This window comes from Plantibacter sp. VKM Ac-2876 (genome assembly GCF_015350715.1).
In the GTDB taxonomy this organism is placed as follows: domain Bacteria; phylum Actinomycetota; class Actinomycetes; order Actinomycetales; family Microbacteriaceae; genus Plantibacter; species Plantibacter auratus.
Map to the genome: position 1 here is coordinate 852,914 of NZ_JADKSI010000002.1, position 56,287 is coordinate 909,200.

Annotated in this window: 54 protein-coding genes and 1 riboswitch (1 of these 55 only partly in view); of the genes, 27 read left to right on the plus strand and 27 right to left on the minus strand. The window is 68.9% G+C overall.

The genetic code is table 11. From position 1 onward, the window contains the following. The 3 genes in view from ITJ62_RS10410 to ITJ62_RS10420 are tightly spaced (each overlapping or abutting the next) and all read left to right on the plus strand, a layout consistent with a single transcriptional unit that may run on beyond the window. Positions 1-435 carry the final stretch of a magnesium transporter MgtE N-terminal domain-containing protein gene (locus tag ITJ62_RS10410; protein ID WP_079705545.1) on the plus strand. Its footprint begins 879 nt before the window's first position, so 435 of the gene's 1,314 nt are visible here — the last part of the coding sequence; its start codon lies beyond the left edge, outside the window; the stop codon is at positions 433-435. After that, complete coding sequence (locus ITJ62_RS10415; protein ID WP_071261025.1) at positions 413-955, plus strand: DUF1003 domain-containing protein; 543 nt, start codon at positions 413-415, stop codon at positions 953-955. Before ITJ62_RS10410 ends, ITJ62_RS10415 begins: the two co-directional genes overlap by 23 nt. Continuing rightward, entirely contained in the window at positions 948-2,123 is a 1,176-nt protein-coding gene (locus tag ITJ62_RS10420; RefSeq protein WP_194602504.1) for an Mrp/NBP35 family ATP-binding protein, read from the plus strand. The genes ITJ62_RS10415 and ITJ62_RS10420 overlap by 8 nt, the downstream gene beginning before the upstream one ends. 35 nt (positions 2,124-2,158) lie before the next feature. On the opposite strand, the gene ITJ62_RS10425 is transcribed toward ITJ62_RS10420, so the two are convergent. Continuing rightward, positions 2,159-2,599 carry a Sec-independent protein translocase TatB gene (locus ITJ62_RS10425; RefSeq protein ID WP_194601726.1) on the minus strand — a complete coding sequence of 147 codons (441 nt, stop codon included), beginning with the start codon at positions 2,597-2,599 and terminating at the stop codon, positions 2,159-2,161. Between the two features lie 71 nt (positions 2,600-2,670). On the opposite strand from ITJ62_RS10425, the gene ITJ62_RS10430 reads away from it, so the two are divergent. Then, the gene (locus tag ITJ62_RS10430; RefSeq protein WP_064296167.1) at positions 2,671-3,303 is read left to right on the plus strand and encodes an O-methyltransferase; all 633 of its coding nucleotides are present in this window, start codon (positions 2,671-2,673) and stop codon (positions 3,301-3,303) included. A 92-nt stretch (positions 3,304-3,395) separates the two neighbouring features. On the opposite strand, the gene ITJ62_RS10435 is transcribed toward ITJ62_RS10430, so the two are convergent. From ITJ62_RS10435 to dapE, 3 genes are all read right to left on the minus strand, one after another. After that, positions 3,396-3,569, minus strand: a complete 174-nt coding sequence (locus ITJ62_RS10435; RefSeq protein WP_079002123.1) for a DUF3117 domain-containing protein — start codon at positions 3,567-3,569, stop codon at positions 3,396-3,398. A gap of 103 nt (positions 3,570-3,672) precedes the next feature. Then, on the minus strand, positions 3,673-4,896 hold the full coding sequence (locus tag ITJ62_RS10440; RefSeq protein WP_228498152.1) for a hypothetical protein: 1,224 nt from the start codon (positions 4,894-4,896) through the stop codon (positions 3,673-3,675). Further along, a complete protein-coding gene (gene dapE / locus ITJ62_RS10445) occupies positions 4,886-5,983 on the minus strand; it encodes a succinyl-diaminopimelate desuccinylase (RefSeq protein ID WP_194601729.1) in 1,098 nt (365 codons plus the stop codon). The genes ITJ62_RS10440 and dapE overlap by 11 nt, the downstream gene beginning before the upstream one ends. Before the next feature lie 51 nt (positions 5,984-6,034). On the opposite strand from dapE, the gene dapD reads away from it, so the two are divergent. Then, positions 6,035-7,012 carry a 2,3,4,5-tetrahydropyridine-2,6-dicarboxylate N-succinyltransferase gene (gene dapD, locus ITJ62_RS10450; protein ID WP_194601732.1) on the plus strand — a complete coding sequence of 326 codons (978 nt, stop codon included), beginning with the start codon at positions 6,035-6,037 and terminating at the stop codon, positions 7,010-7,012. 83 nt (positions 7,013-7,095) lie between these two features. Here the strand turns inward: dapD and ITJ62_RS10455 are convergent, their stop codons facing one another. From ITJ62_RS10455 to ITJ62_RS10470, 4 genes are all read right to left on the minus strand, one after another. Continuing rightward, positions 7,096-8,355, minus strand: a complete 1,260-nt coding sequence (locus tag ITJ62_RS10455) for a citrate synthase (RefSeq protein ID WP_064296340.1) — start codon at positions 8,353-8,355, stop codon at positions 7,096-7,098. A gap of 179 nt (positions 8,356-8,534) precedes the next feature. Further along, complete coding sequence (gene dapC, locus ITJ62_RS10460; protein WP_370581892.1) at positions 8,535-9,656, minus strand: succinyldiaminopimelate transaminase; 1,122 nt, start codon at positions 9,654-9,656, stop codon at positions 8,535-8,537. Between the two features lie 4 nt (positions 9,657-9,660). Beyond that, positions 9,661-9,984, minus strand: coding sequence for a ferredoxin (fdxA, locus tag ITJ62_RS10465; RefSeq protein WP_079705538.1), 324 nt, complete (start codon positions 9,982-9,984; stop codon positions 9,661-9,663). A gap of 39 nt (positions 9,985-10,023) precedes the next feature. Continuing rightward, a complete protein-coding gene (locus tag ITJ62_RS10470; RefSeq protein WP_194601735.1) occupies positions 10,024-10,557 on the minus strand; it encodes a hypothetical protein in 534 nt (177 codons plus the stop codon). A 203-nt stretch (positions 10,558-10,760) separates the two neighbouring features. Between ITJ62_RS10470 and efeU the strand changes: the two genes are divergently transcribed. The 3 genes from efeU to efeB all read left to right on the plus strand — a co-directional run bounded on the left by efeU (position 10,761) and on the right by efeB (position 14,354). After that, positions 10,761-11,609, plus strand: a complete 849-nt coding sequence (efeU, locus tag ITJ62_RS10475; protein WP_194601738.1) for an iron uptake transporter permease EfeU — start codon at positions 10,761-10,763, stop codon at positions 11,607-11,609. Positions 11,610-11,664: 55 nt separating this feature from the next. After that, positions 11,665-12,876, plus strand: a complete 1,212-nt coding sequence (gene efeO / locus ITJ62_RS10480) for an iron uptake system protein EfeO (protein ID WP_192018202.1) — start codon at positions 11,665-11,667, stop codon at positions 12,874-12,876. A 113-nt stretch (positions 12,877-12,989) separates the two neighbouring features. Then, positions 12,990-14,354, plus strand: a complete 1,365-nt coding sequence (gene efeB / locus ITJ62_RS10485) for an iron uptake transporter deferrochelatase/peroxidase subunit (RefSeq protein WP_194601741.1) — start codon at positions 12,990-12,992, stop codon at positions 14,352-14,354. 67 nt (positions 14,355-14,421) lie between these two features. Here the strand turns inward: efeB and ITJ62_RS10490 are convergent, their stop codons facing one another. From ITJ62_RS10490 to ITJ62_RS10500, 3 genes are all read right to left on the minus strand, one after another. Beyond that, entirely contained in the window at positions 14,422-14,853 is a 432-nt protein-coding gene (locus tag ITJ62_RS10490; protein WP_124769011.1) for a hypothetical protein, read from the minus strand. Between the two features lie 71 nt (positions 14,854-14,924). After that, the gene (gene typA / locus ITJ62_RS10495; RefSeq protein ID WP_194601746.1) at positions 14,925-16,832 is read right to left on the minus strand and encodes a translational GTPase TypA; all 1,908 of its coding nucleotides are present in this window, start codon (positions 16,830-16,832) and stop codon (positions 14,925-14,927) included. 161 nt (positions 16,833-16,993) lie between these two features. Beyond that, positions 16,994-18,718, minus strand: coding sequence for an ABC transporter family substrate-binding protein (locus ITJ62_RS10500; protein WP_194601748.1), 1,725 nt, complete (start codon positions 18,716-18,718; stop codon positions 16,994-16,996). A gap of 296 nt (positions 18,719-19,014) precedes the next feature. On the opposite strand from ITJ62_RS10500, the gene ITJ62_RS10505 reads away from it, so the two are divergent. The 4 genes from ITJ62_RS10505 to ITJ62_RS10520 are packed head-to-tail and all read left to right on the plus strand — an operon-like array spanning position 19,015 to position 23,690. Further along, entirely contained in the window at positions 19,015-19,998 is a 984-nt protein-coding gene (locus ITJ62_RS10505) for an ABC transporter permease (protein WP_079705532.1), read from the plus strand. Positions 19,999-20,002: 4 nt separating this feature from the next. Then, positions 20,003-20,926 carry an ABC transporter permease gene (locus tag ITJ62_RS10510; protein ID WP_079705531.1) on the plus strand — a complete coding sequence of 308 codons (924 nt, stop codon included), beginning with the start codon at positions 20,003-20,005 and terminating at the stop codon, positions 20,924-20,926. Continuing rightward, positions 20,919-23,024 (plus strand): ABC transporter ATP-binding protein, encoded by a 2,106-nt coding sequence (locus ITJ62_RS10515; protein ID WP_194601751.1) that lies wholly within the window; start codon positions 20,919-20,921, stop codon positions 23,022-23,024. Before ITJ62_RS10510 ends, ITJ62_RS10515 begins: the two co-directional genes overlap by 8 nt. A gap of 48 nt (positions 23,025-23,072) precedes the next feature. Then, positions 23,073-23,690 (plus strand): hypothetical protein, encoded by a 618-nt coding sequence (locus ITJ62_RS10520; RefSeq protein WP_194601754.1) that lies wholly within the window; start codon positions 23,073-23,075, stop codon positions 23,688-23,690. 82 nt (positions 23,691-23,772) lie between these two features. On the opposite strand, the gene ITJ62_RS10525 is transcribed toward ITJ62_RS10520, so the two are convergent. The 4 genes from ITJ62_RS10525 to ITJ62_RS10540 all read right to left on the minus strand — a co-directional run bounded on the left by ITJ62_RS10525 (position 23,773) and on the right by ITJ62_RS10540 (position 29,100). Next, complete coding sequence (locus ITJ62_RS10525; protein ID WP_079002093.1) at positions 23,773-25,524, minus strand: ABC transporter ATP-binding protein; 1,752 nt, start codon at positions 25,522-25,524, stop codon at positions 23,773-23,775. Then, positions 25,521-26,459, minus strand: coding sequence for an ABC transporter permease (locus tag ITJ62_RS10530; protein WP_192005235.1), 939 nt, complete (start codon positions 26,457-26,459; stop codon positions 25,521-25,523). Before ITJ62_RS10530 ends, ITJ62_RS10525 begins: the two co-directional genes overlap by 4 nt. A 13-nt stretch (positions 26,460-26,472) precedes the next feature. Beyond that, positions 26,473-27,405: an ABC transporter permease gene (locus ITJ62_RS10535; RefSeq protein WP_153303412.1), complete on the minus strand. Its 933-nt coding sequence runs from the start codon at positions 27,403-27,405 to the stop codon at positions 26,473-26,475. A 75-nt stretch (positions 27,406-27,480) separates the two neighbouring features. Next, positions 27,481-29,100, minus strand: a complete 1,620-nt coding sequence (locus ITJ62_RS10540) for an ABC transporter substrate-binding protein (RefSeq protein WP_240555714.1) — start codon at positions 29,098-29,100, stop codon at positions 27,481-27,483. 336 nt (positions 29,101-29,436) lie between these two features. Between ITJ62_RS10540 and ITJ62_RS10545 the strand changes: the two genes are divergently transcribed. Continuing rightward, a complete protein-coding gene (locus tag ITJ62_RS10545; RefSeq protein WP_194601760.1) occupies positions 29,437-30,249 on the plus strand; it encodes a CPBP family intramembrane glutamic endopeptidase in 813 nt (270 codons plus the stop codon). Between the two features lie 75 nt (positions 30,250-30,324). On the opposite strand, the gene gcvP is transcribed toward ITJ62_RS10545, so the two are convergent. From gcvP to gcvT, 3 genes are read right to left on the minus strand one after another with little or no spacing between them, the layout of a single operon-like run. Continuing rightward, entirely contained in the window at positions 30,325-33,246 is a 2,922-nt protein-coding gene (gene gcvP, locus ITJ62_RS10550) for an aminomethyl-transferring glycine dehydrogenase (RefSeq protein WP_194601763.1), read from the minus strand. After that, a complete protein-coding gene (gene gcvH / locus ITJ62_RS10555; RefSeq protein WP_064296422.1) occupies positions 33,246-33,620 on the minus strand; it encodes a glycine cleavage system protein GcvH in 375 nt (124 codons plus the stop codon). Before gcvH ends, gcvP begins: the two co-directional genes overlap by 1 nt. Before the next feature lie 3 nt (positions 33,621-33,623). Further along, positions 33,624-34,748 (minus strand): glycine cleavage system aminomethyltransferase GcvT, encoded by a 1,125-nt coding sequence (gcvT, locus tag ITJ62_RS10560; protein ID WP_194601766.1) that lies wholly within the window; start codon positions 34,746-34,748, stop codon positions 33,624-33,626. Positions 34,749-34,909: 161 nt separating this feature from the next. Then, a riboswitch (glycine riboswitch) is annotated at positions 34,910-34,995 on the minus strand. Positions 34,996-35,146: 151 nt separating this feature from the next. Between gcvT and ITJ62_RS10565 the strand changes: the two genes are divergently transcribed. The 7 genes from ITJ62_RS10565 to ITJ62_RS10595 all read left to right on the plus strand — a co-directional run bounded on the left by ITJ62_RS10565 (position 35,147) and on the right by ITJ62_RS10595 (position 41,493). Further along, positions 35,147-35,929 (plus strand): NUDIX domain-containing protein, encoded by a 783-nt coding sequence (locus ITJ62_RS10565; RefSeq protein WP_194601769.1) that lies wholly within the window; start codon positions 35,147-35,149, stop codon positions 35,927-35,929. Continuing rightward, positions 35,926-37,233, plus strand: a complete 1,308-nt coding sequence (nadA, locus tag ITJ62_RS10570; protein WP_194601773.1) for a quinolinate synthase NadA — start codon at positions 35,926-35,928, stop codon at positions 37,231-37,233. The genes ITJ62_RS10565 and nadA overlap by 4 nt, the downstream gene beginning before the upstream one ends. Position 37,234: 1 nt before the next feature. Continuing rightward, positions 37,235-38,860 carry an L-aspartate oxidase gene (nadB, locus tag ITJ62_RS10575; RefSeq protein WP_194601776.1) on the plus strand — a complete coding sequence of 542 codons (1,626 nt, stop codon included), beginning with the start codon at positions 37,235-37,237 and terminating at the stop codon, positions 38,858-38,860. Continuing rightward, positions 38,854-39,705, plus strand: a complete 852-nt coding sequence (gene nadC / locus ITJ62_RS10580) for a carboxylating nicotinate-nucleotide diphosphorylase (RefSeq protein WP_194601779.1) — start codon at positions 38,854-38,856, stop codon at positions 39,703-39,705. Before nadB ends, nadC begins: the two co-directional genes overlap by 7 nt. Position 39,706: 1 nt before the next feature. Then, on the plus strand, positions 39,707-40,849 hold the full coding sequence (locus tag ITJ62_RS10585; RefSeq protein ID WP_194601781.1) for a cysteine desulfurase family protein: 1,143 nt from the start codon (positions 39,707-39,709) through the stop codon (positions 40,847-40,849). 110 nt (positions 40,850-40,959) lie between these two features. Beyond that, positions 40,960-41,160 (plus strand): hypothetical protein, encoded by a 201-nt coding sequence (locus ITJ62_RS10590; RefSeq protein WP_064296429.1) that lies wholly within the window; start codon positions 40,960-40,962, stop codon positions 41,158-41,160. Between the two features lie 117 nt (positions 41,161-41,277). Then, a complete protein-coding gene (locus tag ITJ62_RS10595) occupies positions 41,278-41,493 on the plus strand; it encodes a hypothetical protein (protein WP_064296430.1) in 216 nt (71 codons plus the stop codon). A gap of 100 nt (positions 41,494-41,593) precedes the next feature. On the opposite strand, the gene ITJ62_RS10600 is transcribed toward ITJ62_RS10595, so the two are convergent. Then, complete coding sequence (locus tag ITJ62_RS10600; protein ID WP_194601784.1) at positions 41,594-43,249, minus strand: ABC-F family ATP-binding cassette domain-containing protein; 1,656 nt, start codon at positions 43,247-43,249, stop codon at positions 41,594-41,596. A gap of 210 nt (positions 43,250-43,459) precedes the next feature. Here ITJ62_RS10600 and ITJ62_RS10605 point away from each other — a divergent pair, with 210 nt between their 5' ends. Both ITJ62_RS10605 and ITJ62_RS10610 read left to right on the plus strand, forming a co-directional pair. Continuing rightward, positions 43,460-44,686: an ice-binding family protein gene (locus ITJ62_RS10605; RefSeq protein ID WP_194601787.1), complete on the plus strand. Its 1,227-nt coding sequence runs from the start codon at positions 43,460-43,462 to the stop codon at positions 44,684-44,686. Between the two features lie 46 nt (positions 44,687-44,732). Further along, on the plus strand, positions 44,733-45,080 hold the full coding sequence (locus ITJ62_RS10610) for a LysR family transcriptional regulator (protein WP_064296432.1): 348 nt from the start codon (positions 44,733-44,735) through the stop codon (positions 45,078-45,080). Between the two features lie 13 nt (positions 45,081-45,093). Here the strand turns inward: ITJ62_RS10610 and ITJ62_RS10615 are convergent, their stop codons facing one another. Next, positions 45,094-46,263, minus strand: coding sequence for a hypothetical protein (locus ITJ62_RS10615; RefSeq protein ID WP_194601790.1), 1,170 nt, complete (start codon positions 46,261-46,263; stop codon positions 45,094-45,096). A 135-nt stretch (positions 46,264-46,398) separates the two neighbouring features. Here ITJ62_RS10615 and ITJ62_RS10620 point away from each other — a divergent pair, with 135 nt between their 5' ends. Continuing rightward, entirely contained in the window at positions 46,399-46,917 is a 519-nt protein-coding gene (locus tag ITJ62_RS10620; RefSeq protein WP_194601793.1) for a hypothetical protein, read from the plus strand. 89 nt (positions 46,918-47,006) lie between these two features. Here the strand turns inward: ITJ62_RS10620 and ITJ62_RS10625 are convergent, their stop codons facing one another. Together ITJ62_RS10625 and ITJ62_RS10630 are read right to left on the minus strand one after the other, a co-directional pair. Continuing rightward, entirely contained in the window at positions 47,007-47,324 is a 318-nt protein-coding gene (locus ITJ62_RS10625) for a HigA family addiction module antitoxin (protein WP_194601796.1), read from the minus strand. Continuing rightward, positions 47,311-47,592 carry a type II toxin-antitoxin system RelE/ParE family toxin gene (locus ITJ62_RS10630; protein WP_138946694.1) on the minus strand — a complete coding sequence of 94 codons (282 nt, stop codon included), beginning with the start codon at positions 47,590-47,592 and terminating at the stop codon, positions 47,311-47,313. Before ITJ62_RS10630 ends, ITJ62_RS10625 begins: the two co-directional genes overlap by 14 nt. Before the next feature lie 127 nt (positions 47,593-47,719). Here ITJ62_RS10630 and ITJ62_RS10635 point away from each other — a divergent pair, with 127 nt between their 5' ends. Continuing rightward, positions 47,720-48,058, plus strand: coding sequence for a hypothetical protein (locus ITJ62_RS10635; RefSeq protein WP_194601798.1), 339 nt, complete (start codon positions 47,720-47,722; stop codon positions 48,056-48,058). A gap of 69 nt (positions 48,059-48,127) precedes the next feature. On the opposite strand, the gene ychF is transcribed toward ITJ62_RS10635, so the two are convergent. Beyond that, positions 48,128-49,201: a redox-regulated ATPase YchF gene (gene ychF / locus ITJ62_RS10640; RefSeq protein WP_124768990.1), complete on the minus strand. Its 1,074-nt coding sequence runs from the start codon at positions 49,199-49,201 to the stop codon at positions 48,128-48,130. Positions 49,202-49,333: 132 nt separating this feature from the next. On the opposite strand from ychF, the gene ITJ62_RS10645 reads away from it, so the two are divergent. Both ITJ62_RS10645 and rmuC read left to right on the plus strand, forming a co-directional pair. Beyond that, positions 49,334-49,915 carry an exonuclease domain-containing protein gene (locus ITJ62_RS10645; RefSeq protein WP_194601801.1) on the plus strand — a complete coding sequence of 194 codons (582 nt, stop codon included), beginning with the start codon at positions 49,334-49,336 and terminating at the stop codon, positions 49,913-49,915. Between the two features lie 58 nt (positions 49,916-49,973). Further along, the gene (gene rmuC, locus ITJ62_RS10650) at positions 49,974-51,353 is read left to right on the plus strand and encodes a DNA recombination protein RmuC (RefSeq protein ID WP_194601805.1); all 1,380 of its coding nucleotides are present in this window, start codon (positions 49,974-49,976) and stop codon (positions 51,351-51,353) included. Between the two features lie 79 nt (positions 51,354-51,432). On the opposite strand, the gene glpX is transcribed toward rmuC, so the two are convergent. Then, a complete protein-coding gene (gene glpX / locus ITJ62_RS10655; RefSeq protein ID WP_064296437.1) occupies positions 51,433-52,431 on the minus strand; it encodes a class II fructose-bisphosphatase in 999 nt (332 codons plus the stop codon). Between the two features lie 50 nt (positions 52,432-52,481). Beyond that, on the minus strand, positions 52,482-53,477 hold the full coding sequence (locus ITJ62_RS10660; protein WP_194601809.1) for a fructose-bisphosphatase class II: 996 nt from the start codon (positions 53,475-53,477) through the stop codon (positions 52,482-52,484). Positions 53,478-53,553: 76 nt separating this feature from the next. On the opposite strand from ITJ62_RS10660, the gene fbaA reads away from it, so the two are divergent. Continuing rightward, the gene (gene fbaA / locus ITJ62_RS10665; protein WP_085510491.1) at positions 53,554-54,579 is read left to right on the plus strand and encodes a class II fructose-bisphosphate aldolase; all 1,026 of its coding nucleotides are present in this window, start codon (positions 53,554-53,556) and stop codon (positions 54,577-54,579) included. A gap of 61 nt (positions 54,580-54,640) precedes the next feature. On the opposite strand, the gene ITJ62_RS10670 is transcribed toward fbaA, so the two are convergent. Together ITJ62_RS10670 and ITJ62_RS10675 are read right to left on the minus strand one after the other, a co-directional pair. Next, entirely contained in the window at positions 54,641-55,237 is a 597-nt protein-coding gene (locus ITJ62_RS10670) for a DUF6264 family protein (protein ID WP_137241983.1), read from the minus strand. Continuing rightward, a complete protein-coding gene (locus tag ITJ62_RS10675; protein ID WP_194602513.1) occupies positions 55,234-56,265 on the minus strand; it encodes a 4-hydroxy-3-methylbut-2-enyl diphosphate reductase in 1,032 nt (343 codons plus the stop codon). The genes ITJ62_RS10670 and ITJ62_RS10675 overlap by 4 nt, the downstream gene beginning before the upstream one ends. Positions 56,266-56,287 lie beyond the last annotated feature (22 nt).

A 56,287-nucleotide genomic window follows, 5' to 3' on the forward strand; every position in this document is an offset into this window, starting at 1 on the left:
ACCGTCGCGGAGGCCCTCGCGTCGATCCGACGCTCCGAGCTGGCACCGGCGCTGGCGGCCGGCGTCTGCATCACCCTGCCGCCGTACGAGTCGCCGACGGGACGCTTCCTCGGGATGGTGCACTTCCAGCGCATGCTCCGCTACCCGCCGCACGAGCGCCTCGGGACCCTGCTCGATCAAAGCCTCGATCCGGTGGGCGTGCGGACCTCCGCCGCCGAGGTCTCGCGGATCCTCGCGAGCTACAACCTCGTCCAGGTACCCGTCGTCGACGAACAGCACCGGCTTCTCGGCGTCGTGACGATCGACGACGTCCTCGACTACCTGCTCCCGGACGACTGGCGCAGCATCGACGAGAACGATGAACTCCCGGCGTCGGAACAGCGGCTCGGATCGAACGGAAGGAGGGCAGGTCGTGGCACGAGCTCCCCGCAATGAGGTCAGGCTCGACGCCCCGAAGGGGCTTCGGAGTTCCGTCCGTTCCATCCGCCGCGCCCCGGCCTCGCGCGACCGCTTCGGCCGGTTCACCGAGTGGATCGCCCGGGCGATGGGCACGCCGTGGTTCCTCCTCGGCCTCACCCTCTTCGTCATCCTGTGGATCGCCTGGAACACCTACGGTCCACTCGCCCTCCGGTTCGACTCCGTCGACATCGGCTTCGTGGCCCTGACGCTCGTGCTGTCGCTCCAGGCCTCGTACGCGGCGCCGCTGATCCTGCTCGCCCAGAACCGTCAAGACGACCGCGACCGGGTGCAGATCGAGCAGGACCGGCAGCGGTCCGAACGCAACCTCGCCGACACCGAGTACCTCGCCCGTGAGGTCGTCGCACTGCGACTGGCCCTCAAGGACATGGCGTCGAAGGACTTCATCCGCGCCGAACTGCGCTCCCTCCTTGAGGAACTCGATCGGGATCGCACCGACCAGCCCGAACACGACGGGCCTGAGCGTCGGCGTGGCTGACGCCGGCGCGGCTGACATCGGCCTCGCCGAGCGGATCAGGACCGCGCTCGCCCGCGTCATCGACCCCGAGATCCGCAAACCGATCACCGAACTCGACATGGTCGGCCCGATCACGGTGGACGACACCGGTGCCGCCGATGTCACGATCAAGCTCACGATCGTCGGCTGCCCGGCAGCGGCGAGCATCGAGCGCGACGTGCGTGAGGCCACCGCGGCGACCCCCGGGGTGACGAGCGTCGCGGTCGACGTCCAGGTGATGACGACGGCGGAGCGTCAGGCACTCACGGAGCGCCTGCGAGGCGGCCGCAGCGCCCGCGGCATCCCGTTCGGCCCGGACTCACTGACCCGCGTGTACGCCGTCACGAGCGGCAAGGGCGGTGTCGGGAAGTCGACGGTGACCGCGAACCTGGCCGTCGCACTCGCCGCCAGCGGCCTGCGGGTCGGCCTGGTCGACGCGGACGTCCACGGGTTCTCCATCCCGGGGCTCCTCGGACTGGTCGAGAACGGCCTGGCCGTCAAACCGACGCAGGTCGGCGACATGATCCTGCCGCCCGTCGCCCACGGTGTGAAGGTCGTCTCGATCGGCATGTTCATCGACGCACCGACGGACGGCACCACCGCCGTCGCCGTCGCCTGGCGCGGACCGATGCTCCACCGCACCATCCAACAGTTCCTGACCGACGTGTTCTTCGGCGACCTCGACGTCCTGCTCCTCGACCTCCCGCCCGGCACCGGGGACGTCGCCATCTCCATCGGCCAGCTGCTCCCCCACGCCGAGGTGCTCGTCGTCACGACACCGCAGCCGGCCGCCGCCGAGGTGGCCGAGCGCAGCGGCGTGGTGGCGCGCCAGACCGGGCAGCGCGTCCACGGCGTCATCGAGAACATGGCGGGTCTCCCCCAGCCCGACGGCAGCGTCCTGCAGCTGTTCGGCTCAGGGGGTGGCGAGGCGCTCGCAGAGCGGCTGTCGATCGGCCAGGACGCCCCGGTACCGCTCCTCGCCTCGGTCCCGCTCAGCGTTCCGCTTCGGGAGGGCGGAGACGCCGGGCTGCCGATCGTCCTCTCGGATCCGACGGATCCCGCCGCTGCCGAGATCCTCCGGCTCGCCGGTCAGCTCGCTGCGAGACCGCGTGGCCTCGCCGGTCGTCGTCTCGGCGTCAGCACGAACTGAGCTGTCCGGGTCGGACGTGTGCGACCGGAGCGGGCTCAGGTGGCTTCGAGGTCGAACGGGGGTGCGGCGGTCTCTCCGGCGGCGAGTCGGCGCAGGCGCTCGTCGGTCGCTGCCTGGATCGACTTCGGCTTCTCGAGCGACGGAACGGCTGCAGCGGCGGCCGCGGCTGCGGGAGCCGCGTTGAGCGGAGCGGTCGTCGCGACCGTCGGCGTCACCGGCGGCTCGTCGTCGAGGAGCGCCTCGCGGATGATGCGTCTCGGATCGTACTGACGCGGGTCGAGCTTCTTCCAGTCGACCTCGTCGAACTCCGGCCCCATCTCCTCGCGCATCCGGTCCTTGGCGCCGGAGGCGAGGTCTCGGAGGGTGCGGACGAGTCGCGCCAACTGGGAGGCGTAGTACGGCAGCCGTTCCGGACCCAGCAGGAACACGGCGATGACCCCGATGATGAGGAGTTTGTCGAAGGTCAGACCGAACACGACATCAGACTACCGCGCGAGCCTCAGCTGTCGGAGCAGTTGCAGGCCATACGCTGGGATCCGGAGGCAAGGTGTCAGAACACAATCTCAATTGGAAGTACGCGGGCGACGTGGTCGTCGAGAGCGCGGCGATGCTCACGGCGCGCGCTCACGCGCACGAACTGGGTGTCGAACCGATCTCTCCCGCGATCGGCGCGCAGATCGCGGTGGTGGCCGCCGCCACCCGCGCGGAGTCCATCGTCGAGGTGGGGACCGGCACCGGCGTCTCCGGGCTCTGGCTGCTCCGCGGTGCCACGAGCGCGGTGCTGACGTCCATCGACACCGAGATCGTGCACCAGCAGCAGGCACGCGCGGCGTTCACGGAGGCCGGCATCACGACCAACCGCATCCGCCTCATCACCGGCAGCGCGCTCGACGTCCTGCCGCGGATGAACGAGAACTCCTACGACCTCGTCCTCGTCGACGGCGACCCGGGATCGGTCATCGAGTACGTCGAGCACGGACTCCGTCTGGTGCGTCCCGGCGGCACCGTACTCGTCCCGCATGCGCTCTGGCGAGGCCGCGTGGCCGATCCGGCTCAGCGGGACGAGACCACAGGACTCTTCCGCTCGCTCGTCCAAGAGATCTCCGCGTCCGACGCGGTCGTCAGCGCCCTGTCGCCCGCCGGCGACGGCCTCCTGCAGATCACCAAACCGAACCTCTGAGCCTTCCGTACGACGACGAACCGGCCGCCATCCTGACTCTGAGAGCAGTGATGACGGCCGGTTCTCGACTCATGCGGCGTCGGTGACGGGGATCAGCCCGCGCTCACCACACCCGCGAGTGCATCATGCAGTTCTTGAGCCTCTGCGTCGTTGACCGACACGACGAGACGCCCTCCCCCTTCAAGAGGCACTCGCACGATGATGAGCCGACCCTCCTTCACGGCCTCCATTGGCCCGTCTCCGGTGCGTGGCTTCATTGCGGCCATGCGAGTCCCCTCTCGTTATTCGACTGACCCCTATTATCTCGTATCACGGGGGCTCGTGATAATCCTGAGCGCGGCGAGGCGCAGGATGACGCCGGATCCGCGCTCAGGGAATGGTCCAATACGCGTTCGCGAGGCCGTACATGACGAAGATCCAACACCATTGCAACGCCAGCGAGGCGATGACGACGCCACCGCGGTACCAGCGGTTCCGTGGGACGGCGACTGCACCGAGGAGCGGGAAGACCGGTACGAGCAGCCGGAAGACACTCGTCTGCGGGAAGAACACCGCGAAGAGGTAGAGGAGGTAGGACCCCACCCACAACCGGAGGTCGGCACCGAGCCGGCGCACCGGCGGGAGGAACAGGAGCACGACGGAGCCGACGAAGATCGCGGCGACGACGACGATGCCCGGACCATCCCCGAACCAGAACTGACCGCCCTGGATCCAGGCCGAGAACGGGACGAGGGGCTGCTCCCCGATGAAGGCGGCCCGCCACGCCAGCTCCGTCTCGAGGTACGCCTCCGGCGTCCCGGTGACGAGACCGGCGATGACCATCCACGCGAATCCGGCGAGGGCAGCGAGGGCCCCACCCGCGAGGATGAGGACGACCTCCCGGCGCGCGAGCGGGTCGCGGTGTCGCGTGACGATCCGCACGATGAGATGGAGGCCCAGCAGGAGCGAGAAGGCCAGGACTCCGGGGCGGGTGAACGCCATGACCGGGATGACCGCGAGGAGCCAGCCGTACCGGCGCGTCACGAGCAGGAGCAGCGCGAGCGTCAGCAGCAGCAGGAACATCGATTCCGCATAGGCGACCTGGAACAGGGCGCTGAGCGGCGCGATGCAGAACAGTACGACGGCGAACATCGCCCGTTCATCGCCGAGGCGGATGCGCAGGAGCCGGTGGAACAGCAGGGCCGCCCCCAGGCCGCAGCACAGCGAGACGATCACAGCCATGACCGGCCACGGCAGGAAGGTGACGACCGAGAGCGCCTTCACGACCCCTGGATAGACCGGCATGAACGCCCACGCGTTCTCCGCGACCCGGCCGGCGTCGTCGAGCGGCAGCTGGGTCGGGTAGCCGTACGTCGCGATCCACCAGTACCACTGTCCGTCCCAGCCGGCGGCGAGCGTGCCGAGCGAGGGGAACGCGCCGAACCGGGAGTCCGGCGCCTGCAGCAGACTCGCGACCGCGAACATCGCGGTCGTCACCAGGCGGGACAGCACGTACACGACGGTGATCCGCCCCCACCAGGGCAGGCGGGCCCAGCGCCGGAGCATCGACGGCCGCTCCTCGACCTCGGTCGAGTGGGCCGCGTCAGCGACCATCGGGCCCGGTCAGCCAGGCGCGGAGCCCGCGCTCACAGTCCTCGATGTGCGCGAGCGGGACGCGCTCGTCGTCGGCATGGGCGAGGAGCGGGTCACCCGGTCCGTAGTTGACGGCGGGGACGCCGAGTGCGGAGAAGCGTGCGACGTCCGTCCAGCCGTACTTCGGGGCCGGTGTGCCGCCGACCGCGGCCAGGAAGTCCTGGGCGATCGGCGCGTCGAGCCCGGGACGAGCGCCCTCCGCGACGTCCGTCTGCACGACCTCGAAGCCGGAGAAGAGTTCCTCGAGGTGGGCGAGCGCCTCGGCACCCGTCCGGCTCGGAGCGAAGCGGTAGTTCACCTCGACGGTGACGAGGTCGGGGATCACGTTCCCGGCGACGCCGCCGGTGATCCCGACCGCGTTGACGCCCTCCCGGTAGACGAGCCCGTCGACCTCGACCTCCCGTGGCGTGTACGAGGCGAGCGTCGCGAGGACCGGGGAGATCGCGTGGATCGCGTTGACGCCGACCCAGCTCCTGGCCGCATGCGAGCGCTTGCCGTGGGCGCTCACGTGGACGCGGAGCGTTCCGTTGCAGCCACCCTCGACGCCGGCGTTGCTCGGCTCGCCGAGGATCGCGAAGTCACCGACGAACAGGTCGGGACGGTTCCGCGCGAGACGCCCGAGGCCGTTGAGGTCGGATGCGACCTCCTCGTTGTCGTACCACATCCAGGTGATGTCGACGATGGGATCGGTGAGCTCAGCCGCGAGCTTCAGCTGGACCGCGACGCCGCCCTTCATGTCGACCGTCCCTCGACCCCAGAGCACCGCCTCGCCGTCGCGCTCCTCGAACCGGGTCGGGACGTTGCCGTTGATCGGGACGGTGTCGATGTGGCCGGCGATGATGACCCGCTGTGCACGTCCGAGCGAGGTGGAAGCGACCACCGTGTCGCCGTCGCGCACGATCGTCAGGTGCTCGAGACCCTCGAGCGACGCCTCGATCACGTCGGCGATGCGGGCCTCATCCCCCGAGACGGAGGCGATGTCGCACAGCTGCTGGGTGAGTTCCACCGAGGAGACGGACAGGTCGAGTACGGGGACTTCGGCTGGCATGGCACCAGTGTATTGGCCGTCGACCTGAGTGTTGGCCGGTACCCTGGAGCCATGACCGCTGTGCCTGCCGAGACCCCTGTTCCGACTCACGCCTGGGGCTCCGGCCTCGCGACCATCGCCGCCGACGGCACCGTGCTCGACACCTGGTTCCCCGAGCCCTCGCTCGGACGGATCCCCGAGGGCCGCGACCGCTGGATCGCCCCCGCAGACCTCGAGGCCCTCGCGACCGACGACGAGCGCCGGGCCGTCCGCATCGACATCGTCACGGTCGAGATCGAGCTGCAGGCCGCTCCGCAGAGCACCCCGGACGCCTACCTGCGGCTGCACCTGCTCAGCCACCTGCTCGTCCAGCCGAACACGATCTCGCTCGACGGCGTCTTCGCGCACCTCCCCATCGTCGTCTGGACCAACGCCGGCCCCGTCCACCCCGCGGACTTCGACCGCCTCCGACCGTCGCTCCTCCGCGCCGGCATCCACGCGACCGGCATCGACAAGTTCCCGAGACTCCTCGACTACGTGACGCCCGACAAGGTCCGGATCGCCGACGCCTCGCGCGTCCGGCTCGGAGCCCACCTGGCACCGGGCACCACCGTCATGCACGAGGGCTTCGTCAACTTCAACGCCGGGACCCTCGGCGCGTCGATGGTCGAAGGACGCATCTCGCAGGGCGTCGTCGTCGGCGACGGCAGCGACATCGGGGGTGGTGCGTCGATCATGGGGACGCTCTCCGGCGGCGGGACGCAGCGGGTGGCGATCGGTCAGCGCGCCCTCCTCGGCGCCAACTCCGGCATCGGCATATCGATCGGCGACGACTCGGTGGTCGAGGCGGGTCTCTACGTGACCGCGGGCACCAAGGTCGTCCTCGCGGGTGCTGCGGCCACGGCCGAAGGCGCGCCGCGTACGGTCAAGGCGGTCGAGCTGTCAGGTGTCCCGAACCTCCTGTTCCGTCGGAACTCACTCACCGGTGCCGTCGAGGTGCTCCCCCGCTCGGGCTCGGGCGTCGAGCTGAACGCGGCACTGCACGCCTGACCCGGCCTCCCGGTACGCAGAACGGCCCCGCATCCGAGGTGGATGCGGGGCCGTTCTGTGCGCCGCCGACGCGCGCGACGGGACTAGCGCGTCGGGAAGGGACGCTCGGGCGAACCCGTGTACAGCTGCTGCGGGCGCCCGATCTTGGTCTGCGGGTCGAGGTTCATCTCACGCCAGTGGGCGATCCACCCGGGCAGGCGTCCGATGGCGAAGAGCACCGTGAACATCCGCGTCGGGAAGCCCATCGCCTTGTAGATGACGCCGGTGTAGAAGTCGACGTTCGGGTACAGCTTGCGCTCCTTGAAGTAGTCGTCCTCCAGGGCGATCTGCTCGAGCTCCTGAGCCAGGTCGAGCAGCGGGTCGTTGATGCCGAGCGCCCGGAGCACCTCGCCGGCGCTCTCCTTGACGAGCTTGGCGCGCGGGTCGTAGTTCTTGTAGACGCGGTGCCCGAAGCCCATGAGCTTCACGCCGTCTTCCTTGTTCTTCACGCGGTCGACGAAGCGCTGCACGCCCTCGCCGGACTCCTGGATCCGGCCGAGCATCTGCAGGACGGCCTCGTTCGCGCCACCGTGCAGCGGACCCGACAGGGCGTTGATACCGGCGGACACGGAGGCGTAGAGGTTCGCTCCGGTGGAGCCGACGAGGCGGACCGTGGAGGTCGAGGCGTTCTGCTCGTGGTCCTCGTGCAGGATGAGCAGGAGGTCGAGCGCCTTCGACAGGACGGGATCGATCTCGTACGGCTCGGCGAGGTTGCCGAAGTTCAGCTTGAGGAAGTTGTCGACGAAGCTCAGCGAGTTGTCGGGGTAGAGGAACGCCTGCCCGACCGACTTCTTGTGCGCGTAGGCGGCGATCACCGGGAGCTTCGCGAGCATGCGGACCGTCGTGAGCTCGACGTGGTCGGGATCGTGCGGATTGGCGTCCGACTCGTAGTAGGTCGACATGGCCTGCAGGGCGCTCGACAGGACGGCCATCGGGTGCGCCGTGTGCGGGAGCGCCGAGAAGAACCGCTTGAGGTCCTCGTGGAGGAGCGTGTGGCGCCGGATCTTCTCGTCGAATCCGCCGAGTTCGTCGGCCGTCGGGAGTTCACCGTGGATGAGCAGCCAGGCGACCTCGAGGAAGGTTGACTGCTTGGCGAGCTGCTCGATCGGGTAGCCGCGGTAGCGCAGGATGCCCTGGTCGCCGTCGATGTATGTGATCGCCGACTTGGTCGCCGCGGTGTTGACGAACCCGTAGTCGAGCGTGGTCAGGCCGGTCTGCCGCGTGAGCGAGGAGATGTCGATACTCGACGCGCCCTGGGCTGACTGGTGGATCGGGAATTCGGCCGTTCCGCCGGGGTAGTTCAGGGTGACCTGATGCGTCTCGGTGGAAGCCTGTTTCTCGACGTCGCCCACGGCGCCTCCTCATATCTTTGTGCGATAGGGACTCGACATCGCCCTCCGATACGACGGCGTGTCACATATAGCCTAATCGGCTTCGGACCCTACTGCTGTTTCCCACAGTGATCCGGCGACTTCCTTGGAGTTCACCCTGAAATCGGGCGGAGTCCCCGAAGTCGGGCCGCGGCGGCCGCGATGCGCTCGTCGGTGGCGGTCAGGGAGAGCCGCACGTGTTGCGGTCCGGCCTCGCCGTAGAACACCCCTGGACCTGCCAGGACACCGATCGACGCCAGGCGGTCGATACTCACCCAGGCGTCCTGGCCCTCGGTGATCCACAGGTACAGTCCCGCCTCGCTGCGGTCGACCCGGAACCCGGCCTCGCGGACGGCCGGGAGCAGCACCTCACGTCGGGCGCGGTACCGGGCCTTCTGCTCCGCCACGTGGGCGTCGTCGCCGAGCGCCGCGACCATGGCGGCCTGCAGCGGGGCCGGCAGCATGAGACCCGCGTGCTTCCGGACGGTGACCAGCCGACGCACCAGGCGCTCGTCGCCCGCGAGGAACGCGGCACGGTAGCCGGCCAGGTTGGACTGCTTGCTCAGGGAGTAGATCGCGAGGACACCCTCGGTGTCGCCGTCGGTCACGCGTGGATCGAGCACGGAAGGGGTCGGCGTGTCGGACCATTCCCCCTCCCAGCCGAGTTCCGCGTAGCATTCGTCGCCGACGAGGACGGCACCGAGTTCGCGGGCTCTGGCTCGGGCTGCGCGCAGCTCGTCGACCGACAGGACACGGCCGTCGGGGTTGCCTGGGGAGTTCAGCCAGACCAGCCGGGTGTTCTCCGGCCATTCGGACGGATCGTCGGAGGCGAACGCCTCGGCTCCGGCGATCGCCGCGCCGACCGCGTAGGTCGGGTAGGCGGCCACCGGGTGGACCACGGTGTCACCGGCGCCCAGGCCGAGGAGGAAGGCGAGCAGCGCGACGAGTTCCTTCGAGCCGATCGTCGGGAGGACGGCGTCGAGGGAGAGCCCCTCCACACCACGACGGCGCGCGAACCAGTCGACGATCGCCTGCCGGAGTTCGGGCGTCCCCACCGTGGTCGGGTACGCGTGTGCGTCCGTGGCCGCCCGAAGCGCGTCCCGGATGAGGCCGGGAGTCGGATCGACCGGCGAACCGATCGAGAGGTCGACGATGCCGTCGGGGTGGCGACGGGCCTGCTCCGCATACGGGACCATGAGGTCCCAGGGGTAGTCGGGCAGCGGCTGCAGTGGCACGCGACTACTCGTGGGCTTGTGGCGGCAGCGCGGCGATGAGCGGGTGGTCCGAGGGGATCACGCCGACCTTCGCGGCCCCACCCGGGGAACCGATCTCGTCGAAGAACTCGACATTGGCCTTGTAGTAGTCCGCCCACTCCTCGGGAAGGTCGTCCTCGTAGTAGATGGCCTCCACCGGGCAGACCGGCTCGCACGCACCGCAGTCGACGCATTCGTCGGGGTGGATGTAGAGCGACCGTTCACCCTCGTAGATGCAGTCGACGGGGCATTCGTCGATGCAGGCGCGGTCCTTCACATCGACGCACGGCAGGGCGATCACGTAGGTCACGGGCGGGTGGCTCCCTTCACGAGCACTGAGTTGTCCAGTCTACGCCTGCGGCGAGACGGGGAACGGTTCGGGCGCCGGTCCCGCGGGACGGTCGTCGCGCGTGCGGGCGCGCTCCGGGAGCTTCGGCCACGCGACGACGAGGACGGCGATGAGACCGGGGGCGATGGTCCAGACGAGGCCCGAGACGCTCTGCGGGATGAGGACGGAGCCGCCGGTGCTCTCGAGCAGCAGGATTCCGATCATGAGGATGACCCCGAGCGCCGCTGCCGACGCTGCGAGCCGGTCTCCCAGGACGATGCGGAGTCCGACCAGGAGCATGCCCACGCCGAGGATCCCGAGCACCAGTCCGGCCGGGAGGGCGACACCGAGGACGGAGGGCGCCCAGGCATGCGCGACCGTGCCGATGGCGCCGTACGCCAGACCGACGAGGAACGCGAGGACGATCCCGATCACCCGCGACACCGTGGACTGCTCGTGCGGAGCGTCCTGCTGCGGCGGTGTCGGCGGGAACCAGCGGTCGTCGCCGACCGTGCGGCCGTCTGGGAGGCTGGGGTCGGGGGCCGGATCGGTCATCCGCCGATTGTATCTGGACAGCCTCAGCATCAGGCGCTATGGTCGACGTCGGATAAGGTTAGCCTTACCCAACCGCGTTCCGAAGTCGCAGCGCCCCGCCCGGACCACGGTCCCCGCCCGGCGCGCCCTCGGATGCACCCCCACCCCGCAGACGACGGCCTCCCCCGGGCGACCGCCTGCTCGACGCCCGAAAGTCCGGTCACGTGCTCGCGAACTACCTCATCGGCCTCCGCGAAGGCCTCGAAGCCGGCCTCATCGTCGGCATCCTCGTCGCCTACCTGAACAAGCTCGGCCGCCGGGACGTCCTCCCCCGGTTGTGGCTCGGCGTCGCCGTCGCGATCGTCGTCTCGCTCGGTGTCGGTGCCATCCTCACCTGGGGACCGTACGGGCTGAGCTTCCAGGCGCAGGAGGTCCTCGGCGGCGGACTGTCCATCCTGGCCGTCGGGCTCGTCACCTGGATGATCTTCTGGATGGGGCGCAACGCCCGAGAGCTCAAGCACGACCTCGAGTCACGACTCGACGCCGCCGTCGCCGGATCGGCGATCGGCATCGTCGTCCTCGGCTTCATCAGCGTCGGCCGCGAGGGCATCGAGACCGCTCTCTTCATCTGGGCGAGCGTCAACTCCGGCGAGAACGCCGTCGTCGGCTCGATCGGAGCGCTCCTCGGCATCCTCACCTCCGTCGTCATCGCGTACCTCATCTACCGCGGATTCGTCCGGATCAACCTCGGGACCTTCTTCACGTGGACCGGCCTCTTCCTCGTCGTCGTGGCCGCCGGCGTCCTCGCCTACGGCGTCGGCGACCTCCAGGAGGCGGGTGTCATCCCCGGCTGGGGCCAGGCCGCCTTCGACCTGAGCGCCGTCGTCCCTCCGACGAGCTGGTACGGCACCGTCCTCGGCGGACTCTTCAACTTCACCCCCGCCCCGACGTGGGCACAGTTCGGTGCGTGGCTGCTGTACCTGGTCGTCACGCTCATCTGCTTCATCCGCGTATCGGGTCTCGGCCGTCGGCGCCCGACGGCGGTCACGACCCCGGTCGCGACGAACGCCTGACCCACCACGAACCAATCACCTGCTCCAGCACCAGCACCTTCCGACAGGAGTCTCCATGCAGCACCGCATCATCGCCGGCCTCGCCGGCGCGGGCGTCCTCGCCCTCGCCCTCACGGGATGCGTCCCGAACAAGACCGGCGGCGACGCGCTCACCGTCGCCATCACCGACGACTCGTGCTCCGTGTCCGTGGCGAAGGCGACGGCCGGTGCCGTGACCTTCTCGATCACCAACAACGGCACCGACGTCAACGAGTTCGAGATCCTCGCCTCGGACAAGCTGCGCATCGTCGGCGAGAAGGAGAACGTGACGCCGGGCCAGACGGTGTCCTACGTCGCACAGCTGAACCCCGGCACCTACTACACGGCCTGCAAGTTCCAGCTCGTCGGCGCACCGGTCGGCCTCGCCGAGTTCACCGTGACGGGCGAGAACGCCGCCGTCTCGAAGGACGAGCAGGCGCTCACCGACCAGGCCGTGACGAACTACGTCGCCTACATCAAGTCGCAGGTGGCCGAACTCGTGCCGCAGGTGAAGGCCTTCACCGACGCGTACGCCGCCGGCGACGACGAGACCGCCCGTCAGCTGTTCGCGACGACGCGCGTCTCGTACGAACGCATCGAGCCGACGGCCGAGGCGTTCGGCGACCTCGACCCGAAGATCGACTACCGCGAGGTCGACGCCGTGGCTGAAGGACTCGACTGGACCGGCTTCCACCGGATCGAGAAGGACCTCTGGCCGCCGGCAGCCGACGCGCTGAACTCGGACGGCACGAGCGCGCTGACGGACTGGACGCCGTCGACGCCGGAACAGCGCCAGCAGTTCGCCACCGGTCTCGTCGACGACGTGCAGCAGCTGTTCGACCTCGTCTCCGAGAAGGACTTCACCGTGAGCCTCGGCGACATCTCGAACGGCGCCATCGGTCTCCTCGACGAGGTCGCCGTCGGCAAGATCTCCGGCGAGGAGGACTGGTGGTCCCACACCGACCTCTACGACTTCGCGGCCAACGTGCAGGGAGCCGAGGTCGCGTTCGGCAACGTCAAGGACATCGCCGCGAGCAAGGGTGACGCGGGCACGAAGCTCGTCGGCCAGATCGAGACCGAGTTCACGGCGCTGCAGGACCTGCTCGCGAAGTACGGCAGCCTCGACAGCGGCTTCGTGAGCTACGACACCGTCACCGAGGAGCAGCGCAAGGAGCTCTCCGACCAGGTGAACGCCCTCTCCGAGCCGCTGTCGCAGCTCACCCACACGGTGCTCGGCGTCGCCGAGTAGCACCGACCAGATCCACCGCCGCCTCCGCGGCGCGCCGGGCCGGAACCGCTCAGAGCATTCTGGGGGTTCCGGCCCTGCGGCCTTCCAGCCATCCCTGAATAGCATGAGGTCCGATGACCGAGCACACTCCCCCCGCCACGCCTGCACCCGATGCCGGTTCGACGCCCACTGCGGCTGAGCCCGGGGCCGCGTCCGCACCACCGAACGACGCCCCGCGGCGCGGGCTGTCGCGCCGGGCGCTGTTCGGCCTCGCCGGAGCGGGCGCCGCAGGGCTGGCGGCCGGAGCCGGGGCGACCGCGGCCATCACCGCCGCCGTCAGCGCCTCGGCGAGTGCCGCGGGCGTCACGACGGTCTACCCGTTCAACGGTGCCCACCAGAGCGGGATCACGACGCCGGCGCAGGACCGCCTGCACTTCGCCGCGTACGACGTGTCGGCTGGGACCACCCGGGAGGAGCTCATCGAGTTGCTCCAGGACTGGAGTGTCGCCGCGGCACGCATGACGCAGGGGAAGGAGGTCGCCGACGGCGGTGCCGTTGACGGCTCCCCGCTCGCTCCCCCGGTCGACACCGGAGAAGCGCTCGGACTGCCCGCCAGCGGGCTCACGATCACCTTCGGGTTCGGACCCACGCTCTTCACCGCCGAGGACGGCACGGACCGGTTCGGCATCGCCGACCGTCGCCCGGCCGAGTTGGAGAAGCTCCCCCGCTTCACGGGCGACAACCTCCAGGCGGGCCTCACCGGCGGCGACCTCTGCATCCAGGCGTGTGCCGACGACCCGCAGGTCGCCGTGCACGCGATCCGCAACCTGAGCCGCATCGCGTTCGGACGTGCCTCCATCCGCTGGTCGCAGCTCGGCTTCGGTCGCACCTCGTCGACCTCCACCAGCCAGGTCACCCCGCGCAACCTGTTCGGGTTCAAAGACGGCACCGCGAACGTCAAGTCCGAGGAGACCAAGACGGTCGAGGAGCAGGTGTGGGTCCAGGACGGAGACAGCGCCGCCTGGCTGAGCGGTGGTTCCTACCTCGTGGTCCGCAAGATCCGCATGATCATCGAGACCTGGGACCGCGCGCAGCTCCAGGAGCAGGAGCGCGTCATCGGTCGGAGCAAGGGCGAGGGCGCACCGCTGTCGGGCGGCAAGGAGTTCACTGAGCCCGACTTCGATGCGGTCGGAGCAACGGATCAGCCGCTCATCGACAAGCACTCACACGTGCGCCTGGCGCACCCGACCCAGCTCAAGGGCACGAAGCTCCTGCGACGCGGATACAACTTCGTCGACGGCAACGACGACCTCGGGCGGTTGAACGCCGGACTGTTCTTCATGTCGTACCAGCGATCGCCGAAGCAGTTCATCGACGTGCAGCGCGCGCTGGCCACCGATGCGCTCAACGAGTACATCAAGCACGTGGGGTCGGCGATCTTCGCGGTGCCCCCGGGCGCGGGCAAGGACGGCTGGGTCGGCGAGACGCTCTTCGCGTAGGACACGTCCGGTCGCTGAGCCCCGGTCATTGAGCCCTCCCTGACCGGTCACTGAGCCTGTCGAAGTGCTACTTGACCGTCACCGTGTAGAGGATGCTGTCCGCCGAGGCGACGAGCTTCACGTCGTAGGCCGTCGTCGACAGCGTCACGATCGAACCGTCGCCGTTCGCGATCTCCCCGTCGATCGTGAAGCCCGCCGCGACGAGCGCATCCTTGGCTGCGGTGGCCGCGTCGGTCGCCTGCACCGTGACGACGAAGGTGTCCTTGCCGTCGACCGTCCCACGTCCGCCGTTGACCGTGCCGTCGACCACCGGGACCGCGTCGACGGGGTATCCGTCCGGCAGCCCCTCGTCGAGGTTCACGTCGAAGTCGCCACCGGTGGCGTCGCGGATGCCCTGCTCGACAGAGTCCTTAACGGTGGACTCGATGACGCTGCACCCGGCGAGCGTCGGAGCGAGGACGAGGGCGGCCAGCAGGGCGAGGGAGGCGGGTCGGCGCATGCCCATCAGCTTAACGACCCGATGCCCGGTCTTCCTGAGAGGACCGGGCATCGGTTTGGAGCGGCTGCTGCCTACTCGGACTGCTTCTTGAGACGCGAGTAGCTGCGCTGGCGGGCCTGAGCGTCGAGCTCGACCTTGCGGATGCGCACGTGCTCGGGCGTGACCTCGACGCACTCGTCCTCGCGGGCGAACTCGAGGCTCTCCTCGAGCGTGAGGACGCGCGGCGGGGTCATCGACTCGAAGTTGTCGGCCGAAGACTGACGCATGTTGGTCAGCTTCTTCTCCTTGGTGATGTTGACGTCCATGTCGTCGTTGCGCGAGTTCTCGCCGATGACCATGCCCTCGTAGACCTCTTCGGTCGGCTGCACGAAGAACGACATGCGCTCCTGCAGCGCGATGATCGCGAAGGGGGTGACGACGCCGGAGCGGTCGGCGACGATCGAGCCGTTGTTGCGCGTCGTGATCGTGCCGGCCCACTCGCCGTATCCGTGTGCCAACGCGTTGGCGATGCCCGTGCCGCGCGTGGCGGTGAGGAACTCGGAGCGGAAGCCGATGAGGCCGCGCGACGGCACGATGAACTCCATGCGGACCCAGCCGGTGCCGTGGTTCGACATGTTCTCCATGCGACCCTTGCGAGCGGCGAGGAGCTGGGTGATCGCGCCGAGGTGCTCCTCGGGAGCGTCGATGGTCAGGTGCTCGTACGGCTCGTGGACCTTGCCGTCGATACGCTTCGTGACCACCTGCGGCTTGCCGACGGTGAGCTCGTAGCCTTCGCGACGCATCTGCTCGACGAGGATGGCGAGCGCGAGCTCTCCACGGCCCTGGACCTCCCACGCGTCGGGTCGACCGATGTCGAGGACCTTGAGTGAGACGTTACCGATGAGCTCGCGGTCGAGGCGGTCCTTGACCATGCGCGCGGTGAGCTTGTGGCCCTTGACCTTGCCCATGAGCGGCGAGGTGTTGGTACCGATCGTCATCGAGATGGCCGGGTCGTCGACCGTGATGGCCGGCAGCGCGCGGACGTCCTCGGGGTCGGCCAGGGTGTCGCCGATCATGATGTCGGCGAAACCGGCGACGGCGACGATGTCGCCGGGGCCGGCGCTCTCGGCCGGGTAGCGGTCGAGGGCCTTCGTGATCATGAGCTCGGTGACGCGGACGTTGTGGACGTCGCCGTCGTGGCGGACCCAGGCGACCGTCTGGCCCTTCTTCAACGTACCGTTGAAGATGCGCAGCAGCGCGAGGCGACCGAGGAACGGCGAGGCGTCGAGGTTCGTGACGTGCGCCTGGAGCGGGTGCTCGTCGTCGTACTGCGGAGCCGGGATGTGCTCGAGGATGGCCTCGAAGAGCGGCTCGAGGTCTTCACTGTCGGGCAGTTCGCCGTTGGCGGGCTTGTTGGACGACGCACGGCCGGCCTTACCCGAGGCGTACACGACCGGGACGTCGAGGATGGCGTCGAGGTCGAGGTCGGGGACGTCGTCGGCCATGTCGCTGGCGAGACCGATGAGGAGGTCCTGGCTCTCGACGACGACCTCGTCGATGCGCGCATCGGGACGGTCGGTCTTGTTGACTAGGAGGATGACGGGCAGCTTGGCCTCGAGCGCCTTGCGGAGCACGAAGCGGGTCTGCGGGAGGGGGCCCTCGGATGCATCGACGAGGAGGACGACACCGTCGACCATGGACAGGCCGCGCTCGACCTCTCCACCGAAGTCGGCGTGACCCGGGGTGTCGATGACGTTGATCGTGATCGGGCCGTCGGTGGCGTGTTCGCCCTTGTACGAGATCGCCGTGTTCTTGGCGAGGATGGTGATGCCCTTTTCGCGCTCGAGCTCATTCGAGTCCATGGCGCGTTCTTCGAGGTGGGCGTGTTCGGCGAAAGAGTTGGTCTGTCGCAGCATGGCGTCGACGAGGGTCGTCTTGCCGTGGTCAACGTGGGCCACGATCGCGACATTGCGCAGATCGGAACGAGTGGCGAGCGCCATAAAAGGGTGGCTTCCTTCAAGTGGATGGGATTCGGGCACGATGGTGCCGACGGACCATCATACCGCAGGAGTCCTGGCCGGGGGCTGAACGGCGACGGGCACCGGCGGTTTCCCGCCGATGCCCGTCGCCCTCAGGGTTCAGGAGGAACCCGTCGTGTCGCCTACTTCTTCCAGCCCACGTTCTTCCAGTCGATGGTCTCGAACTGGGTCGGCCCGTAGTTCACGAGCCCGGTCTTGACGCCGTAGGTGTACGGCACCGGGAACAGCGGGAGCGTGGTCGCGAGGGCGACGATCTTCTTGTCGATCTCCTTCGCGATCTCGAGGCGCTTGTCGGGGTCGAGCTCCGCGTTGGCGCTCGCCCAGAGGTCACCGAGCGAGTCGTCGGTGACGCCGGGGAAGTTCTGCCCGGAGTCGGCCGGGTAGAAGATCGACTCGGTGCTGGAGATCGGGAAGGCGGTGCCCTGCCAGGCGAAGCTCACGGCGTCGAAGTCGCGGGTCTCGGTGGTGACGTACTTCGTGAAGAAGTCGTCCGAGGGGACGGTGTCGATCTGGAGGTCGAAGCCCGCCTCCTTCACCATGGCCTGCACCTGCTGCGACGTCTCGGCGGAGACCGGGTTGTCGGAGTCGATGACGTAGCGGACGGTCAGCTTCTGGCCGTCCTTCTCGCGGATGCCGCCGCTGCCTTCCTTCCAACCGGCGTCCTCGAGCTGCTTCTTGGCCGCGTCGATGTCGTAGCCGAGCACCTTGGAGGCGTCGTCCTCGTAGCCGTCCTGGCCCGGGAGGAAGATGAGGTTGTTCAACAGGTCGGTCGGTGCGTCGATCGCGGCGAGGCGGGCCTCGGCGATGGTCTGACGGTTGATCGACTTGGCGAACGCCTGCCGGACCTCGGGGTCGCTCAGGACCTCGGACGTACCGTTCAGGGTGATGTGGTTGTACGTCGTGCCGCGCGAACGCTGGATCTCAGCGTCGCTGCGCTTCTGAGCCGTCTGGTAGTTGTCGGCGTTCGAGCCGATGCTGAAGACGTCGATCTCACTGTTGGAGAACGCCTGCGCGAGACCGGAGCGGGACACCTGCTTGAAGATGATGTTGTCGAGCTTCGGCTTGTCGCCCCACCACTTCGGGTTGGGCTCGAAGGTCACGACCGCGCCGGTCTGGTCGATCTTGCTGACGATGTACGGGCCGCCGGAGACGTAGGTGGTGCCGTCAGCCGCGTAGGGGCCGGTCGCCCAGAGGGTGTTGAAGGACTCCGGCGTCGCGCCGAGCCACTTCGGCCAGATGTTGCCGAGGATGGAGGGCCAGTCGGCGTTCTTGTTCTTGAACGTGATGAGGACGTCCTGCGGGCTGTCGCCGGCGGTGACGGACTCGATGTCCTTCCACACGTTGGTGGCGGTGGGCGCATAGGCGGGGTCGACGCCGTTCAGCGACTTCCAGGTGGCGGCGAAGTCGTCGACGCTCATGGCGGTGCCGTCCGACCAGACAGCGTCCGGGTTGATCTTGATCTCGACGACCTGCGGGTCCTCGGTCTTCAGCTCGACGGAGGTCGCGAAGTCGGGGTTCGCCTCCCAGGTGCCGTCTTCCTTGATGTTGATGAACGACGGCGTGTACAGGTTGCTGAGGAACTGGTCGTCGACGGTGCCGCTGTCGAGGTTGTAGAGGTTCCAGTTCGCGGGGATCGCATCGACGGCGAGGTTGAGCGAACCGCCCTGGGCGATCTGGTCGGCGTCGGCGCGCTCCCAGCCGGTGCCGGACAGCTCGGCGGGCTTCGACGTCGAGCCGCCACCGCCTGAACCGCCTCCGGTGCAAGCCGTCAATGCGAGGGCGACGATCGAGACGCCGGCGAGGATCATCCCGCCGCGCCGCTTCGATCCCTGTGTTCTGGAACTCATCGAGATCCACCTTTCGTGACGTGTAACTGCGCAACGCCGCACCGATGCGGAGCGGAAGGCGCGCAGGCCAATGTGGACCATCTTGCACCCGCTCCGGGGATCCCCCACAAGTGGGCACGAATTGTTACCGTTTCGATTTCTCGACGGTACGAGCCGGAAACATACGTTTCGTTTCCTGAGTACACGCGTCGTTTTCTGATTCCCGATGGTTCGGGGTTACAGTGTCTCCACCCCACGAGGGGAGCACAGCTGACGGGACGACGCGGTCCCGCACAACGACTTCGCAAGGCTGGTACATGATCGGGTTCATTGCACGGCGGTTGGTCAACTACCTGTTCCTCTCCGCCATCGCCACCATGCTGGGCTACGTGCTCGTGAGCATGACACTCCAGCCCTCGGCCCGGTTCCTCGGGAAGAACCCGCCCATCCCGCAGTCCTCGATCGACGCGGCGCTCGACAAGATGGGCGTCAACCCGAAGGTGCCGCTGCTCGAACGCCTCTGGGACTGGGTCACGCAGCTCGTGACCACCGGGTCCCTCGGCGTCAGCACCCGCGGCACCCAGGTCACGGCCGACATCTTCGAGCGTTCGGGCACGAGCCTCCGACTCCTCGTCATCGGCACCATCCTGGGCGCGGTCATCGGCGTCGCCCTCGGCGTCTGGGGTGCCGTCCGGCAGTACCGGGCCAGCGACCAGATCATCACCTACGCCTCGTTCACGATCCTCGCGATGCCCGTCTTCGTCATCGGCGTCGTGCTCATGATCCTCGCGACGTCGCTCAACCAGGCGGTCGGCACGAACGTCATCAACTTCACCGGCGAGTACACCGCCGGTTTACAGGGCGGGTTCTGGACACAGTTCGGTGACCGGGCGATGCATCTGCTGTTGCCCACGATCACCCTCACCGTCGGCGCCGTCGCCTCGTACTCGCGGTACCAGCGCAGCGCCATGCTCGACGTGATGAGCGCCGACTACATCCGGACCGCCCGCTCGAAGGGCCGGACCCGCGGCTCCGCGATCATCCGACACGGCGTCCGCGTCGCGCTCATCCCGATGTCGACGTTCTTCGCCTACTCCTTCGGGCTCATCCTCACCGGCGCGAGTGTGACGGAGAACGTCTTCAGCTGGCACGGCATGGGCGAGTACCTCCTCACGAGCGTCTCGAACTCGGACATCAACGCCGCCGCCGGGACCATCCTCTTCACCTCCATCCTCGTCCTGATCGCCGGAACGCTCTCCGACGTGATCTATGCGGCGCTCGACCCGAGAGTGCGGGTGTAACCACATGGCACTGACCGATCCATCGACCCTCACCGTCGGGGAACCCGAGACGATGCGGGACGCGCCCAAGCGGCCGCAATCCCGCGGACGCACGATCCTCCGGAAGGTGCTCGCCACGAAGCGCGCCCGCATCGGCGGCGGCGTCCTCCTCTTCATCATCCTCTGGGCCTTCATCGGCCCGCTGCTCTCCCCCTGGTCCTTCACCGACCAGGACGGCCTCGCCTTCAGCCAGCCGCCCTCGCTGTCGCACTGGTTCGGCACGAACAACATCGGCCAGGACGTGTACGCGCAGACCCTCGTCGGTCTGCAGAAGTCCATCGTCATCGGCCTGATCGTCGGCCCGGGGGCGGCGATCATCGCCGGACTCGTCGGGGCCATCGCCGGCTACGTCGGCGGCGTCTGGGACAAGGCGATCGTGTGGCTCATCGACCTGCTCCTCGTCATCCCCGGCTTCTTCCTCCTCGTGCTCCTCAGCCCGGCGTTCAAGTCGCTCTCCTGGCTCGCCCTCGTCGTCTTCCTCGTCCTGTTCGGCTGGATGGTGCTCGCCCGCGTCATCCGCGGGCAGACGATGTCGCTCCGCGAACGCGAGTACGTCAAGGCGGCCCGGTTCATGGGCGTCCCCGGGTTCACGATCATCCGTCGGCACATCATCCCGAACGTCGCGAGCCTCCTCATCATCGACGCGACGCTCGGCATCGGCGCGGCGATCCTGTCGGAGACGACGCTGAGCTTCTTCGGCTTCGGCGTCCAGGCACCCGACGTCTCGCTCGGCACCCTGCTCGCCGCCGGTGCGAGTGCGGCCGTGACGCGGCCCTGGCTGTTCGTGTTCCCCGCAGCGATCCTCGTCATCACCGTGCTCGCCTCGAGCCTCCTCGGCGACGCCCTCCGCGACGCCATCGACCCGACCTCAGGAGCCAACCGTGACTGACCCCCAGGCGACCGCGCCGCTCCTCAAGGTCGACGACCTCACCGTCACCTTCCCCAACGCCGGCACGCCCGTGCACGCCGTCCGCGGTGTCTCCTACGAGGTGCGGCGAGGCGAGTTCCTCGGCATCGTCGGCGAGTCGGGCTCCGGCAAGAGCGTCTCCTCGATGGCCGTCATGGGGCTGCTCCCGACCAATGCGCAGGTGAGCGGCAGCATCCGCTACGACGGCGTCGAGTTGCTCGGCCAGTCCGACAAGGAACTGTCGAAGATCCGAGGGCGCGACATCGCCATGATCTTCCAGGACCCGCTCTCGGCCCTCACGCCCGTCTACACGATCGGTCAGCAGATCGCCGAGGGGCTCCGCCTCCACGACTCCGCGCTCTCGCAGCGCGCCGCCGAGACCCGGGCCGTCGAGCTCCTGAAGATCGTCGGCATCCCGAACGCGGAGCGGCGTGCCAAGTCGTTCCCGCACGAGTTCTCCGGCGGCATGCGTCAGCGGGCCATGATCGCGATCGCCATCGCGAACGACCCACAGCTGATCATCGCCGACGAGCCGACCACCGCGCTCGACGTCACCATCCAGGCGCAGATCCTCGAGGTGCTCCAGAAGGCGAAGGACATCACCGGCGCCGCCGTGGTGCTCATCACGCACGACCTCGGTGTCGTCGCCGGGAACGCCGACCGGGTGGCCGTGATGTACGCCGGCCGGATCGTCGAGACGGCGCCCGTCGTCCCGCTGTTCCGCGAACCGCTCATGCCGTACACGATCGGTCTGCTGCGCTCCATGCCGAACATGGCGGCGAACCAGCAGGAGCGACTCGTCCCACTCGAGGGACGCCCACCGCTGTTGACGACCGTGCCGACCGGCTGCCCGTTCGCCCCGCGCTGCCCGATCGCCGTGGCCGCCTGCCTCAAGGGTGAACCGGCGCTGCTCCCCGTCCTCGACGGTCCCGTCGAGGACCCGACGACCTCGGTCAACCACACCGCTGCTTGCATCCGCGCCGGCGAGATCGCCGACGGATCCCTGCGCCGCCCGGAGATCTTCCCTCGGCCGGACGAGGTGCCGGAGGAGCTCGTCGCCGAGGTCGCTCCGGAGACCGTCCTCGACGTCCGCGACCTGACCCGCGCCTTCCCGCTCACGAAGGGCGTCGTCTTCCGGCGCAACATCGGGACCGTCCGCGCGGTCGACGGCGTCTCGTTCAGCGTCCAGCGCGGGCGCACCCTCGGCCTCGTCGGCGAGTCCGGCTGCGGGAAGACGACGACGATCATGGAGATCCTCGAGCTCGCCAGGACGCAGGGCGGCAGCATCCACGTGAACGGGGTCGACACCGCGACGCTGTCGAAGCCCGACCGCCGGAAGCTGCGCAGCGACATCCAGGTGGTGTTCCAGGACCCGATGGCCTCGCTCGATCCGCGCATGACCATCGAGGACATCATCGGCGAACCGTTGACCGTCCACGGGGTCTCCCCCGCCGAGATCCGCTCCCGCGTCGGGGCCATGCTCGAACTCGTCGGCCTGGAGCCGTCCTTCGCCGGCCGGTACCCGCACGAATTCTCGGGTGGCCAGCGACAGCGCATCGGCATCGCCCGAGCGCTCGTCGTCGAACCGAAGATCCTCGTGCTCGACGAGCCGGTCTCCGCGCTCGACGTCTCCGTCCAGGCGGGCGTCATCAACCTGCTCGAAGATCTCAAGCAGCGGCTCGGACTCTCATACCTCTTCGTCGCTCACGACCTCGCCGTCGTCCGACACATCGCGGACGACGTGGCGGTCATGTACCTCGGACGCATCGTCGAGTACGGGCCGAGCGCCACGATCTTCGACGACCCGAAGCACCCGTACACGCAGGCGCTCCTCTCCGCGGTGCCGGTCCCGGACCCCGAGATCGAACGCAGCCGGCAGCGCATCCTGCTGAACGGCGACCTCCCCTCCCCCAGCGACGACCGGGTCGGCTGCAGTTTCCGGAGCCGCTGCCCGCTGTTCCAGTTGCTGCCGGCGGAGAAGCAGGCGGTCTGCGAACGCGACGATCCGCGAGAACGCCCCGTCGACGGACGGCTCGTGGCGTGTCACCATGCGGAGAGCGACCGGCTCGTCACCGCCTGATCGAGCCGCGCGGCCCCCGCGGGTCGGCGGCCTGAAAGGATGGTGGATGTGAACGACGCGACGAACGCCGGCAATCGGACCACCCTGCGGAGCACGAGCGGCTTCTGGATCCTCGGGGTCACCGCCCTGCTCATGGTCTTCTTCATCATCGACGCCGTCGGCCGCGGGGCCTGGGGCTTCGCGGTCCAGGCGCTCCCGTGGGAGCTCCTCGTCGTGTGGCTGGTCTACCTCGTCCTCGTCCGACCCTGCATCGTCATCGAGCCGTCGCAGCTGACCATCGTGAACGTGGGGCGTCTCCATGACATCCCGTGGTCGCGCATGGAGGAGGCGACGAGCCGCTACCAGCTCACGGTGCTCCTCCGCGACGGTCGGAGGATCACGAGCTGGGGCGCACCGAGCGCCGGTCTCGACCGCCCGTCCATGATCGGCGGACGCGCCGGACGACGCGGGGTCGACCATCAGGACCGCGCGGCAGGTGTCCGCCGACCCGGTCGCGCCGGGAACGAGGGTCCGACGGCCGTCGACCTCATCGACCGCGCACACGAACGCTGGGGCCGGATCGACCCGAAGGACGACCGCCTCGCCACCTCACGCTGGGACGTCGTCGCCCTCGGCGTCACGGCCGCACTCGTCCTCTGGGGCATTGCCTCGGCGCTCCTCGGCTAGCGGCCGGCGGACGCCTCCCTCAACGCCGAAGGGCGGTGCCACGGATCACTCCGCGGCACCGCCCTTCGACGTGGTGCGCCGGTTACAGCGCGAGCTCGATCCCGGCGCCGGGGATGGCGTCGAGGAGTTCGCGCGTGTACTGCTGCTTCGGGTTCTCGAAGACGTCGTCCGTGGTCGACGCCTCCACGATCTTCCCCTTCTGCATGACCGCGACGTTGTCGGCGATCACGCGCACGACCGCGAGGTCGTGGGTGATGAAGAGGTACGTCAGCTGCAACTCCGACTGGAGGTCGGCGAGCAACTGCAGGATCTGCGCCTGGACGAGGACGTCGAGCGCGGACACCGCCTCGTCGAGGACGACGATCTCAGGCTTCAACGCGAGTGCGCGAGCGATCGCGATGCGCTGACGCTGTCCACCGGAGAGCTCGTTCGGGTACCGGGTCGCGACCGCCTGCGGCAGCGAGACCTGGTCGAGGAGCTCCAGCACGCGCGCACGGCGGGAGGCCTTGTCGCCCACCTTGTGCGTGACGAGCGGTTCAGCGATCGTGTTGCCGATGTTCCGCAGCGGGTCGAGGGAACCGTAGGGGTCCTGGAAGACCGGCTGCATCTTCCGACGCAGCGCGAGGAGGCCCTTGCGGTCGAGTCCCTCCATCACCTTGCCACCGATGCGGATACTGCCCGAGGTCGGAGTCTCCAGTTGGAGCAGCAGCTTCGCGACTGTGGACTTGCCCGAACCGGACTCGCCGACGAGGGCCATGGTGGTGCCCTTCGGGATCTGGAACGAGACACCGTCGACAGCCTTCAGCTCGCTCGCCTGACCTTTCTGTCCACGGATCTTGTACACCTTCTCCAAGTCGTCGACGACGATCGCCGGCTCGACCTTCGCGAGATCGAGCTGCGCGGCGGCACGGTGCTCCGCTGCGACGATGAGGTCGATCCCCTCTGAACCGGCCGGGGCCTCGTGCTCGAGCGTCTCCAGCGACCCGGTCGCGGACTGGATACGACGGGATGCGAGGCTCGGCGCCGCAGCGACAAGACGCTGTGTGTACGGGTGCACCGGGTTCTGCAGGATCTCGACCGAGGGACCGGCTTCGACGATCTGCCCCTTGTACATGACGATGAGCTTCTCGGCACGCTCGGCCGCGAGACCGAGGTCGTGCGTGATGAAGAGCAGCGCCGTGCCACTGTCGCGGGTGAGGCTCTCGAGGTGGTCGAGGATCTTCCGCTGCACCGTGACGTCGAGCGCCGAGGTGGGCTCGTCCGCGATGAGCAGCTTCGGGCTCGACGACAGACCGATACCGATGAGCACGCGCTGACGCATACCGCCGGAGAACTGGTGCGGGAACTGCTTCAGGCGACGGTCGGCGTCGGAGAGGCCGGCCTGCTGGAGCACCTCGATCGCCTTGGCGCGGACGGCCTGCTTGCCCTGGGCGATGCCGTTGGCACGGATGGCCTCCTCGACCTGGAACCCGATGTTCCACACCGGGTTCAGGTTGGACATCGGGTCCTGGGGCACGAAACCGATCAGGCGTCCGCGAACGTCCTCGATCTCCTTGCGCGAGAGCTTGGAGAGGTCGCGACCCTCGAAGAGGATCTCGCCGCCCGTGATCTTGCCGGTCCCGGGGAGCAGGTTGATGATGGCGTGCGCCGTCGTCGACTTACCGGAACCCGATTCACCGACGATCGCGACCGTCTCACCGGGCATCATGGTGAAACTCGTCTTACGGATGGCCTGGACGGTACCGCTCTGCGTCCGGAACCCGACCTCGAGGTCCTTGACCTCGAGGAGCGGCTGCCCGGTGCGTGCGCCGGCCGATGGGGTGTGGCTGCTCAACGGAGTGCCCTCGCCTTCGGGTCGAGTGCATCGCGCAGAACCTCGCCGAGCATGATGAAGCTGAGCACGGTGAGCGAGAGCGCGATGGACGGGTAGATGAGCACTTGCGGAGCGGTCCGGAGGTCGCGCTGGGCCTGCGAGATGTCCGCGCCCCACGAGATCGATTCCGAGCCGAGTCCGACGCCGAGGAACGACAGCGTGGCTTCCGCGACGATGGCCGAGGCCAACGACAGCGTGATCACGACGATGACCGGGGCGATCGAGTTCGGCAGGACGTGGCGCACGAGGATCCGGAACCGCGAGACGCCGAGAGCGATGGAGGCCTGCACGTAGTCCGCGTTCTTCACTCGCAGGATCTCAGCACGGAGCACTCTCGCGACGCTCGGCCAGACGAACAGTCCGACCGCGAGGGAGATGGTCCAGACACTGCGATATGCGGCGAGAGCCGACATGACCACGACCGCGGCGAGGATGTACGGGATCGAGAAGAAGATGTCGCCGATGCGCGAGAGCACCGAGTCGACCCAGCCGCCGTAGAAGCCGGACAACGCACCGAAGCTGATGCCGAGCACGCAGACGATCGCGGTCACGATGAGCCCGACCGCGAGCGACGTGTTGGCACCGAAGATGACCCGCGAGTAAATGTCGCAGCCCTGCTTCGTGAAGCCGAGCGGATGCGCGAGCGACGGGTCGCCGAGGCTGTTGTCGAGATTGCAGCTCCGTGGATCGACGTGTGAGAACAGGCCGGGCAACAGCGACACGACGACGACGAGGACGATGAGCACGGCCGAGATCCAGAACATCGGCTGACGGCGCATGTATGCCCAGGCGTCGGTCCAGAGGTTACTCGGCTTCTCGTCGACCTTGACAGCATCGATCACCGCAAGCGGCGTCTCCTCCAGCGGGGCGACGAAGTGCGTGGATGAACGCTTCATCTGTGGTTCCTGATCATGACTTGACATAGCGGATCCTCGGGTCGAGCACGGCGTACAGCAGGTCGACCAGCAGGTTGACGAGCAGATAAACGAGCACCATCACGGTTACGAAGGACACGACGGTGGGCCCTTCCCCGCGGATGATCGCCTGGTAGAGCGTGCGACCGACACCGGGCACGTTGAAGATGCCCTCGGTGACCGTTGCTCCGACGATGAGCACACCGAAGTCGACGGCCAGGTAGGTGACGACCGGGATCAGCGAGTTACGGAGGATGTGCACCGGGATGATGCGACGACGGCTGAGGCCCTTCGAGGCCGCGGTGCGCACGAAGTCGAGCGACTGGGTCTCGATCACGGCGCCGCGGGTCAGGCGGGTGATCTGCGCGAAGCTGATCGTCGCGAGCACGAGCGCCGGAAGTAACAGGTCCTGTATCGGCGCACCGGCACCGACGGTCACCCTGAACCAACCGAGTTGGATGCCGAAGACGAACTGCGCGATGAACGCCACCACGAAGACCGGCAGCGAGATGAGGATGAGGCTGACGACCAGGAAGGACGCATCGAAGATACCGCCCTTGCGGAGTCCCGAGACGAGCCCGATCGTGATGCCGGCGACCATCTCGAAGAAGACGGCGAGGACAGCGAGGCGGAGCGTGACCGGGAAGGTCTGCGCGAGGATCTCGGAGACCGGCTGCCCGGAGAACGAGGTACCGAGGTCGCCGGTGAGGATGCCGCCGAGGTACAGGAAGTACTGCACGATGAACGGCTTGTCGAGGTTGTACTCCGCGCGCAACTGTTCGAGGACGGCCGGGCTGGGGGTCCGGTCACCGAAGAGCGCGAGGATGGGATCGCCCGGGAGGGCGAACACCATGAAGTAGATGAGGAACGTCGTACCGAGCAGGACCGGGATGGCCTGCAGGATACGGCGGAGGATGTAATTGCCCAAAGCGGGACTCCTGAACTCGTGAAAACTGGGTGGGCCCGGAAGAACCGGACCCACCCAGTTGTGCCGTCTACAAGATTACTTGGTGATCTCGTAGTAGAGGGGCACGGAGTTCCAACCGAACTCGACGTTCTGGACGCCCTCGCCGAATCCACCACTCACGTTCTGGTACCAGAGCGGAATGGCGGGCAGGTCCTTGAACAGGACCTCCTGGGCCTCCTGGAACTTCTTGTTCGCGGCATCCAGGTCGGACTCGCTCGCACCCTCGCTCAGCAGCTTGTCGAACTCGGGGCTCGAGTAGTCGCCGTCGTTGGAGGAAGCGCCGGTCGCGTACAGCGGGCCGAGGAAGTTGTACAGACCCGGGTAGTCGGCCTGCCATCCGCTGCGGAACGCGGTCTGGATCTGACGGCTCGTGATGCTCTCGCGGAAGTCACCGAAGACGGCGACCGGAACACCGGAGGACTCGATACCGAGCGTGTTCTTGATGTTGTTCGTCACAGCGTCGACCCAGGCCTGGTGCGGTCCGTCGGCGTTGTATGCGATCTGGAAGGAGCCGTCCCACGGGGAGATGGCGTCAGCCTCGGCCCAGAGTTCCTTGGCCTTCTTGTCGTCGTTGGTCAGCACCTCGTTGCCGGGGATGTCCTTCGAGTAGCCGTCGATGACGGGCGAGGTGAAGTCGGTCGCCGGGGTGCGGGTGCCCTCGAAGATGACGTCGGTGATCTGCTTGCGGTTGATCGCGTAGGAGATCGCCTGACGACGCAGCTGACCCTCTTCGCCGCTGAAGTGCGGGAGGCGGGACGGGATGGTGAAGGACTGGAAGACGGCAGCGGGCTGGTTCACAGCGCGGTCACCCAGGTCGTCCTGGAAGGTGGAGATGGCCGAGTCGGGGATCTGGTCCAGGACGTCGAGGTTGCCACCAAGCAGGTCGGCGTACGCCGCGTCGAAGCTGGCGTAGAAGTTGATCGTCACGCCGCCGTTCTTCGGCTTGCGGCCACCGTTGTACTCGTCGTTGGTGACGAGCGCGATGGACTCATTGTGCTTCCAGGCCTTTTCGCCGTCGAGCTTGTACGGGCCGTTGCCGATCGGGTTCTGACCGAACTCGGCCGTGACCTTGCCAGCCTCGTCGAACGCCGACTTGGGCAGCGGGTAGAACGAGGAGTATCCGAGGCGCAGCGGGAAGTCAGAGCGAGCCTCGTTGAGCTCGACCGTGAAGGTCGTGTCGTCGACGACGTTGAGGCCGGTGAGGGGCTGGTCGGCGTCGTAGCTGAAGCCCTTGATGTCCTCGAAGAAGTAGCTGTTCTTGCGAGCGTTCGAGAGGAGCGCGGCGTCCTGCCAAGCGTTCACGAACGACTCGGCGTCAACCGGGTCACCGTTGGTGAACTTCTGGTCCGGCTTGATCTTGATCGTGAAGGTGATCGAGTCGTCGGTCTCGATCGACTCAGCCAGGTCGTTGACCGGCTTGCCCTTGGCGTCGTAGTAGACGAGGCCCGCGAAGATCTCGTCGAGGATCTTTCCGCCACCGACCTCGTTGGTGTCGCTCGGGATGAGGCCCGACTCCGGCTCGGAGCCGTTGGTCGTGATGATGGATGATGCGCTGCTGGTGCTCTCGCTGCTGGAACCGCCACCGGAACAACCGGTGAGGACGAGAGCCCCTGCTGCGATGATGGCGGCGGCAGAGCCGAACCGACTGAACTTCACAGTTCCTCCTTGGGGAAAGGGCAAGCGAAACCAGCGCATCGTGTGCGCTGGATCGCTCTTTGAATACTCTGACGATAAGCAGAAGCAGGACGGCGAGCAAACTGGGACGCCAAACGTTACACAGCGGTAACCCAATCGACGGATTGTTGCTCACGGATGCTTTTTCGTGCACGGATCCCGCCCACGACGCAACAGAACGATCATGTTCGCAAAACTCGTGCGGTCGCCTCCTCGTTCCAGATACGAATCGTAAGGCGTTCATCTCCCGATATCCGCCGAGCGGACGTGCAGATGGTATGCGGTGCGCTCGGAGCCACCAGATAGCAGAATGGACCGGTGAGCGAGCAGAACACCACCGAGCGGGGACCGTACCTCCCCGAGGGCGCCGGACACAGCCGTCGGTGGTGGGAGATCGCCATCGTCCTCGCGCTGAGCCTCGGGGCGTCGGCGGTGTACTCGATCATCTCGCTCATCGCGAAGCTCACCGCCGGGCCACCGCTCTCCGATCAATCGGCGGCGATCAACACCACGCAGGCCACCCGGGAGTGGCTCGACTTCAGCTACCAGTTCCTCGGGCTGTTCTTCCAGCTCGCGCCGGTCGCCCTCGTCATCTACCTGCTCTGGCGGCCCGGACGCAGCGGCTTCGCGCGGATGGGACTCGACCTCCGCTCCCCCGGACGCGACCTCGGCCGCGGTCTGCTCCTCGTCGCCGCGATCGGTGTCCCCGGCATAGGTGTGTACGCGTTGGGCCGCGCACTCGGCGTCACGGTCGCGGTCTCGACGTTCCCCGACACCATGTACTGGTGGACGATCCCGATGCTCGTCTTCTCCGCCCTCCGCGCCGGCCTCCAGGAGGAGGTCATCATCATCGGCTACCTGTACACCAGGCTCCGCGAGATCGGGTGGGGGTGGTGGACGATCATCCTGTCGACCGCCGTCCTCCGCGGGAGCTACCACCTGTACCAGGGCATCGGGCCGTTCTTCGGCAACGTCGCCATGGGGATCGCGTTCGGCTGGTGCTACAAGCGCTGGGGTCGGGTGATGCCCCTCGTCGTCGCCCACACGGTCATCGACATCATCTCGTTCGCGGGCTTCCCGCTCGCCGTCGCCTGGTGGCCGGAGATCTTCGCCGCGACGCCGTCCTCCTGACGATCCCTTCGCCCATCACGGGGTGAACGAGCACTCCCTCGCCCACGAATGGGCGAGGGAGTGCTCGTGGACCGGCTAGGCGAATGCCTCGGGCGGCGGGCAGGCGCACACCAGGTTGCGGTCGCCGTACGCCTGGTCGATGCGACGCACCGGCGGCCAGTACTTCGTGCGCACGAGCGTATGCACCGGGTAGACGGCGAGCTCGCGCGAGTACGCGTGCGTCCATTCCCCCTCGATGACCGACTGGGCCGTGTGCGGCGCCCCGACGAGCGGGTTGTCGTCGGCAGGCCATTCGCCCGCCGCGACGGCGTCGGCTTCCGCCTTGATCGCGATCATCGCGTCGATGAAGCGGTCGACCTCGGTGAGGTCTTCGCTCTCCGTCGGCTCGACCATGAGCGTCCCTGCGACGGGGAACGACATCGTCGGCGCGTGGAACCCGTAGTCGACGAGGCGCTTGGCCACGTCGTCGACGGAGATCCCGGTCGACTCCTTGAGCGGACGGAGGTCGAGGATGCACTCGTGCGCCACGAGGTCGCTGTCGCCCGTGTACAGGACGGGATAGTGGTCGCGCAGTCGCGCAGCGATGTAGTTCGCCGCGAGCACCGCGGCCCCGGTCGCCTCGCGGAGCCCTTCCGAACCCATCATGCGGACGTACGCCCACGAGATCGGCAGGATGCTCGGGCTGCCATAGGGAGCCGCCGAGATCGGACCGCCGTCGTGCACGACCGTCCCGCCGCCGAGCAGCGGGTGCTCGGCGCGCTGCGCCAGCGGGTGACCGGGCAGGAACGGCGCGAGGTGCGCCTTCGCAGCGACCGGCCCGACACCGGGGCCGCCGCCGCCGTGCGGGATGCAGAACGTCTTGTGCAGGTTCAAGTGCGAGACGTCGCCGCCGAACTCCCCGAACCGCGCGTACCCGAGCAGCGCGTTGAGGTTCGCGCCGTCGACGTAGACCTGGCCGCCGGCGTCGTGCACGGCCTGGGTGATCGTCTTCACCTCGTGTTCGTACACGCCGTGGGTGGACGGGTAGGTGATCATGAGCGCGGCGAGGGACTCGGCGTTGGCCTCGATCTGCGACCGGAGGTCGTCGAGGTCGACGTTGCCCTGCTCGTCGCACGCGACGACGACCACACGCATCCCGGCGAGCACGGCGGAGGCCGCGTTCGTGCCGTGCGCGCTCGACGGGATGAGGCAGACCGTCCGCTGCTCGTCGCCGTTCGCGCGGTGGTAGCCGCGGATGGCGAGGAGGCCGGCGAGCTCACCCTGGCTGCCGGCGTTCGGCTGGAGCGAGACGGAGTCGTACCCGGTGACCTCGGCCAGCCAGGTCTCGAGCTGGTCGACGAGTTCGAGGGAGCCTGCGACATCCTCACGCGGCGCGAACGGGTGCAGCCCGGCGAACTCGGGCCAGGTGACGGCCTCCATCTCGGTGGCGGCGTTGAGCTTCATCGTGCACGAACCGAGCGGGATCATCCCGCGGTCGAGCGCGTAGTCGCGGTCGGCCAGCTGCTTGAGGTACCGCATCATGGCGGTCTCCGAGTGGTGCGTGTTGAACACCGGGTGCGTCAGGTACTCGGTCTCGCGCGTGAGCGCGGCCGGGTACTCCGACACGGCACTCGGACCGAACGCCGAGGCGGAGGACCCCTCGTCGAAGACGTATGCCGACGGCTCTCCGGCGGTGGCGGTCCCAGCGGTCGTGAGCACCTCGACGAGGGTCGGGACGACGCTCTCGACCGCGCTCACCTCGTCGAAGCTCATCGAGACGGTCGTCTCGTCGATGGCCCACAGCAGGAGGCCGCGTTCGTGCGCACCCGCCACCACCGCTGCGCTGTCGGCGACGCGCACCTGCAGGGTGTCGAAGTAGTGCTCCGTGAGCACCTCGACACCGGCCGACCCCAGCAGACGGGCGGCACTCGCGGTGGTCGCGTGCACCGACTGTGCGATCCGCTTGAGCCCGTCGGGCCCGTGGTACACGGCGTACATCGCGGCCATGACCGCCAGCAGGACCTGGGCCGTGCAGATGTTGCTCGTGGCCTTCTCACGGCGGATGTGCTGCTCGCGCGTCTGCAGCGTGAGCCGGTAGGCGGGGTGACCCGCCGCGTCCTGGCTGACGCCGACGAGGCGACCGGGCATCTGGCGCTCGAGGCCCTTGCGGACCGCGAGGTACCCAGCGTGCGGCCCGCCGAAGCCCATCGGCACGCCGAAGCGCTGGCTCGTCCCGACCGCGATGTCCGCGCCGAGGGAACCGGGCGAGGAGATGAGCGTGAGGGCGAGGAGATCGGCCGCGACGACCGACACGCCGCCGGCGGCCTTGACCGCTGCGAGGACCGCCGACGGGTCCCACACGAGCCCGGAGGCGCCGGGGTACTGCACGAAGACGCCGAACGCCGCCGGGAGGTCCTCGGGCGAGGTGGTGGACAACGGCAGCTCGACGAGGTCGATGCCGACCGCTTCCGCGCGACTCCGGAGGAGCGCCTTCGTCTGCGGGTACGCGTCGGCGTCGACGATGAACGTCGCGTCCGCGAGCTTCGAGGCCCGGCGCGCGAGGAGCATGCCTTCGACGACCGCGGTGCTCTCGTCGAGCATCGAGGCGTTGGCCGTGTCGAGACCGGTGAGGTCGGCGACCATCGTCTGGAAGTTGATGAGCGCCTCGAGGCGACCCTGCGAGATCTCGGGCTGATACGGCGTGTAGGCCGTGTACCACGAGGGGTTCTCGAGCACGTTCCGTTTGATGACCGCCGGCGTGATCGTGTCGAAGTAGCCGAGACCGATCAGGCTCCGGTTCACCGTGTTGCGGCCGGCGAGCTCACGGAGTTCGGCGAGCGCCGCCCGCTCGGTCGCGGCGTCGGGGATGCTCGACGAGGCGAGCTCGGCGGCCGTGATCGCGGAGGGGACGGCCGCGGCGAGCAGGGCGTCGACGCTGTCGTACCCGACGGCGGCGAGCATCGTCGCCTGGGCGGCGGTGTCGGTTCCGATGTGCCGTTCTGCGAAGCGGTCCGCCATCACTCGCCCACCAGCGCGGCGTAGTCGTCCCAGCTGAGGAGCGTGTCGGGCAGCGCGTCGTACCGGACCGAGACGAGCCAGCCGGCACCGAACGGGTCGCTATTGACGAGCGACGGGTCGTCGACGACGGCGTCGTTGGCCTCGACGACCTCGCCGTCGAGTGGGGCGAAGAGCTCGCCGACGGATTTCGTGGACTCGATCTCGCCGACCACGGTGCTGGCTGAGAGCGCCGCGCCGACGGCGGGGAGGTCCACGAAGACGACGTCACCGAGCTTCTCGGCGGCGTAGTCGGTGATCCCGATGACGGCGAGATCGCCCTCGACGCGGATCCACTCGTGCTCGGCGGTGTACTTGAGGGTGGTCTTGTCGGCCATGGGTTACTTCTCTCTCGAATAGAAGGGGAGCGTGGTGACGGTCGCGGGGATCCGCGTGCCGCGGACGTCGATGTCGAGCATGGTGCCCGGCTCGGCGTGGTCGGGGTGCACGTAGGCCATGGCGATCGGGTGTCCGAGGGTGGGCGACAGCGCCCCGCTCGTCACCTCGCCGACGGTCGTGTCGCCGGCGAGGACGCGGTAACCGGCACGACCGGCGCGACGCCCCTCGGAGACGAGGGCGACGAGCACCGGTGCGCCGTCCGCCGGGCCGGCCTCGACGGCGTCGCGACCGATGAACGTGCCGTGCTTGCCGAGTGCGACGACGCGGCCGAGTCCGGCCTGCATGGGCAGCATGTCCGGACCGAGCTCGTGGCCGTACAACGGCATTCCGGCTTCGAGGCGGAGCGTGTCGCGACTGGCGAGCCCGGCGGGGACCAGTCCGAGCGGTGTCCCGGCGGCGACGATGGCGTTCCACAGCTCCACGGCGTCGGCCGCGTCGACGTACAGCTCGAACCCGTCCTCGCCGGTGTAGCCGGTGCGCCCGATGAAGACCGTGCCGTTCTCGAAGGAGGCACCCGTCGCGCGGTAGTACTTCACCTCGTCGAGGGAGGGCAGTTCGTCGAGGATGTGGAGCCCATCGGTCGCCTGGAGGATGGCGCGGGAGGCGGGCCCCTGGACGGCGATGAGCGCGATCTCGTCACTGCGGTCCATGACGACCACGTGCTCGAACGCCGCGGCCCGCTCGGTGAGCGCTGCGACGACGGCGTCGTGGTTGCCCGCGTTCGCGACGACGAGGTACTCGTGCTCGCCGTTGCGGTAGACGACGAGGTCGTCGATGATGCCGCCGGCCTCGTTCAGCAGCAGGGAGTACTTGGCCTGGAGCAGGTCGATGGCGGACAGCTTGCCCGCGAGCGCCTGGTCGAGGAAGTCGGCTGCGTCGTCGCCCACGACCTGGATCTCGGCCATGTGGGAGATGTCGAAGATGCCGGCGGCGGTGCGCACGGCGTGGTGCTCGGCGAGGTCGCTCGAGTACCGCACGGGCATCTGCCATCCGGCGAAGTCCGTGAAGCTCGCGCCGGCGGCTTCGTGGACGGCATGGAGCGGGCTGGTTCGTTCGAGGTCGGTCACGAGTTCTCCGGGGTCGCGTGGTGCGCTGCGGACACCTGACGGCGCCCGTTGGGAACTCCCCCTCTGTCATTGGCCTGAGAGCTTCACGAGCGCCGCTGCTGCGGACACTGCTTTCACCGTCGGCGAGCGCACCACGAACGTGCGCTGCTTTCCAGAGTGGCCAGTCCGATGCGGTACAGGACCTGAGAGATTGGCGGGGAGGCTTGCTCCTTCGGTGCCGGCGTACCGGCTCTCCCGCATCGTGTTTGCGGCCCGATGTTCGATTGAGCCGCCAGCATATCGCGAGTGGTCGCCTCGGCGCAGGACCTTGTTCGAGTCAGGTGTACACTAAGCCTGTATCGAGTACAGGTCATTTCTACCTGAAGTGCCGCCGGTGCTCCGGAACACGGAGATCCCCCATGCAGCGATCGACGACTCCCGCGGAGCAGACGGACCCGCAGGTCGGCCTCGCGGTCTCGACCGTCATCTTCACGCTGCGAGCCGACGACGGGTTCGGCGCGACCGACCCGGAGCCGGGAATCTGGCTCCCGCTCGTCCGGCGCATCCGTGAGCCCTACGACGGCCTCTGGGCACTGCCGGGCGGCCCGCTCGGTGCCGCGGAGTCCCTCGCGGACGCGGCCTCGTCGACCCTGGAGACGACCACCTCCCTCCGCCCGAGGTACCTCGAGCAGCTGTACGCGTTCGGCGACCTCGACCGCTCCCCCGCCGAGCGCGTCGTCTCGATCGTCTACTGGGCGCTCGTCGGGTCCGACGAGGCGAAGCGCACCCGGCTCGGCCAGAACGTCCGGTGGTTCCCGGCCGACGCACTCCCCCCGTTGGCCTTCGACCACCGCGACATCGTCGAGTACGCCCTGTGGCGGCTCCGCAACAAGCTGGAGTACAGCCACATCGCGCACGCCTTCCTCGGCGAGACCTTCACCCTCTCCGAACTCCGGGAGGTGCACGAGGCGGTGTTGCAGAAGCAGCTCGACCCCGCGAACTTCCGACGCCAGGTCGAGTCCTCCGGTCTCGTCCTGCAGACCGACGAACTCCGTACCGGTGGGCGCCACCGCCCGGCGCGGCTCTACCGGTGGACCCAGCCCGTCACCCGACCGGAGACCCCGTCGCCCGGCCGGTCGACGAGCCGCAGGCCCACGACGTCCACCCCGACCACCCGTCAGCAGTCCGAGGAGCCAGCATGACCATCACCGCATCCGTCGACGACACCATCCAGCAGATCACCGAGGGTGTGTCCGACGGCGCGACCTGCGCGCCCGAACTCGCGGCCGGGCCCTGGGTGTTCGACCTGCAGCCGCCGAGCTACGGCCCCGGCGCGTCGATGGGCGACGTCATCCCGACCGGTTCGCCGCGACAGGGACAACTCCCGGTCGCTTACCGAGACGCCTCGAACGACGAGCTCCACCGCCGCATCGTGGCCGCGAAGCAGACCCTCGGAGACCGCGTCGTGATCCTCGGACACTTCTACCAGCGGGACGAGGTGGTCCAGCACGCCGACTACATCGGCGACTCCTTCCAGCTCGCGAACGCGGCCAAGGCACGCACCGAGGCCGAGGCGATCGTGTTCTGCGGCGTGCACTTCATGGCCGAGACCGCCGACCTCCTGTCCGGACCCGAGCAGGCCGTGATCCTCCCGAACCTCGCCGCCGGATGCTCGATGGCCGACATGGCGGACATCGACCAGGTCGAGGAGGCGTGGGAGGCTCTCGAGGCGCTCTACGGGACCGAACCCGACGCCGAGGGCCGGGTACCGGTCATCCCCGTCACCTACATGAACTCCTCGGCGGCACTCAAGGGCTTCTGCGGTCGGCACGGCGGGATCGTCTGCACGTCCAGCAACGCGGAGACGGTCCTCCGGTGGGCCTTCGAGCGCGGACAGCGGGTCCTGTTCTTCCCGGACCAGCACCTGGGTCGGAACACCGCCAAGAAGCTGGGCGTGCCGCTCGAGCACATGCCGATGTGGAACCCGAACCGCCCGCTCGGCGGCAACGAGGCGACCGACCTCGAGCAGGCCGAGGTCATCCTGTGGCACGGCTTCTGCTCGGTGCACAAGCGGTTCACCGTCGACCAGATCGACCGCGCCCGGGCGCAGCACCCCGGCGTCCGGGTCATCGTGCACCCCGAGTGCCCGATGGCGGTCGTCGACGCCGCCGACGAGGCGGGATCGACGGACTACATCCAGAAGGCCATCGCGGCGGCGCCCGACGGCACCACGTTCGCGATCGGCACCGAGATCAACATGGTGCAGCGCCTCGCCGCGCAGTACCCGCAGCACACGATCTTCTGCCTCGACGACGTGATCTGCCCTTGCTCGACGATGTACCGAATCCACCCCGGCTACCTGGCCTGGGTGCTCGAAGGACTCGTCGCGGGCGAGGTGCTCAACCGCATCAGCGTCTCCGACGACGTGGCCGTCCCGGCCCGCCTGTCACTCGAGCGCATGCTCGCCGCGAAGCCGCCGGTCGCCGCCGGAACCCAGGCCGGCTGACATGGCGACGGTGCTCGTGGTCGGGAGCGGGATCGCCGGTCTCGTGGCCGCGATCCACGCGAGCGAACGGCACGACGTGGTGGTCGTCACCAAGGACGTCCTCGGCCAGAGCAACACGCGCTATGCCCAGGGCGGGATCGCCGGGGTCATGTTCGACGACGACCGCGTCGAGGACCACGTCCGGGACACGCTGCTGGCCGGCGCGGGGCTGTGCGACGAGGAGGCCGTGCGGGTGCTCTGCACCGAGGGGCCCGAACGGATCCGCGAGCTCATCGCCTTCGGTGTGGCGTTCGACCGCGACGGCGACGCCTTCGCGAAGGGCCTCGAAGCGGCCCACTCCTACCCCCGGGTGCTGCACGCCGGCGGTGACGCGACCGGCGCGGCGATCGAGACGGCGCTCGTCGAGACGCTCGCAGCCCGGCGGGTCACCGTGCTGGAGCACACCGTCCTCGTCGACCTGGTGGTCACCGCCGGGACGGTCACCGGAGCGCACCTCCGGTCCTCCGAGCGCGGTGCGTTCACCGTCGACGCCGACCAGGTGATCCTCGCCACCGGCGGTGTCGGACAGCTCTACCCGTTCACGACCAACCCGGCGGTGGCGACGGGCGACGGCGCGGCTGCAGCGCTCCGTGCCGGCGCGGTGCTGGCCGACGTGGAGTTCGTCCAGTTCCACCCGACCGCGCTCGCCGCACCCGGCAGCTTCCTCGTCTCCGAGGCCGTCCGCGGTGAGGGGGCCGTCCTCCGGGATGCGAACGGTGAACGCTTCATGCGGGCGCTGCACCCCGACGCCGAGCTGGCACCGCGCGACGTGGTCGCCCGCGGGATCGCGCGGACCATGGCAGCGCAGGGTGGTGCGCCGGTAACGCTCGACGCGACCGCGCTCGGTGCTGACCGCCTCGCCGCGCGGTTCCCGGGGATCGACGAGCACCTCCGAGCCTCCGGCGTGGACTGGTCACGCACACCGGTCGCCGTCGCCCCGGCTGCCCACTACTGGATGGGCGGCGTCGCCACGGACCTCGACGGCCGGACCAGCCTGCCCGGGCTCCTCGCCGTGGGCGAGGTCGCACGCACGGGCGTCCACGGCGCCAACCGCCTCGCCTCCAACTCGCTCCTCGAGGGTGCCGTCTTCGCGGCCCGTGCCGTCGCGGCGATCGATGCGGCACCGGGTCCGATCGCCGGTCGCCCGAGACTCGGCAGCGCGTGGGTCGTCCTGGATCCCCGTGCAGCCGAAGGCGATCCCGGGCTCCCAGCGGATCCCGTCGAGCCCTTCAGCCGATCGGCGCTCCATGCCGTGATGTGGCGGGATGCCGGGCTGGTCCGTGACGCGCGTGGTCTCGAGCTCGCGCGCCGGACCCTGCACCGGTGGTCGACCGAGCTCGACGACGTCGTCACCACACCGCGATCGGTCGCGGCCGCCGAGGACCGCAACCTCCTGCTGCTCGCCCGCGCCGTGGTCGCCGGTGCCCTCGCGCGCACCGAGTCACGCGGCGCGCACGCCCGGGACGACCATCCCGGTGTCGATCCGGATCAGGCGTCGCCCATCGCGGTCGTCCTCGCCACCTCGGCCGACGCGCCCCAGCCCACCACCCACCCATCCGCGAACGGAACCGTGCTCGCACCATGCTGACCCCACACCTCATCGACACCACCGTCACCGCGGCCCTCGTCGAGGACGCCCCGTGGGGCGACCTGACGGCGGCGACCCTCATCCCGGAGGACGCCACGGCCTCGGCATCCCTGACCGCTCGCGAGGCGGGCGTCTTCAGCGGGTCGGCCGTGTTCGAGGCGGCGTTCCGATTGACCGACCCACGCATCACGGTCGCGTTCCTCGTCGCCGACGGCGAACGGTTCGCCGCGGGCGACACCATCGCCATGGTGTCGGGTCCGGCGCGTGCCGTCCTGACCGCTGAGCGCGTCGCCCTGAACTTCGTGCAGCGGATGAGCGGCATCGCGACCACCACTGCGGCCTACGTCGAAGCCGTGTCGGACACCCGCGCCCGCATCGTCGACACCCGGAAGACGACCCCTGGCCTGCGCGTCTTCGAGCGCCACGCGGTGCGATCGGGCGGCGGACACAACCACCGCCATTCGCTCTCCGACGCCGTCATGGTCAAGGACAACCACCTGGCGGTCCTCCTCGAGCGCGGTCTGACGGTCACCGAGGCACTCCTGCGGGCTCGCGAGGAGCTCCCGCACACGACGACGATCGAGGTCGAGGTCGACCGCCTGGACCAGATCGAGGCGGTGCTCGCGGCGGGCGTCGACACGATCATGCTCGACAACTTCAGCGTCGACGAGCTCCGCGAGGGCGTCGCGCTGATCGCCGGCCGCGCCATCGTGGAGGCGAGCGGGAACGTGACGCTGTCGACGGTGCGGGCCATCGCGGAGACCGGCGTGGACGTCATCTCCTCCGGTGCCCTCACCCACAGCGTCCGGTCCCTCGACCTCGGGCTCGACATCTCGGTCGACTGAGATGCTCTACCTCGACAACGCCGCGACGACGCCGGTGCGCCCGGAGGTGCTCGAGGCGATGTGGCCGTACCTCACGCGCACCTTCGGTAACCCGTCGAGCCATCACACCGTCGGCGAGGCGGCGGCCGGGGCGTTGCGGGAGGCCCGGCGACGCGTCGCGACCGTGCTGGGCGTCCGACCTGGCGACGTGGTCTTCACCTCGGGCGGCACCGAAGCGGACAACCTGGCAGTCAAGGGCATCACCCTGGCGGCCCTCGATCGCGGACGCCATGTCGTCATCTCGCCGATCGAGCACGAGGCGGTCGCGGAATCGGTCGCGTACCTCACGCGGTTCCACGGGGTCGAGGCCACGGTCCTCCCGGTGGACGGGACCGGACTGGTCGACCCGGCCGAGCTCGCTGCTGCGCTTCGTCCTGACACGGTGCTGGTCTCGGTGATGGCCGCCAACAACGAGATCGGCACGGTCCAGGACCTGTCGGCGATCGGAGCCGTCACCCGGGCCGCAGGCGTCCCGTTCCACACCGACGCCGTGCAGGCGGCGGGATGGCTGCCGCTCGGACTGGATCGCCTCGGCGTGGACGCGCTGAGCCTCGCCGGCCACAAGCTCGGTGCTCCGAAGGGTGTCGGACTGCTTGCCGTGCGCGGGTCCCTGCCGCTGGAACCGCTCCTCCACGGCGGCGGGCAGGAACGCGGTCGCCGGAGCGGGACCGAACAGGTGGCCGCCGCCGTCGGGCTCGCGACCGCGCTGGAGCTCGCCGAGCGTGATCGGGTGGAAGCGGTCGACCGCGTCAGCGGGCTGCGTGACGCGTTCATCGCGAGGGTGCTGACAGAGGTCCCGCGAGCTCGGTTGACGGGCCACCCCGAACGACGACTGCCGGGTATCGCGTCGTTCGTGTTCCCCGGGACCTCCGGCGAGGCGGTCCTCCTCGAACTCGAACGGCGCGGCGTCATCTCCTCGAGCGGCTCCGCGTGCGCCGCCGGCAGCGACGAGCCGTCGCCGGTCCTCCTCGCGATCGGCATCGCTCCGGAGGTCGCGCAGACCGCCGTGCGCTTCAGTTGGACCGCCGCCGTCACCGCGGCCGAGCTGGACCGGACGGCGGGCGCCGTCGTCGCCGCGGTGGAGGCCGTCGCTGGCCTCCGCTGAACCCCACGACGACCGACCGGAATGGGATCAGGCCGCGCGCTCGGTGTCGGGTGTCCGATGCCGGGTGTCCGGCGCCACCCACCGCCGGACGCTGGGCTACGGTGGGATCCATGAGCACCGAGCAGGACGCGGCAGACCGCGCACGACGTCGACACGACAACGAGGACGCTGACGCCGTCACCCGGTTCCTCGCCGAGCGTGACCCGGAGTACGACCTCCACACGGAGCGTCTGGTCGACCCGGAGGAGGTCATCCTCAAGGACTGGCTGCCGCACGCGACCCCGACCGACGGCGGCGCACCCGCACCCTGAACCGGCCACAGCATGCTCTAGCCGCCGACGCAGCGGAACACAAGCGGTTGCCGCGCAGGCATCGGTCCGCGAGGCTGGGATCGTGACCGACAGTCGGGATCAGAGACGGAGTTGACGATGGGATTCCTGGACAACGCCAAGGACGCTGCTGAGGCGACGGGCAAGAAGATCGGCGAGGCCGTCGACGACACCAAGGAGCGCATCAGCGACAAGCTGGACGAGGCCAAGGCCGACGCGAAGGTGAAGCAGGCGGAGGCCGACGTGAAGAAGGCCGAGGCCGAGCGCGACACCACCGAGGCGAAGAACGACTACAAGGAGCAGCTGCGCGACTGACGCGCCCTCTGAACGACGAGGACCCCGCCTGGCGAACGCCGCGGGGTCCTCGCTCATGTCCGGGGTCGGTCTCCCCTGACGGCCCGGGGCGCGATCGTCGCTAGCGCTCCGAGACCTGGCCGCGTTCGACGACCCATCGCCGTTCGATCCGGACGGTGTCGAGCATGCGGCGGTCGTGGGTGACGAGGAGGAGTGTTCCGTCGTAGCTCTCGAGCGCCTCCTCGAGCTGTTCGATGGCGGCGAGGTCGAGGTGGTTCGTCGGCTCGTCCAAGACCAGCAGGTTGATCCCCGTCGCCTGGAGCACGGCGAGCCCGGCGCGGGTGCGTTCCCCCGGCGACAGCTCGTCGACGGGCCGGTTCACGTGGTCGGCCTTCAGCCCGAACTTCGCCAGGAGCGTCCTGACCTCTCCCGGACTGAGGTCGGGCACGATCGCCTCGAAGCGGTCGGCGAGCGGCTCCGTGCCGACGAGCAGTGAGCGGGCCTGGTCGATCTCGCCTATCCGCACACTCGAGCCGAGGCTCGCGCTGCCCGCGTCGGGTTCGCGACGACCGAGCAGCGTCGCGAGCAGGGTGGACTTGCCGGCGCCGTTGGGCCCGGTGATGCCGATGCGATCGCCCACGTTCATCTGGAGGGACAGGGGGCCGAGCTGGAAGTCGCCCTGCCGGACGACGGCCTCGGAGAGCGTCGCGACGACCGTGCTCGAGCGCGGTGCGCTGCCGATCGTGAACTGCAGCTGCCACTCCTTGCGTGGTTCCTCGACCTCGTCCAGCCGAGCGATGCGGCTCTCCATCTGCCGGACCTTCTGGGCCTGCTTCCCCGAGGACTCCGCCGAGGCCTTCCGCCGGATCTTGTCGTTGTCGGGCGCCTTCTTCATCGCGTTCCGCACGCCCTGGCTGGACCACTCCCGCTGCACCCTGGCGCGACCGACGAGATCCGCCTTCTTGTCGGCGAACTCGTCGTAGGCGTCGCGGGCGTGCCGCCTGGCGACCTCGCGCTCCTCGAGGTAGGCCTCGTATCCGCCGCCGAAGACGCGGTTGCTCTGCTGCGCGAGGTCGAGTTCGAGGACGCGCGTGACGCAGCGGGCGAGGAACTCGCGGTCGTGGCTGACGAGCACCACACCCCCGCGCAATCCCTGCACGAAGCGTTCGAGCCGCTCCAAGCCGTCCAGGTCGAGGTCGTTGGTCGGTTCGTCGAGGAGGACGATGTCGAATCGCGACAGCAGCAGCGCCGCCAGTCCGACGCGAGCGGCCTGCCCGCCCGACAGTGAGGTCATCATCGTGGTCGTGACATCCGCGTCGAGGTCCAGCCCGAGGTCGGCGAGGACCGCGGGGATCCGCTCCTCGAGGTCGGCCGCGCCGCTCGCCAGCCAGCGGTCGAGGGCGGCGGAGTAGACGTCCGCGGGGTCCGTGCCGGCCTGCGGGGGTTCGGCGAGCGCCGCGGCGGCCGCGTCCATCGCCTCGGTCGCCGCAGCGCAGCCGGTGCGCCGGGCGATGTAGGCGGCGACGCTCTCGCCGACGACGCGCTCATGTTCCTGCGGGAGCGCGCCCACGAAGGCGTCGGAGGGCGACAGCGTGATCGTGCCGGCCTGCGGTTCGAGCGAGCCACCGAGAAGCTGGAGCAGGGTCGACTTCCCCGCGCCGTTCATCCCGACGACGCCGATGACGTCGCCCGGCGCCACCGTCAGATCAAGGCCGTCGAACAGGGTGCGGTGGCCGTGTCCTCCGGCCAGGCCTTGGGCCACGAGCGTTGCAGTCATGCTGCAATCGTCTCATTCCGTCCGGGCCTCGGTGAACGTTCAATTCGCGCCACGAGTCGGCGGAGTAGCGTAATGCACTGAGATAACGATTGGCTACGTCAGGAGCGCTAGCCGATCTCGTGACCCCCGAAGGTGTTACACAGGGAGCAGTTGCGGTTGATGTCGCCATCCTCGTTGGCTTCGCGCCCCTCCCCCACGGAAGGGGCCCTGATGCGCCTCGAACTCTCTCCACCCGCCCGCAGCGCCAGACCCAGCCGCGTTCGCTCTCGCCTCTTCGGTGCAGCGGCAGTCATCACCGTCGGACTCCTGGCCATCGGTGCCGGACCGGCGAACGCCGCGACCACCATCGACGGCCCGATCAACCTGGGCACGGCAGCCGGCTACGGCGTCCTCGCCGCATCGGCCGTCACCAACACCGGCGCGACCACGATCAACGGCGACCTCGGGCTGAGCCCGGAGAGCTCCGTGACGGGCTTCCCGCCGGGCATCGTCAACGGCACCCAGAACGTGACGAACGAGCCTGCCGCCCTCGCGCAGAACGATCTCCTCACCGCGATGGGTGTCGCTTCCAGTCTCACCCCGACCACGCAGGGCCTCGACGACCTCACCGGCCTGAACCTCACCCCCGGCGTCTACTCCGGCGGCGTCCTCTCCCTGTCCGGGAACCTGACGCTCACCGGTACGGCGGAGTCGGTCTGGGTCTTCCAGGCGGCGAGCAGGCTGGACACCTCCACCGGTGCGTCGATCATCCTCGCCGGCGGCGCGAGCGCTTGCAACGTGTTCTGGCGCGTCGGCAGCTCGGCCACGCTGAACGGCGGCGCTCCCTTCGTCGGCACGATCCTCGCCGACACGTCCATCTCCACGGGATCGGGCACGGTCCTCGAGGGGCGCCTGCTCGCGTCCACCGGCGCCGTGACGCTCATCAACACCGTCATCAACCGGCCGACCGGCTGCGACGACGGCAGCGGCTCCGAGGTCACGACGAGCCCGGAGATCACCTCCGCTCCGCTCCCCGGCGGCACCGTCGGCACGAGCTACGACGGCACGGTCACCTCGACCGGCAGCCCGGACGCCACATATACCGTCACCTCGGGTGCACTGCCCCCGGGACTCGTCCTCGACAGCGTGACCGGAGGCGTGACCGGCACGCCCACGACGCCCGGGACCTACACGGTCACCATCACCGCGAGCAACGGCACCGCGCCCGACGACTCCATCGAATCGACGATCGTCATCACGGAAGCCGTCCCGCCGGGCACCCCGCAGGTCCCCGGTCAGCCGGCGGTTCCGGCCGGAGACATCACGAGGCTCCCCGACACCGGGTTCCAGGGATCCACGCTGGCCATCGCAGCCGGCTCCCTGCTCGGCCTCGGCCTGCTCGCGGGAGTCGCCTCCGTGATCGTGCGGCGTCGCCGACGCGACCAGCTGGGTGGCTGACGCGACACTGGTCGGCAGCCTGACGCCGTCACCGTAGGCTGAGGGCATGGATCACAAGCAGCTGCGCTCCTTCGTCGCCTCCGCGGAGACCCTCCACTTCGCGAAGGCGGCCAAGGCGCTCGGTGTGCCGCGGAGCACCGTCGTCGCCGACGTCCGGAAGCTCGAGGAGAGCGTCGGAGCGGAACTGTTCGCTCGCGACGTGGAATCCACGCAGCTGACGGACGCCGGCTACGCGTTCCTCATCGAGGCGCGTCGCCAACTCGACGCCTCTGCGGCAGCAGCAGCGAAGTCGGCTCCGGCGCCGGGCGGCAAAGCCAAAGCGAACAAGGGCAAGGGCCGCGCGCCGAAGGTCAAGGGCGAGCCGCTGCCGTACAAGAAGCGCCAGGGTCGCTGAGCCGCACGCGCCATCAGCGGTCCTGCGTCTCCGACGCGGACTCGACGACCCGCACCGATTCACCTCGCCGCTCCGCGTCGTCTCGGGCCGTGCGTGCGATCGACACGAGGGTCTCGACGGGCGTCGGCGCGGCCGAATCCACCGCGACGCCGAGGTTCGCAGCGCCGGCGAAGCCGTCGAGCTGCTGCGTCACGGCCTCCCGGTAGCCGGCGGCGATGGGTGCCGCGAGGTCGTGGAGACCCGAGAGGCCGGTCGGCCCCGGTTCGACCGACGTGGCCACGAGGATCGTCCCGCTCCACACGCGGGTGCAGACGGACCCGGCCGGCAGCTCACGGAAGACCGCGGCTGCGAGCAGCGCCTCCAGCTCCCCCGCCGTCGCCATCCCGTAGGCGCGGCGGAGATCGCCGTAGCCGTCGATGGCCACGACGAGGATCGCGAGGCGACGGTCGGACTGCTGCCCCTCGCGGAGTCGGGTCGCCTCGGCGATGAACGCCCGGCGCCCCACCGCGCGGACGCCCACCCGCTCCGAGGAGAGGCGCTGCTTGCGCTCCCAGGAGCGCAGGAGGACGAGGCCGACGGCGATCGCGACGACGAACACGAGGTTCATGTAGGTCACGATGGGCGTGCTGAACAGCCGCTCGAAGATCTCCGAGTGAGGACCCGCCGCGAGGTAGACCGCGAGGCGCACGGCGGTGAACACCGCGTGGAGAATCATGACGACGACGAGCACCAGTGACGCCGGTGCCGTTCGCATCCGCCCCCGTCGCGCCTCGTACGCGACCAGGAGCGACAGCATGATGAGCGAGATGAGCCGGGCGATGGTGCCGGCCCACTCCGGGTCGTCGGTCGGGTCGAGGACGGCGGAGATCGCCGTCACCCCGACGAAGAGGGTGCCCAGCAGCACGAGGCTGCGTCGACCGTTGAACAGCCGGCACCCGACCCACAGGGCGGCGATCGAGGCGACCATGGCGGCGTTGGCGACGGCGACGATCCATACCGAGTCACCGTTGAGCGTGGCGGCGAGGTAGCTGACCGCCGAGAGGAGGGTGGTGGCGAATCCGGACATCCAGGCTGCCATATGGCGTCCGGCGAGGGTTCGCGCGCTGTCGAGTCCGTAGAAGATCCCGCAGGCGGCGCAGACGATCACCGCCACCACCAGCATGCTCGCCAAATCGATCGTCACCCTTGGCCTCCCCCAGGCGCCCGTTCGGGTGGCGCCTCATCGAGCGTACCGCCGGAGCACGACCCCGCTGGCGGCAGGGACGTCGGAAGCATCAGGGTGCTGAACCACGGAGACCCGATGTGCCACCATCGATCCATGCGCGAATCGCCCGACCGTCCCGTCGCCGTCCGCGCGACGGCGTTCCGTGGCACGTCGAGATGGCGCCGACGGCCGCTGCGGTTCGTCGGCTACGACGCCCTCCTGCCGGACGGTTCCGTCCGGTTCGACGTGGATCTCGCCGCAGCCATGCCTGCCCACCCGGCGGATGCCTCGACCCGCGACACGAACGTCCACGACCGTTGCCCCGAGGTCGGTGCCGGTCCGTGGGTCGACGGGTTCGGGCGTGCCGTCGATGGGCCGGACGACAGCGGACCGCCGCTGAGCGCACGGCGCCGCGCGCGCCCGAGACCCACCGACCTGCCCGGCCGCCGCCCATCGGCGAAGGCCGGGCGACGCTGGCGCACCGGGTTCGGCGTGGCAGCGCTCGGCCTCGGCGCCCTGCTCGTCATCGGCCCACTCCGCGACACCCCTGTGGGCTTCCTCGGGGTGGTCAGCGCGTTCGCCGGGCTCGCAGCCCTATTGGGCTTGGTCCCCCGCGCCAAACGTTGGTGGTGACGGCCGATCACCTCGACACGGAGCGCCCGTTCCGTCCTCAAACCCGCGCGCAAACGACAGAACACGCACTCTCGGCGTGAAGTATGACGCTACGCGGCAGCGGGCTTCAGTGGCGTGATCGCCGCGATCTGTTGCGAAAGCCGATCCTCGGCGAGATCGAGCTCATAGCGCATCTGCAGGTTGAGCCAGAACTGCGCCGAAGTGCCGAAGTACTTCGCAAGCCGGAGCGCGGTGTCCGCTGTGATGGACCGCTTGCCGTGGACGATCTCATTGATGCGACGTGGTGGGACTCCGATGGACACCGCCAGCTTGTTCTGTGTGATCCCGAACCCCTCGATGAAGTCCTCTATGAGCACTTCACCGGGGTGGATCGGTGCGAGCTTGCCGCTCGAGTCAGTGATAGTCAACGATCTCCACCTCCTCGGGCCCCGTGGCCGTCCACACGAAACAGATTCTCCACTGGTCGTTGATCCTGATGCTGTGCTGGCCGACGCGATCGCCCTTGAGCGGCTCGAGTCGGTTGCCAGGTGGGACCCGAAGATCGTCGAGCATCTCTGCGGCACCCACCTGGCGAAGCTTCCGGAGCGCAACCCGATGGATCCGAGGATCGATCGACCGCACTCGTTCACGACGCCACAATCGCTCGGTATCCCGGTTGCCGAACGACCTGATCATCGTAGCAGGGCATAACGCACCTCGTTAATAACGCGAGTCGTTACATACTCCTTGCGATGAACCGGTTCATGGTAGGAACACCCCTACCCGGACCTACGGACCTCCGGACCGACGGGAGAATCGAGGCATGGACATGCGCTACGTCGACCATGAACCGGGAATGTGGTTCCTCGTCGAGCAGGAAGGTTCGCTCTACCTCCACGCGAGGTACAGCTACAGCGCCCTCATCGACGATTCCGCGCTCATCCGGTTGAACGACACCGAGCTCGCCGCCTACCTCGCGGGCGACCACGATGCCCTGTCCGACCTCGCCGGACGCGTCCACAACAGCGCGCCCTACCGGAGTGAATCACCGTTCTTCAGCAGGGATCTGTACCGCAGCGCAGACGGCGCGCAGTATCGCGAGGCCGTCTCAGCGGCGATCGCCGATCACACGTGGATCGCGGAACAGCGGCGGAAGCGGTAACCACCACCGAGAGCGCTCATTCCGTCGGCTTTGGGGCTGGTCGACGACGAAACGTGCACTTTCGACGAGCTAGACGTTGAAGCGGAACTCCACGACGTCGCCGTCCTGCATGACGTAATCCTTGCCCTCCATGCGGGCCTTGCCCTTGGAGCGGGCCTCGGCGACGGAGCCGGTCTCGACGAGGTCGTCGAACGAGATGACCTCGGCTTTGATGAAGCCCTTCTCGAAGTCCGTGTGGATGACGCCGGCCGCTTGGGGCGCCTTGGCACCCTGCGGGATCGTCCACGCACGCGACTCCTTCGGGCCCGCCGTGAGGTAGGTCTGCAGGCCGAGCGTCGCGAAACCGATGCGTGCGAGCTGGTCGAGGCCGGACTCGGTCTGGCCGGTCGACTCGAGCATCTCGCGGGCGTCGTCCTCGTCGAGGTCGACGAGCTCCGACTCGAGCTTGGCGTCGAGGAAGACGGCCTTCGCCGGCGCCACGAGGGCGGCCAGCTCGTCGAGCTTGGCCTGGTCCTGGAGGACGTCCTCGTCGACGTTGAACACGTAGATGAACGGCTTGGCCGTGAGGAGACCGAGCTCCTTGATGGGCGCGAGGTCGATCTTCGTCGCCGAGAGCGGGGTGCCGGCGTTGAGCGCGTCCTGCGCCTCCTTCGCCGCCGTGAGGACGGAGGGGTCGAGCTTCTTGCCCTTGACCTCCTTCTCGAACCGGGTGACGGCCTTCTCGAGCGTCTCGAGGTCGGCGAGGATGAGCTCGGTGTTGATCGTCTCCATGTCGGACGCCGGGTTCACGTCGCCGTCGACGTGCACGACGTCGGGGTCGGCGAAGCCGCGGACGACCTGCGCGATGGCGTCGGCCTCACGGATGTTCGCGAGGAACTTGTTCCCGAGCCCTTCCCCCTCACTCGCGCCCTTGACGATGCCGGCGATGTCGACGAAGGACACCGCGGCGGGCAGGATGCGCTCGCTGCCGAAGATCTCCGCGAGCTTGCCGAGCCGGGCGTCGGGCAGTTCGACCACGCCGACGTTCGGCTCGATCGTCGCGAACGGATAGTTCGCTGCGAGCACGTTGTTGCGCGTGAGCGCGTTGAACAGGGTGGACTTGCCGACGTTGGGCAGGCCGACGATGCCGAGAGTAAGAGCCACGAGGGTCTATCGTACTTGGCCGCGCGTCCCCGTGGGTCGCGCCTCCGCTTCGGGCACGGATCGGCACCGTCGATCGGGCGGCATGCGGCGTGCCACCCGAGCGGTGTCGGACGCTGGTGCGAGGGTGAGGACGTGCCACTGGATTTCACCGCCATCGACTTCGAGACCGCGAACTCGTCATCCGCCTCCGCCTGCAGCGTGGGCCTCGTCAGAGTGCGCGACGGCATCGTCGTCGACCGCGCGGGCTGGCTCATCCAGCCCCCTCCCGGACACGACGCGTTCCTCGAGTGGAACACCCGCATCCACGGCATCGTCGCGACGGACGTGCTCGGCGCGCCGGGCTGGGCGGACCAGCTCGACGCCATGCTCGACTTCGCCCAGGGCGACGCCTTCGTCGCCCACAACGCCGGCTTCGACATGGGCGTCATCCGCGGTGGCTGCGCCGCGACGGGCCTCGACTGCCCCGACCTCAGCTACCTGTGCAGCCTTAACGTCGCCCGCAAGACGTATCAGCTCGACTCCTACCGGCTCCCCGTGGCGGCCCTCGCCGCCGGGTTCGACGACTTCCAGCACCACGACGCCACCGGCGACGCCGAGGCCTCCGCGCACATCATCATCCACGCGGCCGCCCGCCACGGCGCCTCCTCGATCGCCGAACTCGCGCAGCTCACGAGCGTGAAGATCGGCCGGATCGGGACGGCCGTCGCCGCCTGAGCACGCGGTCGCCGCGCGGCCTCCGACCGATGTCGGCGGCCCGCGACACACTGAGGGCATGGACAGCGCACTCGCCCTCGGGATCGGCCTCCTCATCGGACTCGTCATCGGCGCAGCCGTGGCGATCCTTCTGCTGCAGCGGCGCACCGGCGCGGGATCGGTCGACCCGGCGCTACTCGAGGCCAGGCACACCGCCCAGCTCGCCGACCTCCGCGGCCAGCAGGCGCAACTCCTCGCCGATGCTTCTGCACGGGAGGCGGAACTCCGCGCCGCGCTGCGCGCCGAACTCGCCGCCCTCGACGCCACGGCCGACGGTCTCGGACGTGAACTGAACGCCCAGCGCGAGCAGTACCGCGAGCTCGCCGAACGCCACCGCGCCGACGCCGAACGACGATCGCGCCAGGAACACGAGGAGAGCCAGGTCCTGCAGGCACTCGCGCCCGTCCAGCACAGCCTCGAGCACATGCAGGCGAAGGTCGCGGAACTCGAGCAGCAGCGCAGCCGACAGCACGGCGAGCTCGCCCAACAGCTGAAGACGGCTTCGGAATCCGAGGAACGCCTGCGGTCCACGACGGAGTCGCTCGCCTCGGCGCTCCGCAACAACGCCACCCGCGGCGTCTGGGGCGAGACCCAACTCCGCAACGTCGTGGAAGCCGCGGGCCTCACACAGCGCGTCGACTTCGACCTGCAGTCGAGCATCACGTCCGACAACGGCACGGGCCGACCCGACATGGTCGTTCGACTCCCCGGCGGCAAGTCGATCGCGGTCGACGCGAAGGTGCCGTTCGCGCAGTACCTCGAAGCCAGCACCATCCCCGTCACGGCGACGGGCGAGGAAGCCGCACGACGTACCGCCCTCCTCGCGCAGCACGTGAAGGCCGTGCGGTCGCACGTCGACGCCCTCGCGGCGAAGGGCTACTGGCGCGGCCTCGAGTCGAGCCCGGAGTTCGTCATCTGCTTCATCCCGAGCGAGTCGCTCCTCGCCGCAGCGCTCGAGGCCGACGCGAGCCTGCTCGACTACGCCTTCGGCAAACGGGTCGCCCTCGCCTCCCCCGTCAACCTGTGGGCGGTCCTCAAGACGGTCGCGTTCACCTGGCAGCAGGACGTCCTCACCGAGGACGCGAAGCGACTGTTCGACCTCGGCAAGGAGCTCTACCAGCGGCTCTCGACGCTGTCGGACCACGCCGACCGCCTGCGTCGGTCCATCGAGAGCACGGTCACCAACTACAACCAGTTCGCCTCGTCGTTCGAGACCCGCGTGCTCGTCACGGCGCGCAAGCTCGACGCCCTCGACGAGGCGACGGTCATCGGTCAGGTGAGCCAGAGCGACGCCTCACCGAAGCGCCTCACCGCACCGGAGGCACAGCCCTCGCCGGAGCCGTCCGATGGCGAGCCGAGCGAGCTCGAGGCGCGACTCGCGCACCGGCTCCAGGACTGACCGGCACGAACACCGCACGACGAAGCGCCCGGCCCCACCGTGAGGTGGAACCGGGCGCTTCACTCTGCTGGAGGAGCGACTACAGCCACTTCGCAGCGAGGTGGTCCGCCTCGACGCGACGGATGGTGCCGGACCGCGACCGCAGCACGAGGCTCTCGGTGCGGATGATCGGACCCTTGCGCTGCACACCGTCGACGAGTTCACCGTGGGTGACACCCGTCGCGACGAAGTACGTGTTGTCGCCGCGGACGAGGTCGTTCGCGCCGAGGACGCGGTCGAGGTCGTGACCGGCAGCGAGCGCACGCTCGCGCTCGGCGTCGTCCTTCGGCATGAGCTTGCCCTGGATGAGGCCACCGAGCGCCTTCACCGCGCACGCGGTGATGATGCCCTCAGGCGTGCCACCGATGCCGACACACATGTCGATCCGCGAGTCGTAGCGGGCGGCGTTGATGCCACCTGCGACGTCGCCGTCGAGCAGCAGTCGCGTCCCGGCACCGGCCGCGCGGATCTCCTCGATGAGCTGCGCGTGGCGCGGTCGGTCGAGGACGGCGACGCGGATGTCCTCGGGCTGCTTGCCCTTGGCCTTCGCGAGCTCGCGGATGTTGTCGCCGATGGACTGGCTGATGTCGACGACACCGATGCCGTCGGCGCCGGTGACGATCTTGTCCATGTAGAACACCGCGGACGGGTCGAACATGCTGCCGCGGTCGGACACGGCGATGACGGAGAGGGCGTTCTGACGCCCGGCGGCGGTGAGGCTCGTACCGTCGATCGGGTCGACGGCGATGTCGCAGGACGGCCCGCGGCCGTTGCCGACGTGCTCGCCGTTGAACAGCATGGGCGCTTCGTCCTTCTCGCCCTCGCCGATGACGACCACGCCGTCGAAGTTGACGGTGCCGAGGAAGGCACGCATCGCGTCGACCGCCGCACCGTCGGCGGCGTTCTTGTCGCCTCGCCCGATGAACGGCGCCGCCCGGATCGCGGCGGCCTCCGTCGCTCTCACGAGCTCCATGGCGAGGTTGCGGTCGGGCTGCAGATAGTGGGAGCCGGTTTCAGGCTGGGTCACTGGATCCTCCATGGATCGCTCGCCTCGTGGGACACGACGCTTCGGTGGATGAGGGTTTCAGCCTATCGAACCGGGCTGGGAAGGCCGCTGGGTGCGTCGCGATCGAGGCGCTTCCGTGACCTCGTCAGCGGGCTCCCGGGACCGACGACGACGGACTCGACCGTGACACCGCCGTCCCCTTCGACCCGGACTCCGGCGAGTTCGGCTCCGGCGGCGAGCGCGGTCGACGTGACGGCGCTGAGCAGCAGCCAGGCGTCATCGCGGCAGAGTTCGTCGAGCGGGACCTCGCGATCGAGATCGGTCCCGGCCTCGACGAGCCGCGCACGTTCCTCCGGCGACTGCGGTGCGAAGCGCGCCGTCATCCAGCCGCCGAGGGCTCGGACCGCGGCAGCCGTGAGGATGCCCTCGGGGGCTCCGCCCACACCGAGGAGCAGATCGAGGTCGCCGTCGGCGGCTGCGGCCCGCAGGGACAGGGCGACGTCGCCGTCCATGAAGCTCACGAGCTCGGCACCGGCGGCGGTCACGGCCTGGGCGGTCGCCGCGTTCCGAGGACGGTCCTGGACCGCGACCCGCAGCTGCTCGACCGGCCGCCCCAGCCGGGCCGCGAGCCGGTCGAGGGTCACCGCGATCGGGTCGGCCAGTGACAACTCGCGTCCCCCGCCGGCGGCGACGAGCTTCTCGAGGTAGTACGCCGGGCCGATGTCGAACATCGCACCGCGCGGGGCGATGGCGATCACGGCGACGGAATCCGGCTTGCCCGTGGCCGCGAGCTTCGTACCGTCCACGGGGTCGACGGCGAGGTCGATCGCCGGCCCCACACCCGTGCCGAAACGCTCCCCGACGAACAGCATGGGCGCCTGGTCCTTCTCGCCCTCCCCCACGACGACGCGCCCGTCGACCGGGAGCGATTCGAGCGCCCGGCGGAGCGCATCGACGGCGACCCCGTCGATGCGCATGCCGTCTCCACCTCCGACGAGACCCGCGACGGCGGCAGCCGCGGCCCTCGTGGCGTCGAGGAAGCCGTGGAGGAGGTCGGTGTCCGGAGTGCGCTCGATCATGTCCCCATCGTGCCGTATGCCTCGGAGCCCGAGTCAGTAGACTTCAAGGCGAATCGTCCCCACGCAAGGAGAAGACATGCCCGTCGCCACCCCGGAACAGTACGCAGCGATGCTCGACAAGGCGAAGTCGAACGGGTTCGCGTACCCGGCGTTCAACGTCTCGAGCAGCCAGACCATCAACTCCGTCCTCCAGGGCCTCACCGAGGCCGGTTCCGACGGCATCATCCAGGTCACCACGGGCGGCGCCGACTACTTCGCCGGCCACACCGTGAAGAACCGTGCCGCCGGCGCGATCGCCTTCGCGAAGTTCGCCACCGAGGTCGCCAAGAACTACCCCGTCACCGTCGCGCTCCACACCGACCACTGCCCGAAGGACGCGCTCGACGGCTTCGTCATGCCACTCATCGCCGCCTCCGAGGAAGAGGTGAAGGCCGGTCGCAACCCGATCTTCCAGTCCCACATGTGGGACGGCTCGGCGGTCCCCCTCACGGAGAACCTCGAGATCGCGACCGAGATGCTGAAGCGCACCAAGGCCATCAACGCCATCCTCGAGGTCGAGATCGGCGTCGTCGGCGGCGAAGAGGACGGCGTCAGCCACGACATCAACGAGCACCTGTACACGACCCTCGACGACGCCATCGCGACCGTCGAGGCGCTCGGCCTCGGCGAGCAGGGTCGCTACATGGCCGCCCTCACCTTCGGCAACGTGCACGGCGTCTACAAGCCCGGCAACGTCAAGCTCCAGCCTGAGCTACTGAAGACCATCCAGGACGGCCTCACCGCCAAGTACGGCCACGGCCCCAAGCCGCTCGACCTCGTCTTCCACGGCGGATCGGGTTCCACCGACGCCGAGATCGCGGAGGCCGTCGCGAACGGTGTCGTCAAGATGAACATCGACACCGACACGCAGTACGCGTTCACGCGCTCGATCGCCGGCTACATGCTGTCGAACTACGAGGGTGTGCTGAAGCTCGACGGCGAGGTCGGCAACAAGAAGGTCTACGACCCGCGCGCCTGGGGCAAGGTCGCCGAGTCGGCGATGGCCGCTCGCGTCCTGGAGTCGACGAAGCAGCTCGGCTCGTACGGCACCAGCACCTCCTAGTCACCTGCACGAAGAACGGGCCCGGCATCGCTGCCGGGCCCGTTCTTCGTGTGTGGACTGACTACGGCTGCTGCGAGCGGACGTACTCCATGAACGCCGGGTCGGCACCCATGGCCACGGCGAGACAGATCACCACGACCAGGTTCGCCGCGACGCCGGCGACGAGCGGGATCCAGAAGGTCAGTCGACCCGCGCGGAGCGACCGGCTCGACAGGATGATGGCGCCCACCCACAGGGCGATCTGGAGACCGAGCGCCAGGATGCCCATGGCGCTCGCGAGACCGTCCGAGGAGTACCCCGAGACACCCATCTGCACGAGTGCGGGGCGGATCAGGCCGGGGAGGTCGAGCAGGCCCGGCATGGTCACGATCAGGCCGACGAGGCCGAGTCCGAGCAGGATCGACGTCGCAATGCGGTCTCCGGCGACGGGTCGTCTGGCGGCCACGGTCGGAGCGCCCGGCTGCACCACCCCAGGCTCACGCGTCTGCTCGCGCAGGGTCGGCTCCTGCTGCTGTCGCGGTTGCCGCTCGACGGGGACGACCGGCGCGATGCCGAGCTCCTCCGCCCGCTGTTCGTCGATGGGCTCGGCGATCCGGGCACGCTGCTCCTCGGGGGACGCGTACTCACCGAACTGCGGACGGGGGCGGGATTCGCTCATGGTCGACGCCCTCCCAGGGCGCGCGGATCGGTCGTGCCGGCAAGGTCTTTGCGCAGCTCCTTCGGCAAAGAGAACATGAGGTCCTCCTCGGCCGTCTTGACTTCCTGCACCGCGCCGTAGCCGGCTCCGGAGAGTTCTTCCAGGACCTCGTCGACGAGGACCTCCGGCACGGAGGCGCCGCTGGTGACACCGACCGTGACGACGCCGTCGAGCCAGGCCTGCTGGATCTCGTGTGCGTAGTCGACGCGGTAGGCGGCCTTCGCGCCGTACTCGAGGGCGACCTCCACGAGGCGCACCGAGTTCGAGGAGTTCGCCGACCCGACCACGATCACGAGGTCAGCGTTCTGGGCGACCTTCTTGATGGCCACCTGGCGGTTCTGGGTCGCGTAACAGATGTCGTCGCTCGGCGGATCCTGGAGCTTCGGGAACCGCTCGCGCAGCCGGCGGACCGTCTCCATGGTCTCGTCCACCGACAGCGTGGTCTGCGACAGCCACACGACCTTGTCGGGGTCGGCGACGACGAGGTCGTCGACGGCTTCCGGGCTCGTCACGAGTGTGACGTGGTCGGGCGCCTCACCGGCCGTCCCCTCGACCTCCTCATGCCCCTCGTGTCCGATGAGCAGGATCTCGTAGTCGTCGCGGGCGAAGCGCACGGCCTCGCGGTGGACCTTGGTGACGAGCGGGCAGGTGGCGTCGATCGCGAGCAGCCCGCGGTCGGCGGCGGCATCGACCACGGCGGGCGAGACGCCATGCGCACTGAAGACGATGTGCGCGCCGGACGGCACCTCGTCGACCTCTTCCACGAACACCGCGCCCTGCGCCTCGAGCTGGTCGACGACGTGCACGTTGTGGACGATCTGCTTCCGGACGTACACCGGTGCTCCATAGTGCTCGAGGGCCTTCTCGACGGCGACGACCGCGCGGTCCACGCCGGCGCAGTAGCCACGAGGGGCGGCGAGCAGGACGCGCTTCTCGCCGGCGACGGGGAGGTCTGCGAGGCGTCCGGCGATGCGTCGGAGCCTCGGCATGCCGAGGCCGATGGCTGGGGCG

What these genes read in the sequence shown, in the direction of transcription:
- ITJ62_RS10435 (WP_079002123.1), bottom strand. Translation starts at nt 3,569, where the DNA reads ATGGCCGCAATGAAGCCACGCACCGGAGACGGGCCAATGGAGGCCGTG.
- ITJ62_RS10440 (WP_228498152.1), bottom strand. Translation starts at nt 4,896, where the DNA reads ATGGTCGCTGACGCGGCCCACTCGACCGAGGTCGAGGAGCGGCCGTCG.
- dapE (WP_194601729.1), bottom strand. Translation starts at nt 5,983, where the DNA reads ATGCCAGCCGAAGTCCCCGTACTCGACCTGTCCGTCTCCTCGGTGGAA.
- dapD (WP_194601732.1), top strand. Translation starts at nt 6,035, where the DNA reads ATGACCGCTGTGCCTGCCGAGACCCCTGTTCCGACTCACGCCTGGGGC.
- ITJ62_RS10470 (WP_194601735.1), bottom strand. Translation starts at nt 10,557, where the DNA reads ATGACCGATCCGGCCCCCGACCCCAGCCTCCCAGACGGCCGCACGGTC.
- efeO (WP_192018202.1), top strand. Translation starts at nt 11,665, where the DNA reads ATGCAGCACCGCATCATCGCCGGCCTCGCCGGCGCGGGCGTCCTCGCC.
- efeB (WP_194601741.1), top strand. Translation starts at nt 12,990, where the DNA reads ATGACCGAGCACACTCCCCCCGCCACGCCTGCACCCGATGCCGGTTCG.
- ITJ62_RS10490 (WP_124769011.1), bottom strand. Translation starts at nt 14,853, where the DNA reads ATGCGCCGACCCGCCTCCCTCGCCCTGCTGGCCGCCCTCGTCCTCGCT.
- typA (WP_194601746.1), bottom strand. Translation starts at nt 16,832, where the DNA reads ATGGCGCTCGCCACTCGTTCCGATCTGCGCAATGTCGCGATCGTGGCC.
- ITJ62_RS10500 (WP_194601748.1), bottom strand. Translation starts at nt 18,718, where the DNA reads ATGAGTTCCAGAACACAGGGATCGAAGCGGCGCGGCGGGATGATCCTC.
- ITJ62_RS10505 (WP_079705532.1), top strand. Translation starts at nt 19,015, where the DNA reads ATGATCGGGTTCATTGCACGGCGGTTGGTCAACTACCTGTTCCTCTCC.
- ITJ62_RS10510 (WP_079705531.1), top strand. Translation starts at nt 20,003, where the DNA reads ATGGCACTGACCGATCCATCGACCCTCACCGTCGGGGAACCCGAGACG.
- ITJ62_RS10530 (WP_192005235.1), bottom strand. Translation starts at nt 26,459, where the DNA reads ATGAAGCGTTCATCCACGCACTTCGTCGCCCCGCTGGAGGAGACGCCG.
- gcvP (WP_194601763.1), bottom strand. Translation starts at nt 33,246, where the DNA reads ATGGCGGACCGCTTCGCAGAACGGCACATCGGAACCGACACCGCCGCC.
- gcvH (WP_064296422.1), bottom strand. Translation starts at nt 33,620, where the DNA reads ATGGCCGACAAGACCACCCTCAAGTACACCGCCGAGCACGAGTGGATC.
- ITJ62_RS10565 (WP_194601769.1), top strand. Translation starts at nt 35,147, where the DNA reads ATGCAGCGATCGACGACTCCCGCGGAGCAGACGGACCCGCAGGTCGGC.
- nadA (WP_194601773.1), top strand. Translation starts at nt 35,926, where the DNA reads ATGACCATCACCGCATCCGTCGACGACACCATCCAGCAGATCACCGAG.
- nadB (WP_194601776.1), top strand. Translation starts at nt 37,235, where the DNA reads ATGGCGACGGTGCTCGTGGTCGGGAGCGGGATCGCCGGTCTCGTGGCC.
- nadC (WP_194601779.1), top strand. Translation starts at nt 38,854, where the DNA reads ATGCTGACCCCACACCTCATCGACACCACCGTCACCGCGGCCCTCGTC.
- ITJ62_RS10585 (WP_194601781.1), top strand. Translation starts at nt 39,707, where the DNA reads ATGCTCTACCTCGACAACGCCGCGACGACGCCGGTGCGCCCGGAGGTG.
- ITJ62_RS10590 (WP_064296429.1), top strand. Translation starts at nt 40,960, where the DNA reads ATGAGCACCGAGCAGGACGCGGCAGACCGCGCACGACGTCGACACGAC.
- ITJ62_RS10595 (WP_064296430.1), top strand. Translation starts at nt 41,278, where the DNA reads ATGGGATTCCTGGACAACGCCAAGGACGCTGCTGAGGCGACGGGCAAG.
- ITJ62_RS10600 (WP_194601784.1), bottom strand. Translation starts at nt 43,249, where the DNA reads ATGACTGCAACGCTCGTGGCCCAAGGCCTGGCCGGAGGACACGGCCAC.
- ITJ62_RS10605 (WP_194601787.1), top strand. Translation starts at nt 43,460, where the DNA reads ATGCGCCTCGAACTCTCTCCACCCGCCCGCAGCGCCAGACCCAGCCGC.
- ITJ62_RS10610 (WP_064296432.1), top strand. Translation starts at nt 44,733, where the DNA reads ATGGATCACAAGCAGCTGCGCTCCTTCGTCGCCTCCGCGGAGACCCTC.
- ITJ62_RS10620 (WP_194601793.1), top strand. Translation starts at nt 46,399, where the DNA reads ATGCGCGAATCGCCCGACCGTCCCGTCGCCGTCCGCGCGACGGCGTTC.
- ITJ62_RS10630 (WP_138946694.1), bottom strand. Translation starts at nt 47,592, where the DNA reads ATGATCAGGTCGTTCGGCAACCGGGATACCGAGCGATTGTGGCGTCGT.
- ITJ62_RS10635 (WP_194601798.1), top strand. Translation starts at nt 47,720, where the DNA reads ATGGACATGCGCTACGTCGACCATGAACCGGGAATGTGGTTCCTCGTC.
- rmuC (WP_194601805.1), top strand. Translation starts at nt 49,974, where the DNA reads ATGGACAGCGCACTCGCCCTCGGGATCGGCCTCCTCATCGGACTCGTC.
- glpX (WP_064296437.1), bottom strand. Translation starts at nt 52,431, where the DNA reads ATGGAGGATCCAGTGACCCAGCCTGAAACCGGCTCCCACTATCTGCAG.
- ITJ62_RS10660 (WP_194601809.1), bottom strand. Translation starts at nt 53,477, where the DNA reads ATGATCGAGCGCACTCCGGACACCGACCTCCTCCACGGCTTCCTCGAC.
- fbaA (WP_085510491.1), top strand. Translation starts at nt 53,554, where the DNA reads ATGCCCGTCGCCACCCCGGAACAGTACGCAGCGATGCTCGACAAGGCG.
- ITJ62_RS10670 (WP_137241983.1), bottom strand. Translation starts at nt 55,237, where the DNA reads ATGAGCGAATCCCGCCCCCGTCCGCAGTTCGGTGAGTACGCGTCCCCC.
- ITJ62_RS10675 (WP_194602513.1), bottom strand. Translation starts at nt 56,265, where the DNA reads ATGCCGAGGCTCCGACGCATCGCCGGACGCCTCGCAGACCTCCCCGTC.